Source organism: Leisingera caerulea DSM 24564 (assembly GCF_000473325.1).
Lineage (GTDB): Bacteria > Pseudomonadota > Alphaproteobacteria > Rhodobacterales > Rhodobacteraceae > Leisingera > Leisingera caerulea.
Window position 1 is genome coordinate 380,616 of record NZ_AXBI01000020.1, and the last position, 53,647, is coordinate 434,262.

Sequence of the window (53,647 nt, forward strand, 5' to 3'; positions counted from 1 at the left end):
CTTCTGCGGTTGGCTTGCCTGGGCAAAAAACCACTTCCAATACCATGGTGACGCACGCGGACCCGCTACATCTGCCAACGGTTCGCATGATCGATTTACCGCGGTAAATCGGGTGGTCCATCACCATGCGCTCAGGCACCAATGCCCGCGGTTCCGCGTGCGGAAGGTCGTTGCCATACTGCATCGATCACTTTGAGCGCAGGGGTTGCGATCCGTGTATCCCATCGATGACCGCCGGCAGGTTAGATCTGACCTTCGCAGGCGCAGGACGATGCACGCAGCCGCAGCATGGAAACCGCAGCGCATGATATCGGAAGGGCTCCCGGGTTCCCAGGAGCTGGCAACATGCTTGGCTGATCTCGTACCGTCTCTTCTCATGGCTTGCTCCATAGAGTGCTTAGAGCCTGATTTACCGCGGTTTCAAGAACGCGGTGATACCTACGCAGCAGGCCGGACAAGACCGCCAGCAATCGCTTCTCCTCTTTCATAGTTTCTGAGCAAGGAGCGTAGATAGGCTTCAGGGCGTGCGATCTGAGCGATGTTGCGACCAAGGTAATTGAGCAGGAGGATCATCTTGGCTGGACCGAGGAGTTGTATGGCTGGCAGAACGGTCATCTGTCCAAGTCCAAGAAATCCAGAAAAATCCATTAATACCCTGGCGAGTTGGTGCTCGCTGTTTGGAGGTTCAGGGAAATACTCCCTGATGATCGAAGCATTGCTCCAGGCATTGGCGATCGATAGGCCCGTCTTCGAATGCTGAGGCCTATTATTTTTTTCTTTTGGTTCAGACTCTATGTGCCGGACAGTTTGACCGTCATCGCCGGTGGTTTTGTCCGGTGAAACCGCGGTTTGCCCTGAAGTTACGGAGGGGTAATCAGGCAGGCTAGCGGAAGCCGTGCCGATGTTGTCGGCCGCTGCTGAGCGCGGGGAGGGACCTGCGCCTGCAGGCTCAGTCTCCGGCCCGGGAACGGCCGCTTCGAGCGACACGATCTCCTCCTCGAGCTCGCGCATCTCCTGAGGGCAGGGCGCCTTGCGACGGAGCGTGCGGCGCAGGCGAACACGCATGTTCTCGATTGACTGGGGCAGGGGGGCGCCAACCGATGCAAAGGCGCGTGTAAGCGCCGCAAACCGCGCGCTGATCTCATTGCGGAGGTTGCGAAGGGCGAGGCGGCTGGCAACCTGTTCTTCATGCATATCGAGAAGCTCGTAGACGCGGTTGAGCAGAGGAGCGAGATCAATCCCGTATGCCGAAACGATCCGGCCCTCGCGGTCACGCTCTGGAAAGCGGCGGCCATTGGCGCTGAGCTTGCGGTTGATGAGACCGGCCGCTTCAAGGCGCGCTTCCCCACGGCGGAAGCGGCGCTCGTCCATGCCGCAGGCCCTGGTGAGGATCTCGGAGACGCTCATGAACGAGACATTCAATCCCATAGGATCCAGCGGTCCATGGGGCAGGACGGACAGGTGGGCCCGCAAGACCAGGATGTCCCTGTCATTCAATCCGAGGCGTTGCCGAAGCTCTGTGACCAGAGACAACAGCTCCCAACGGTCGAACTTGTGTCGACCGCCTTCATAAACCCGGCATACCTCTAAGGTTTGCCGGCGCGGCTGAGCCGCGGGCATTGATGTGTGCATTCTGCATTTCAGACGGCAAAAAAAGACCGTTCACCGAGGGACCGGTGTTGAATGCTTATCGAAAAGACGCTAGAAAGGCTTTGCTACAAGACCAAACGAGGCTCTTCGAAACTTCGGTTTCGGGGGGCCTTTTTCTTTTGCTCGGGTGTCTGCTCCTATTTTACGTGTGCCTGCTTCAGTATTGTTGTTGGTTCGATTTACCGCGGTAAATCGAACGTTATTGTTATTTATCAGATACTTATGCTCCTCCTTTACTCTGACTTTCTTCGTGTTCCCTGATCACCGCATCGATGCGTTCAGCTAGACGATCGAGAAGGGCAGGGGGGGTGGACTTCTTGGTCTTGATCACAATCTGATTGTCCTTGCGGACCGTTGTGACGTTCCCACCCATGTAGGCGCGCTGTGCATCCGTCTTAGCGGGCTTGGCTGGCGCCTTACGCTTGCCGCCAGCCTGAACCGATTTCAGCAGGTTTTGGAACCGCTCAACACTGTCCTCGATCTCGATATCGATGAGCGACAGCGCCGCGGACGGTGTGATCTTGTGGGTTTCCATCCCGGTGATCAGCTTGTCCCACTGGCGGCGTCCGACACCCCTGGCGGGACCGATGGCGACAACCAGGTCTTCCCCTAGGGTGGTGTATGCCTTGACCATAAAGTTGATGAGCGTGCGCGAAACATTGAGGAACTCCGCGATGTCCTTCTGCTCATAGCCAGCCTCTAATCCCTGGGCCGCAGCGCGGGCGCGCTCGATGTAGCTGGTCTCAAGACGGGCGGAATTCTCGATGCCCTGGGCAACGAAGGCTTCGCGGTCGTCCATCTTGGACACGAAGGCCTTGATGCGAGGCATCCCCAGACGCCGCGTGGCTGCGAGACGCCGACGCCCTACGACGATCTCATAGGGCTGATCACCGGTGATGGCGCGGACCAGGATAGGGATCTGCTGACCATTCTCCCGTATGCTGTCCATCAGGCTTTGGAGGTCTTCATTGATGTCGATGCGATCGCGGATCTTGCTGTCGGCGATCTGGTTGACGGCAATCTCCTGATATGTCCGGTCGGCACCGCCCTGGGTCGCCGCTTTGATGTACTTGTCGCTGGCGGCACCGCCCTTGATGATCGGTTTCCGGCGCGGAGCTATCGGCGCCCGGCTGGTTCCGGTTTCGGTTTTTTCATCTGGAGTCTTGGGTGCATCGAATACTGGTCGTGCCATCAGGAGACCTCATTTTTGTCGGCAATCCGCCCACGGCTGATCATGACCTCTTCCTCGATCTCCATGGCGATCCCGTGCAGGCTCTCAAGGATCCTGTCGTAGGTCTTCCGGGTGAAGCTGGAAGGGTCAACCTCGAGCAGGGGGTTCATCGTGTTCCCGGCATCGGCAATCGCCGTCGATGCGAGGAAGTCCATGTTGAGCATGGATGTCCCCAGCGTGTTGCGCAGGAAGGATGCCAGTCCGAGCTGAGCCGGGTCGCTCGGAGAATATCGGGTCAGCAGGATGCGGATGAAGTCGAAACGCTTGTTCGGATCAACCTCCTCGATGCTCCGAAGGGTGCTGGAGGCAAGGTCGAGGAACTTCACAAGGCTGACCACGTCCAGCATGCCCGCCGAGAGCGGGATCAGCATGGAGTTGGACGCATAGAGCGCCGCGATCACGCAGAAACTCATATGAGGCGGGGTGTCGAAGATCACCACGTCATAGGCATCCTCGACAAGGCTCAGGGCTTCCGAGATCCGCGAGTAGAAGGGAACGCCTTGAGCCGCCGCGCTCGCGGTCTCGTACTCGAACTCGGTCAAGGCGATCGAGCCCGGGATGATGTCGATGTTCGGGAAGTAGGTCGCCTGGATTGCATCGGTGATCGGCACGCGCAACTCGCCGTCACCCTCTTCCTCGTAGCGCAGGACGTCATAGATCGAGGGCAGGCCGTCGAGGTCGGCCTGAATGTCGAAGAGGTCCGAGCAGCTCGCTTGCGGATCGAGGTCGACCACAAGCACCTTGAAGCCTCGGACGGCCAGAAACTGTGACAGGTTTGCGGCGGTGGAGGTCTTGGAGACCCCGCCTTTCAGGTTGTAAATCAATAGCTTAGAGGTGTGTTCGCCCTCAAGCTTGCCCGGAAACATCTCGGGCGTGATCTTCCCGGCCTCGTAGAGGCGGGCCTGAATCTCGTGGATCTCATCCAGCGAGAAGGTGCGCCGGTTGCCGGGCTCCATGATACCCTCCGGCAACCCCTCGATTGTTTTGAGGTGGTGCCTTAGAGTGTTGTAATTCATGCGGAAGGCGAGGTCGGCCATCTCGCGAATCGTGAAACGGCGCAGGCCCTTTTCCGATTTGCGCGTGTCGGGCGCGAGAAGACGGCTCAACTGCGTCTTCAGGGCGACATCCAGCGCTTCACTGAACGAATTCAGTGTTTCAGAGCCCAGTAGGTCTCTCATGCTGCTCAATCCTCGGTTATTCTTTTGCTTGGACCCTACATCAATAAAACCGCGTGGGTCTATAGAAAGCTGACGAGAATAGGGAATATCGGCGAAGGCATTATCCAGTGATGAACGGGCCGCGCCTTGGTAATTTGTTTTCATTCAATGACTTATCGGCATCGCAGCCCTGAAACGGCAGGGACTGAATTGCCTGGAATTGGCCCGCCTCAGGGGGCATCGACGCAATTCAGCCTGCAAAATCAAGGCATGTCGATTCTTGGCGGACCATTAAATGCCCTGCAAGAAGCGGCGTGACCCGGAGAGGTTGAGAAGATGATTCCTGCCACCCGCGGACCATGACTGCCAACCAGGAAGGGGCGCTGCCGGGCGCCCCTTTTACCGGTGCAGACGCGGGGCGTCATTCAACGTCTGGTCATTGCGCCGTGGAGGGGCAGGGGCATCAGGATCCTCAGGATCACCCTGGGAGGGGCGTTTCGGCCGCAGACTCTGCAGCTTTCTCCGGGATGTCCAGCGAACTGCCCTGGAACCCCTCCCATTGCGAGAGCTCGGAACGGTCGATGATCGAAACGTCGACCTCCCACGGCATCGGGTCATCCTCATCCATTCGGTGAACCAGAACGGTTTCGTAGTCTTCAGGGTTTGGCCAGGCGGGATCCGGGATGATCCCATCAAAATCATCCGGATCTGCCTGGAGCTCCAGGATGACGGCGCGGGTCAGCTCGCCATCCCAACCGCCGGATTTGGCATAGGCGTAGGCATCAGGGAGATTGTCGTAGACATAGACCCCAAAGCCATCATCTCCCCAGCCGCCCTGAAAGCCGATTTCGATGATGTTCTCAGCCGACTCCGGCGAGGTCACATGGTAGTAGGGCCGTTTTGACAGGCGGGCCCGCTCTTCAGCTTCCCGGGCCGCTTTGTCCCTGACGATGTTATCCTCGACACCCTGCCGGTAACCCTTCTCCCATTCTTCTGCATAAGATTCTGCGTTCCAGGCAGCCTTCCGGCCGTTTTTCCACGGGTTGAACATCGCTTCTTCGTCCGCGGTCACGACGCCGTAGGCTTCCGCCTGAGCGCGGCCTTGCCGGTGTGGGGAGAGCTTCGTCATATCAGGTGCTCGATCATGGTTGCGATGGGAGCTATTGGGGGAGGGAGCCCCGCGCCCTCGGTCTGTTTTTCGCATAGTGGCATGCGGGATTGTACCGCTCAAGAGAAACTGTCTGTTACAGGATGAAATCGTAGGCATCCTGAGCGCGAGCCGTAAAGCTTTCAAGGAGCGCATCCTGTGTATCCGCAAGTGGAGCACGTGCAGGAATGCTCGGCATGCAGTTTCAATCGCGCACAAGCACAGCTTGATTTTGGCAATTTCAAGGCGAGCGTCCCCTTTTGGGTACACCCACCAAATTTGGCTGGATGTAACAGTTTTGTGTCGCTATCTGGCTCTCGTTCTCGCGTATTTGCGAGTCGATTATTAACAAGAGCATCCAAGCTCGAGATGCCGGGCCACAAGGGGCCAGCCATGCGTATTGCTAGCCATGCCTGACTTAGTCACTCCGGTGAGAATCGTGCCGCGTGAGACGCCGGAGTCCAGGAAATCTGGGCCGGCCACGAGACGCCAAGAAGAGAGAAGGATAGAAAACCTATGTTTGATCTTCCCGCTGAGCAGAGCTTCCGTCCCGAGCTTGATTTGGCCACCGACAGCGGCGTGATCCGCTTTGGCCCCCTGAAAGCAAGCTGCGCAGGGGAAATCCGCGCGCTTATGCAAGAGTTCGGGCTTTCCACGGGCGGAGATCAGGATCTGCGGATCGAGAGCGCGGGTCACGATGCTGTCTTCCTGATTGCGGCAGGGGAGGGCGTGACCGGCTATTTCCTCGAAGAGTTCGGGATCGAGGCGGCGATCGAAAGCGTTGACGCCCTTGTACTGCGTTGCTGTGCAATTGGCGCGCCAGTCTCAATCCGGGGGCATTACTTCCCCGATGATGAGACCCGGATCGCAACCTTGATGACCGCTGTTCACGACGGCGCCCATGTCACCTGGTGCCATGTGCGCGCCCGCATCCGCGGCGGGGAGATCCTGCGGCTGGAGGGAGCTGAAGGACAACGCGGGTTCCCCATGGTTTCCTGCAGCCCTCGCCCTCTCACCCCGGCTTTGAGGGCCGATACAGAGCATCTGCACGGCCGTGTTACGGCCTGACCCCCATTGACCAGGCCCAGCAGGGCCTGGCTGACGTCTCAGCCGCTGAATACGGCTTCGCAGTGCCTCATGAGGATGGGGGTGTCCCTCATCTCCGGCGTGACCGTGAGCACACCGGAGATGCTGCCAGGAAGAACCAGGTCAATACGCCAGCTGACCGATCCGGTGTTGTCGAGCGTGCAGCTAAGCGTGGACCTGCCGTTTACACGCGTCCGCCAGGAAACAACGGCGCCATCCTCGAGGTTTGCGGCTGCTCGGCGGGGCAGGGGGGCAGGCAGCGGCCCAAGCGCCTCAATGGCCTGCTGAACAGCGGTTTCAACATGACCTTCATGCTGGCCCGCACCACCCCCCGAAGGTCCGCGGATCAGAAAAACGCCACCGAGCGCGATCCCAAGGAATGCTGCCATGACGCACAGCGTGGATGCTTTCATTTTGTAGCTCCTCCCTGCTTCAAGGGGTTAAAACCCGTCGCAGCCGCAAGCACATCCATCACATCCTTTGCAGGTCGCAGAACATCCGTCATCACAGGACGGGCTTTGCGCCTTTCCGAGGCGAGGAACATCACCGCAACCGTCTGTGATGTCGGGCAGCAGGGGATCGCAGTCGCACGTCGCCGCTTCATTGCGGCACCCTCGTCCCGGCTTTCTGCGCCGCTGCCGGATACCTTCAGCGGCAGTGGAGCAATCTTTGAAGCGCTGCCTGATCAGGGGCATAGCCCCGAAAAACCCAATCTCGCGGATTTTCTCTTTCGCAAAGCCTGAACAGCCGGGGCCGCCATTGGCAACGCGGTAGGCGCAGGAATAGCCTTTGCGAGGGGAAATGAAGGTCTGATAGAACCAGATGCCGGCCAGAGAGAGCTTGGAAATCATTGACCGTCCTCCAAGGACGCAGTCGCCTGCTCGATTACATCTGGGAGAAACAGCTCCACTTCCGTCACGATGCACTCTGCAACATTCTTTTTCGCACGTCTGCCCCGCCACTTCCAGATTCCGGAACCGTATTTGGCCACTAGATAGCCAGCTGTGAGGGCCATAAGCCCACCCAGGAAAAGCGCCAAAGACCGAGACTCGGTGATTTCAAACATGTACGCCATCGAACAGCCGTAAATCACAGCTGCAATAACGGCGACCACCACATGACCCCCGAAATCACCATCAAGTGGCATATGCCCAGCTTCGATTTTTTCAAGACAAATAGCGGAAACATCCGGTGCTTCGACATCAAGATAGGCGGCCGGACCACTGATCCGACTGTCCGTCAGGGCATAGAAGCCACGCGCTTGAACACCAAATCGGGTCTGCTGGAAGACCACGCACGCCCGGCCTGCAAACAGCTCGGCTACGGCACCCTTGTGAAGGAACAGCGCCTGTTCCAAGTGATACGTCTCGGCTGGCGTGAACTTCAGCAGCCGGCCTGAGATCTTGCGTTCTTCAATGAGCCCCTCAGGCACTGCAATAAGATCCCTGACACGGGTTACAGGAACAGCTGTGGCGGTTTCCCGGCTGCTGGGTTCCAAGATGTGCAGAGGCTCGTTGTGATCAACGAGCGGCGGCTTTTTCAAATCGACCATTGGAAATATCCATTATCTATTTTCGCAAATATTCTGACAGGCTGCGGTGGGGTTTGCAATTTAAAAACGCCCTGGCTTAACAGGCCCCGGGTTTGGGCCCGGTCCAGCAGCATCTTCACCGAGGAGGCGGGCGCACAAAGCACTCTTAGAGTGAATTTCCCCTGCGACTATATGTATATCTGATATGCATCTATTGCATGGGCTGAGCGAACCCCCTGTGTTCGTTGGTGATATCATTCAAACAGAGCGCGATAAGGCACCTCCGCGAAGTTGACAAAATCGAACACTGACGCCATTCCACATGTCCCACTATGGGTACACTACCGTCCCATTAAGCTTAAATTATCAAGCAACTTGGCCGGGTCTTGAGCAGCATACAAACGTGTGGTCTGGTCCGGGCTTGGCTTGAATCATCTGCCAGGACTGCGGCAAGGACGACCAAAGATGTTCAAGGACAACCCTTTCGACTATATCGAGGACTTCGAAAAAATCGAAAGCGAGCTCCATGAAATCGGACCTACAGGCTACGCCCTGGTCCTGCATGGGCATGCATGGAAGACGAAGTTCTTCTACACCACCTATCCCGACGAGTGGATCGCGATATATGACCAGAACAACCTTGTAACAGTTGATCCGGTCTTTCTTTGGGCCTTGGGCAATGTTGGGGTAACCAGATGGAGTGAGATGGGTGTACGCAAAACGGTGGCTGCCGATTACGTCATGACAAGGGCATCTGACCACGGCCTGTCCTTTGGTGCGTCCGCAGCTGCCAAGAGCAAGCATCTCAACAATAAAAAATGCATGCTGTCCCTTGCACGGGAAGATCGGGAACTCACCGACGAGGAACTTTGCCGGTTGCAGGAAATTCTTGAATACATCGTCGAAGTACATGACGGCCGGATGGGCCTGTCAGACTTAGACATACATACAATCCAAGCACTTTGCTGGGGGAACTCCCAGGAAGAAATCGCAAGGCAGATGAACACTTCTAGAGAGGCGATCAAGAAGCGGATAGAGCGGATCAGGAAGAAGCTTGGCGCACGCAACGCGACACATGTGGTGTCGATTGCGCTTTCGCACAGCCTGATCGATGTGAAATAGGGCGTATTTGTATTGGACGTCCCTATTTGGATGCCTCTTGCAACAAGCTATCCATTGTGGATCTTTCTAGCGGTTTGCACGAAGGCTGGAGCACACTTTTGCGGTTGATTCCGTTACCGCCGGCTCACGTGGATATGGTCACAGCTATTTTCCAAGAGCCCGCGGTTCCTCGCCCGGTCCAGCAGCATCTTCACCGAGGAGGCGGACCATTTCGACCGGCCGCGCGGTGTGCGCTCATGCATGGCTTCCAGCCGGTCAGCGATCTGAGCGAGCGTCATGTCCGGCGCGGCGCCCGCGATACCGGCGATAATCGCCAGAAGCCGGTCATCCGTATCCTTGCGGGGCGCGCGCTCCAGAACCGCAGGCTCCATCAGACCCTCCCGCACAAAACGCCTGACGGCGCGCTTCAGCCGCTCGATAGACCATTTCCGGGCATCGGCTGGCAGCTTCGCGTTGATGATGCGTGTCACGTCTTCCCAAGGCATATCGGGCCGCAGCCTGCGAACCTCGGGAACCCATTGGCTGGCGCTGCGCTCCAGCTTGGTGAAATGCGCCTGGTCCCGGGCGTCCCGGACCTTGCGGATGGCTTCGGGATCCTGGGACCGCAAGCCGGGGTTGCCGCCGATGCGGCCTTCGGACCGCGCCGAGCGCAATCCGGACAGGGTCCGCTCCCGGATAAGGGCCCGCTCAAGCTCAGCGGCCGCCCCAAGCACCTGCAGGGTGAACTTCCCCTGCGGGCTGGAGGTGTCGACCGGATCGCGGAGCGATTTGAAATGCGCCCCCTTGGCTTCAAGGCCCTCGATCACTTCAAGCAGATGGGAAAGGGATCGAGCCAGGCGGTCCAGCCGGACAACAACCAGCGTGTCGCCCGCTTTCAAGCTGTCGCACAGATGGCGCAGGGCAGGGCGCTCGCGGCTGCCGCCGGAGCCATGCTCCTCATGGACTTCGGTGCAACCGGCCGCGCGCAGCTCCTGCACCTGGGCGGCATTGGACTGCTCGTCCGTCGAGACCCTTGCGTAGCCGATCAGGGGCATAGCAGCTCCGCTTCGTTCAATCCCGGCGATAGGGCAGGGAGCAAACGGGCGGCGGCCTGGCGCGGGAGCAGCACGGCCGCCCTGATGGAAACGGACCCCTGCCACACTTCCACGATCGTCTCCCAGGCCTCCCGGATCTCATCCCGGCAGCCGGGCTCATCCACGGCTTCCTTGAAAGACGTGAAGATGCTGGCCACCTCACGGGCCCTGAGCCGGACGGCTCCGTCCGGCAGCTCCCGGCCGGCCCAGCCCGCCACGAGATCAGGGATGATGGTCTCAGGATCGATGCGGGCCTGATCCTCAAGCCAAAGTCGGTCGAAAAGAGACCGGCCTTGCGGGGTCAGGTACCAGCAGTCATCCTGCAGTTTGCGCTTGCCGCCCTGGTTGGGCTTGGCGAGGCCGCGGGCTTTGAGCAGGTTCAGCGCGGAAGGGGACAGCTCGTTGAGAGGGGCCATGCCCTCATTCTCGCCGACCCACATCAGCGCGGCAGTTTCTTTCGGCCCCATGTCACGCCGCCTCCATTTCGTTTTCCGGGATGATCAGCGGGTCATAGACGGCCAGCTTTGCCTTCGCTGCCTGAATGTCCGCGAGGATCAGGCGCTCGAGTTCCTGCTCAGAATAGCTGATGGCGGCCTCTTCGGAACCCAGCCCGGATTTGCTGCGCTCATTGACCACCGCGAACCACTTCCCGTCCAGCACCGAACGGAAGATCCGCGCTTCATTCCCGCCCGGCAGCAGCACGCGGCGGCTGGTCGGGTTGGGGTCGTCGATCTTCGACCAGGAGAAGGTCAGATTGAGTTTGACGGGTGTCATCTTGCGTCCTTCAGTGGAGCGGCGGGCCTAAGCCCATTCGCCGGGATAGTGTTCTGTGCCCCACCAGCGCCGACCGCGCTGGCGGTTGTTTGTCGGGTTGCTCTTGAGCAGGCCCGCGCGCTCCGCCTTACGAAGCGCCTCCAGCTTGTTGCCGCCGGTCAGGCGCGTCACATCGGCTGACGTCATGCCCCGGCTCTTCTCGGCGGCGATCATCTCGGCGAGGTCTTCAGGGCTTGAAATCATCGCTTGCGTCCTCCTGGCCCGGCTGCGCCTCTCTGTTTTTCGCATATTGGCAGAGGCGCGCGGCAAATTCAATATCATAAGTCATTTTCAACCGGTCGTTTGTAAACGCCTGCAAAGGCGGATCTCTCTCGCCGGCCTGAGGCACGGCTGGCGCCCGTTCGGGCGATGAGCCCAATGAAATAAGGCTGTCAGGCATATGGGGCGCTTGGGCCGAGGCGTCATCGGGATTTTGACCACCCGTCCGGCAGGGGAGGGCGGCCCGCTGCCGTTTGATATGCCCTGAAATTCGATGGGCCAATGGAATGAAATATTGATTTACGTTCCATAAGAGCGGATAACCAACACAAATAATTGAAATAAATTAGTGAGGATAGATGGCCGCCGGGAGCCCTTTCGATCTGGTTTTAGCCGCCGAAGTCAGGGCTTCCCGCATCGAGGGCCACCTGGCGGCGGATCCGGTGATTGCTGCGCAGTGGCGCAGCGAGGCCGCGGTGGCCGAAGCGGCCGCATCGATTGGACTGGAGGATCTGCGCCTGTCGGAAACCGATCTCCTCGTGCGGGTCAGTGAAAACCCGGAAACCCACGCGGATGTCAGGGCGATCGAGGATGCGCTTTCGGTGCTGCGGTTTTTGCGGGCGCCGGGCGACCCGGCCAATGAGCCGCTGTCGGTGCTCGACCGGATCGCCAGGCTCTCAGCGCGTGCAGAGACCTATGAGCCGCTGCCGGAGGTGGATGACGAGATGGTGCAGGTGTTTGCGCGGTGCCGCGGCCGCGCGCCTCTGCTGGAAGCCATCCGCGCCAGTGCCCACTATGCGGCGCTGACCGAACGGCGCAGCCCGGTTGCGGAGCGGCTGGTGTTTGCGGCCGCCGAGCATTTGTCGCGCAGCCGTGTTCTTGGCGGTGCATCACGGTCCCGCCACATGGATGATCCGCTGCGGGGCCTCGGCGGGCGCGTCGATGCATCCTGGGTCATCCTGCCCTCGCTTGCGCTGACGCGGATGCGGTTCCGGATCTGGTCACCGCTGAATCCCAAAGCGGTTCAGGAATTGCTTCAGGGGATCGGGGGCATCCTCGACCAGGAGCTGGGCCGGGTGATCACCATTCGGGCGTGGCGGGAAAAGGCCGCCATGGCCGCGCGGGGCAAGAGCCGCCGCTCCCGCTTGCCGGATGCGGTAGATGCCTTCGGCATTGAACCGGTCATGACCTCGCAGGCGCTGGCGGACCGCCTGGGCATCACGCAGCGCGGCGCGATCAAACTGCTCGGGGAGCTGGTCGAGCAAGGGCTTCTCGTCGAGATGACGCGCCGGCGTTCGGCCCGGATATGGGCCACCCCGGGTCTGGCCGCATTGCTGGGCAGGCGCGCGGAGCCTGCCGGACGTGCGGCGCCCGCAGCAGGTATTGCGGCCCGCGGCAGTCCTGGCCTGCCTCAAGCGGGGCAGAGCAGGGCCGGGGAGGCGCGCCGCATCAAAGAGGAGAACAAGGCCGCGGTGGAAAGAGCGCTTGCGGACTTCGATGCGGTGCTGGAACAGGTCGATGGAATTCTGGGCAAGCGCGGCGGGTAAGCTTCCGGCGCTCTGAGTGTCAATGAGCGTTCAAAACTGACCCGGTTTCAGCGTTTGAATTTGACCCACCCCTTGTGGCGCAAAGGCCCCAGGCGGGCCGCCCTCATATAGCGAGTCCGTCTGGGGCCTTTGCTTGCGCGACGTTTATGTTTTTCTGCGTCGCTTGCTCTGTGCGAACCGGTATGACGTGTTGCCTGTCTCGATGATTGCGCAGTGATGGGTTACGCGATCCAGAAGCGCCGTTGTCATCTTGGCGTCACCGAAGACCGAGACCCATTCGCCGAACTCCAGGTTCGTCGTGATGATGACACTGGTCTTCTCATAGAGCTTGCTGATCAGATGGAACAGCAACGCGCCGCCGGACTTGGGGAACGGGATGTAACCCAGCTCGTCGATGATGACGCAGTCCAGGGCCGAGAGCTGCCGGATGATCTTCCCGGCATTGCCCTCGGCCTGTTCCTTGATCAGGGCGTTGATCAGGTCGACGGCGTTGAAGAAGCGCGCCTTCTTGCCGTTGCTGATCAGGGTGGTTCCAAGCGCGATGGCGATGTGGGTTTTGCCGGTGCCGGTTCCGCCCACCAGGATGAGATTGTGTGCCTCTTCTGTGAACTGGCCTGAGCAGAACGGCTCGATCTGGGGCTGGGTGACGGCGGCCGCGCTGTAATCGAAGGTGGCGAAGTCCTTGTGGTGGGGGAACTTCGCAATCCTCATTTGATACTGGATGGAGCGCACCCGCCGCTCTACAGTCTCAGCGTCGATCAGTTGCTTTATCGCTGTGGTCAGACTTGGTGGCTTGCGCGCGGACAGCAAATCATGGGCGCAAGCTGCCATCCCGTGCAACCTCAGGGCGGTCAGTTGGTCGATGAGGGCGTTCATGCGGCAGCCTCCTCAGCCGAGCACAGCGCCTCATAGCGCTTGCAATCGGCCTCGGGCCGCAAGGTCAGCTGCGGATAGGTATAGGCGTCGCTGAGCGGCGTGATAACCGGCTCCACCAACTGGTTAATCAGGTTGATGATGGCGGGCAGGCGCAGGGTGTTTTGTTCCACCGCCAGTTCGCAAGCCGTCTCGACCACCTCGATCCCGTGATCCTGGGCCAGCAGAAGCAGATCGACGAACTCCCGATCCCCGCCTTTGCCGGCCATGTAGTGCTCCCTGATCCGATGCATGGCCCCAGGCAGTTGCCAGTCCACAAAGGGGGCGCCGTCGCGCAGGGCGCCGAGCTTGCGATCCAGCAGCGGCACGTAGTGCCAAGGTTCAAAATAGCTGACATTGCGGGTGAAGCGACGCTTGTGCTCGGCGATGACATCCTGGCCCGACACCAGCACGATCCGGCCTGCATAGGCGCGCAGCGACACATGTTGCCCCGCGAACCGGGACGGCACACTGTAGCGATTGCTGGCATATTGAACCAGGCAGGTGGAGCGAACACGAACGGTCTTTTCCACGTATCCGTCAAATGCTCGCCCCAGAGGGCGCAGTTCGGCGCGTTCGTCTTCGAACAGCTCTGCAATCGTGCGATCCGATTGCTCGGGATGGGGCCGGTTTGCCAGCTCTTCACAGCGCAGGCGCAGCCAATCGTTCAGCGCATCGAGATCATCAAAGGCAGGTTTGGGCGCAAACAACCGGCCGCGCAAAAACTGGACCTGGTTCTCGACCTGTCCCTTCTCCCAGCCCGCAGCCGGGGTGCAGGCCACCGGCTCCATCACGTAATGGTTCATCAAGGCCAGGAACCGGGGATGGAATATCCGGTCCTTCGAGCGCGAGACGTAGGTCACCATGGTCTTGGGGTTGTCGATGATCACCCGGCGTGGAACCCCGTCATAGAAAGACAGCGCCCGCGCAAAGGCATCCAGCACCATCTCCTGGGCTTCGCCGGGATAGGCCACGACAAAGGGTTTGCGGCTGTGGCACAGGCGGAAATGGGCAACCTTCACCTTCTGCTCGATACCGCCCAGGACAACCCGTTCTTCGCTCCAGTCAAATTGCAGCGCATCGCCTGCCGCAAAATGCAGCGGGATAAAGGCCTCGCCCGAACCGGCACCGGCCCGCTTCAGATCGCGGACAAATCGCTGAACTGGCGAATAGGAACCGGTGTAGCCTTCCACCACGAGCTGCTCATAGAGCTTCTGGGCCGTCCGCCGCTCCCGGCGTGGTCGCTTCTGGTCCTGATCGAACAGCTCCTGAAGCCGAAGATCAAACCCGTTGCACAGTTTGTGCCGAACCGGCGGGGCCTGGCGCTGGTAGCTCGGCGGGCTCTCATCCTTCAGATACTTCTTGATCGTGTTCCGCGATAATCCCGTCGCCCGCGCAACAGACCGGATGCTGCGTCCCTCAACCAATACCCATCGTCGGATCTTCGACACGCTTTCCATCAGTAACACCTGCTCTTTCCTCCGCACTTTTAGTGCGGATGTTAACGAAAACAGGTGGGTCAATTTTACTCGCTCATAACCCACCAAAGTGGGTCAATTTTGCACGCCGATTCACACTCTGAGCGATTACGTCGAGGGTGCCTCGAAGTCATATCGGTTCAATGCCTCATCCAGAGCTGGCAGGCTTCTGGCAAAAAGGGCAGCAAGCTTCATCCGAATAGTGTCCACCGTATCCTGGTCCAGGCCATCTGAAATGATCTTCTCCACCTGGCGCTTGCTCAACAGGGGAATGCTGAACATGGTTGTGTACCTGTTCGCAAGAGATCGCGCTTTCTTGAACCCCTCCAGCTCAACACTGTCCAAGGCGCCATAGATCGCTTGGCGGGCCTCAGCCTGGCCGGGGCCGATCGCGATCTTGACCGTCGCGCCGTCTTCGCCGGCGAGAACTTCGAGCAGCAGAATCCTATTTGTGGGAGTCCAGCCGTCGCCTTTGTGCATAACCTCCATCCGATCCCAGTTTGGGATGGCAAAGTACACCCAGTTGGAGCGAATGCTGTCCACGTCGATGGTCAATTCGCTGCCGCCCTCTTTGAGGTGCCTGTTCATGACTTCAAGAGCTTCTGCGTCGGTCAGGGCCTTCAGGAGATCTTGGGCCGGGTTCGGCTTTCTGGCCAAGAGAAACTCCAGCGCGTTTTTATGTTGCGCCCAAATCTTTTGAGCGAGTTCATCAAGGACGGGGTCTTCCAAGTATCTTCTCCTCAGCATCTGAATGTATGATGAAAGCATGATGCGCGCTGTGGGGTGGCCGATTTCCTTCCTCACAACGACATCCAAATTCTCCAAGAGATCTGCGAAACCAACATCGATCCACTCCTTGGCACTAGAAGCATCTTGCCTCACGGTCAGGAAGAAAAAGAAATGCCGTGCCGCGGGCCAGGTTTCTTCAACAATTTTCCGGTAGCGATCGAGTTGGCCTGTGCTTTCCCCGGCTTCGACCTTCAGCTCAATCGCGAAGACGATTTCAGGGCTCGTGGCGGTTTTGGGAAGCCTCAGCAGCAAGTCTATGTTCCGCCACTCCCTCATAACCTCGATCCCTCCAAGGTCGGAGAGATGCAGGCGCAACAACAGTTCCGGCTCACCTGCCGACCCGAGCAGGGTTTCAAGGAGCGCGCGGGTGCAGGCGTCATCGAAACCATGCGGGCGGGTTGGGTCGATGATATCGGCTAGGAAGTTGGAATGACGGATCTCCATCCTCGCAACGGACAGCGCCTCAAAAGGACAGTAGACGTCGAGGCTGTTGGTGAGCCCGAGGAAATCCTCTGACTTCATGATCAGTGCGGACAAGTCTGCTGCTTCAATCGTCTTATTCACGCGGCGCCTCCTATCGGGCTAGCGATGTCGCATGGCGAGCATTTCGGATTTGTGAACCCTCCCCCTGAAAGAAGGGGCGCGGCTAGTTTTGCTCAAGCAGGTTCTGATAGCGTCTCAGGAGGAGCGGAATGCCGGTTTGCCGCCACCAGCCGAGAGATACCATCCCGCTCGACATCCCTCCATGTGCAAACATCGAGACCGTGGGATCCGTTGATGCCTTATCGATATCGGCGCCGGTCATCTCGCGGAAATGCGTCTTGATACGGTTCTCGAACGATGGTTCTTCTTCAGGTTCCTCTTCCAGGCGCTCGTAGTTCATTTGCGCTGCCAGCGCGCTCCACAGGTAGGGATCGCCTCGCAATCCCCAGCTGCTGGGCATGGGAAAGAAGAGATCGCTGAGTGTCAGTGATGCATTGCCGTTTCGGGCCTCTTGAAGCTCTTTTTTAAATTCTGGGGAGTGTCTGAAATTTTTGGTGGCCATTCTTGTGCTTCCTGGTCGGGCCCAATCGCGCTTGCTCCGGCTCTTGAATTGCTGCCGTCCAAATGCGGACCCTCATGAAGTCGGCCGTTTGCCGATCGCGTAAACAGCAATCCTGACGCGGCCTTCGCGGGAGAGATTGACCCGTCCGGGCCAGAACTTCAAGCTGCGAAAGGCTTCGGATTTGAGCGTTCTCCTGGCCGAAGCTCGAAAATTCGCGCGACGTAACAGTTCGCCATGAAGCTGCCCTTCCTGGCACCTCTTGAAATACGCAATGTCAAGTGTCACATTGATCGCGACAGTTGTCATGGAGATTTCCTATGATCGCATCTAGCGGAACGAATGAGCCGAAAGATTCGCGTATCCCGCACGATCTTCAGAATGAAGCGATGCGCGCCTTCGATTTGCTGGGCGGTTGGAAGGTTATGCATCGACGCGTTCGCAGCTCCCTCGACGCGCACGATCTGATTGTCGAGGGTTTGCCCTCCCGCGCGCTCTTGCACCTCGTTGACGGGGTGCATGTCTTGTCGACGGGTGACGTGCTCAACAAGGCAATTGGCATGAGCCTGCGAACTCTTCAGAGGCGTAAGGCGGAAGCCTCGGGCAAGACGCTCTCGATGGAGCAAAGCAGCCGCGCCTGGCGTTTCGCCGAAATCTTTGCTCAGGCCACGGATGTGCTGGGCGGTCAGCAGGCCGCCGAAGCGTGGCTTCTTGAGCCTGCGATCGGTCTCGACAATCGAAGGCCTATCGATCTTCTTGCCACGGCTGCCGGGGCCGAGGCGGTTGAGGACTACCTCACGCGGATGGAGTATGGGGTGTACACGTGACACCGCTCCCGCCGCCGCTTGGTAGCGGTCATACCCGTCTTTGGCGCCTTGACCAGGAGCGGCATGCGGGCAGTTGGGATTCCGGCGAGGGATCCTATCGTGTCGGCGGGCGGTGGAACTCAAGAGGGGTGCGCGCCGTCTATGCCTCCATCGATCCATCCACTGCGATCATGGAGGTGGCGGTTCATAAGGGGTTCAAGGTGCTGGATACCGCTCGGCATGTGCTGACGTCAGCCCGCGTTATCGACACCTCGGATGTGCATGTGCTGCATCCTGGTGATGTGCCAAACGCGCATTGGCTTATCCCGGGCTCACATGGGCCTGGTCAGCAGGCGTTTGGTGACCACCTGATGAAAGAGCATATCTTCGTTCTGGTTCCATCAACGGTTTCCAAGCACAGCTGGAACCTGATTTTTGATGCAGATCGGGCGAAGGGCCATTTCGATGATGTCACACAAGAAGCATTCGCGCTGGATCCGCGCCTTCATCGATAAAAGGCCGAATGCGAAGTGTTGATCGCAACCGGCGATGACTCTTTGCGAAAAATCAAGTGCAATACGTTGCCGCTTCGGGTATTTTCGCTCTCGAATATTCGCAAACTGGAGCCGCCATGACCGCCCGCGCCCTTCTTCTGATTTCGGTAGCCCTGCTCAGCGCCTGCAAGGGCGGTTCTGATGAAACCGCCGCCGGAGGGGTCGACATCGGTCCGCCCCCGGCGCCGGACGTCGGCGACGGCAGCTGGACGCGCGGCTTCGTCGAGAGCTTTGACGCCGACAAGGTGCAGGCCGTGCGCAGCCTGGCAGGCTTCATTGCCAACAATGTGGCGTACCGGTTCCGGATCGATGGGCATCCGGAATTTTCCGAGACCCGGACGGTCAGGTCGAACGCGCTGCAGGCGGCCAGGCTCGACTACGCGCTGTCCACCGGGCTTACCGGCGCGGGGCAGGTCGTGGCCATGGTCGATGATGGCATCTTCGCCGGACACGAGCAGTTCCGCGGAAAGTCGATCGCCATTGAAGGCAGCACCGGGTCGGGCGAGCACGGGACAGCAGTTGCCTCCGTAATTGCCGGGACCGGCCAGGGCGGCGGCGCTCTGGGTTTTGCGCCGGCAGCCGACCTTTATGTCGGCACGATGGATTTCAGCCAGATGGTTGATTGGCGCCAGCAGGCAGGTTTTCTCAAGGGGGCGAAGGCGGCCGGTGCGATTGCGATCAACAATTCCTGGTCGATCGACTACGATCTCGGTCAAGGCCCCTCCCGCGACCTGTTCGCGGGAAGCGCGGGGCAGGAGTATATCGCGGCGCTCCGCGACTATGCGAAAAACGGTATCGTGATCTTTTCCATGCAGAATGAATACGACGCCACCCATGCTCATGCGATGGCGGCATTGCCGCTGTCTTATCCCGACCTCGAGGAGAGCTTCCTGACGGCTGTGAATGCCATTCCTGAATTTGATGACGACCGGATCATCTCTGCGACCCGGATCTCTGCCGGATGCATGGAGACCGGCCGGTACTGCCTGACCGGCAATGGCCAGATCCTGACGGCGAAGAATGGCGGTGCGGACAGCTATGGCATCTCCACCGGGACCAGCTTTGTGGCCCCGCAGGTGGCCGGCTCCATGGCTCTGCTGGCTGAGGCGTTTCCGGATCTCACGCCGCAACAGCTCCGGGCGCGTCTTCTGGTGACCGCGGACAACAGCTGGTTCCAGTCCACAGGCGAAGTCGATTTTGCAGACGGCATCAGCCACGGCTACAACAGCGAATTCGGACACGGCTTCATCAACCTCCGGGATGCGCTTCTGCCAATCGGATCTACGGGCATCCCCATGGGTGCCGGCAGCGGAGCGGACATGCTTGCCCTGGGGCGTGCGGCGGTCGCAGCCAGCCCGATGAGCGGCAAGGCGGTTACGGCGTCTCTCTCCTCAGCATCGGTCGTGGCGATCGACGTGCTCGATGGGGTCTTCACCCTGCGGGCAGACGCGGTTGCCGCAGATGCGGGGCGCATCAATTTGAACGAGTACCGGCTGGCCTCGTTCATGGCGCCCGATTTCCAGCGGTCGCGGGAGGCAAAGAACAAAGGGCTCCGTTCCGGCGGGACCTACTTCGCAGGCTCGGGCATGGCAAACGCGCCTGACGCCCTCAGCCTTGCCGGTATCTCCGATCATCCCGTTCTGGCCAATGACCGATCTGTCATCAGCCTCCTGACCGACGGGGACGGCTCGTTCGGCTTGGATTATCTGAAAGGCTTCGAGCTTCCCAATGGCAGCTTCGAGCTGGGCTTTACGGCCTTGCAGGAGCGCGGCTCCGTCATGGGAATGACCGTCCCCGGCCATGAGGCATCAATCTCAGGAAGCACGATTGAAATCGGTGCCTCTGTTTCAAGGCGGATCGCCGATAGGGCAGGGTTCCGCTTTGAAGGCCGCTATGGTCTGGCAGAAGGCAACGGCGCAGGTCTGGTCGGGGGATTTGAGGGGCTTGCCTATGATGAGCTCAGCGTAGCCATGGATCTGGCTGACATTGTATCGGCCGGGGATGTCGTATCGCTCTCGGCCACCCGGCCCGCGGGATTTTCTGGCGGCCATGTTGATATGCGGCTGCCGGTCGCCGCAGCTGCAGGATCCGTGACCTTCGCGCAAATGGAGGCAGATGTGTCTTCCAGCAGCCGCCAGCTCGATCTGGCGATCGAATATGCGGCCCCTGCAGGACGGCGAGGTGAATTGCGTCTCGCTGCGGTTTCCACATTCAACGCAGGCCACGTCGCGGGCGAAAGCGATCAAGCCATTCTGGTCGGCTTCAGCACCCGGTTCTGAACGCGCAACGCCGGCCGCACCGCGGCCGGCGGATCGGGCGGGCTATTCTACCGCCTCAGCGAGAGAGTAGCCGCGGCCGTTGTGGGTACGGATCCAGCTGCCCGCGCCTGGTGCGCTCGCCCCCAGTTTCCGGCGCAGCTTGCAGATATGAACATCCAGCGCCTTCATATAGGGCTGGTATTCAGCGAAAGCGTAAAGCGCGTCAAAGAGCGTCTCCCTTCGCACGACCTTGCCAATGTTCAAGGCCAGGTTCTTCAGGATGGCGTTCTCGCTGGCGGAGAGGCGAACCGTTTCTCCGTTCATATCCGGATCCCTGCCGTCCAGGTAAACCGTCAGGTTCCCGGTTCGAACCTCCGGAGTTCGCAGATTGAACTGCTTGCGAGAGATCGCGCGGAGGCGGGCAGCGACCTCGGCCGGCTCACAGGCACCCCCGACGACATCATCCGCTCCAGCATCAAGCGTGCGCGCGACGGCTTCGCCCGAAAGACCATCCTGCAGAATGAGCAATGGGCTCATGGTCCCGGCAGAACGCAAATTGCGCACATTGCGCGCAGCATCCGCATTCGGCGCCAGGCCAAGGATGATGGGCAGCAAGCCGGACGCGTTCTCATCCAAACCCGCGGCTCCGCTGCGGATTGCAGCCTCCGGCAAGACGGCGGGCAGGAACCCTTCAGATTTTAGCGCGCCCATTAGCCGCGTCAGCCGGGCCTGGACCGGGTCATGCAAAATTACACGCATCGGGCATCCTTCTGGAACTTGCGAAAAATCATGAATAGGTTACAGTGCCCGGCTGTAAGGGTTCAATGCAGGGCGCGATACCGGGGGACGGTTGTCCACAATTTGGCACCGGGACTGACCGGCGGTCGATGCCTTGCCGCGAACTGAAGATTCCCCGCACTGCGGGAGCCAAATGGATGCTGAATTGATGCTCAAAAGACTTCTTCTTGCCTTGTCGATTGTCCTGACAGCCGGGGCAGGGCAGGCTGAGGTCCGCCTGAAGGATATCGTGAATTTCGAGGGTGTCCGCTCGAACCAGCTGATCGGCTACGGTCTGGTCGTTGGCCTGGACGGAACCGGCGACAGTATGCGCAATTCGCCGTTTACGCGAAAATCAATCGAAGGGATGCTTTCCCGGCTTGGCGTTGGCAACCTGAGCGGCGAAGACCTCAACACCAAGAATGCCGCCGCGGTCATGGTGACTGCGGAATTGCCCCCTTATGCGCGCCGGGGCAGTGAAATCGACGTCAGCATCTCATCCCTGGGGGATGCAAGTTCACTGCGGGGCGGCACCCTTCTGGTCACCCCGCTCTCCGGGGCCGATGGCGAGATCTATGCGGTGGGCCAGGGTCCGCTTGCTGTTGGGGGCTACAACGTGCAAGGCGCGGCCGCCGAGGTCACGAATGGCGTACCAACAGTGGCTCGGATCGAAAACGGCGCCACCGTCGAGAAGGAGGTCGGCTTTGATCTGCGGCAGATGGACAGCATCCGGCTCGCGCTGCGGAACCCTGATTTCACAACTGCGGTCCGCATCAAGGATGTGATCAACGATGTCTCCGGCGTTGCCAAAGCGGTCACACTGGATCCTGGCACCGTCGAAGTGCGTCTCGCGGCCAAGGCGGATATTCCGGAAATGCTGGCCATGATCGAAAACCTGACCGTTGAGCCTGACTCTCCGGCCAAAGTTGTGATCGACGCCAAATCCGGAACGATCGTCATCGGGTCGGACGTGCGCATCGACGAGGTTGCGATCAGCCAGGGCGGGCTTACGGTCAGTGTTACGGAAAGCGCGGCGGTCAGTCAGCCTGCGCCGATCACCATCGGTGAAACCGTGATTGTTCCGGCGACTGATATCGAGGTTCAGCAGAAGGCTTCAGGTTTTGCCGTGGTAGGCGGCCAGGTCAGCTTGCGGCAGCTGGTCGACGGCCTGAATGATATCGGCATCGGCGCACAGGAGATCATCTCCATCCTGCAAGCGATCAAGGCGGCGGGCGCCCTGCATGCCGAGTTGGAGATCATCTGATGGACGCGAAGATTTCTGCTCCCGCCAGCGCCACGCCTTTCGTTGAAGTGACCCGCAGCCGGGATCCGGCAGCTGTGGCGGCTACCGAGTTCGAGGCCGCGTACTTGGGATCGGTGTTCTCAAATATGCTCGAACATGCCTTGCCCAATCCGGCGGGCGGACATGGAGAGGAAATGTTTCGCGGCGTGCTTGCCAGCGCGCTTGCTCAGGAAGTCGCAGAGGCGGGCGGCATCGGCATTGCCGGTTCGATTGAAGCCCGGATCAAGGAGTATACGAAATGATCGGCGTCCCGCCCGCATCGGCGCTTTCCCGCCTCGGCCTGCGCCTCAGTGAGCGCAAAGCGCGCCAGGGCTCCGGCACATCCGGCCTGACGCAGGAAGATGAGGCGAACCTTGAAGATTTTGAGACGATTGTCTCGAACATGATTGAATTCCTGCGAAAAGAGCAGGATGCGCTGGCCGCGAATGACATCGGCCGCGTCGCCTCATACTTTGAGGAGAAGGTCAAACTTCTGGAAGCGATTGAACGCCGCCAGCCGGTTGTCGAACCCTTCCTGACGGCGGATGTGCCAGTCGCCGTTCAGCTTCGCAACCTCATCAAGGAACTCTCCGAGCAGATTGCCACCAATGAACGGCTCTTGCGGGGGATGGCCGAAGCCTCACGCACGATCGTCAATGAGATCGAGCACCTGCGCAACCGCCAGAGCCTGAAAGGGGTCTACGACAAATCCGGCCAGCTCCGCGGGGATGTCTCCGTCCAGCCGGCGGCGAAAGGCTTTGAAAAGAAATACTGAGCGCGCAGCAATCTGCGAAAATGGAAACCATTTGGAAACCTGACCCACGCTTCCCCTTCTTGTCCGGGTGATGCCCGGCAGCCGGAGAGAATGACCGGCGAGCTGAAGCAAGAAGCAAAGGATCGAGATCCAGATGACCTCCATCAACACAAACTCCTCCGCAATGAATGCCCTGCAGGCTCTGCGTGAAGTCAACAACGACCTGTCGACCACGCAGGACCGCATTTCGTCCGGCCTGAAGGTCGGTTCGGCCAAAGACAGCGCGGCCTACTTCCAGATCTCTGAGACCATGAAGGGCGACAGCTCGGCGTACTCCTCGATCAACGAAGGTCTGACCCTGACCAAGAACTCGGTCGCGACCGCGCGCCTGGGCGCCGAAACCATCCAGGACCTGTCTCAGCAGTTCCTCGACAAAGTGGCCTTTGCGCAGGGCGCAACCGGTGGCCATGCCGAAATCGAGAACGATCTGAATGAGCTGGTCAAGCAGATGGAAACCACCCTCAGCCAGTCGACTTTCAACGGCGACGATATGCTGGGCGCGGGCACCTATGGCACTGCTGACATCACCGCGGCCGTTGTCGACAACACCGACGGCAGCTTCACCTCCGTGTCGACCAACGCCAATGCCACCGTCGGCGTGACCCGTGACGTTGTGACCGGCATCAGCCGTGCGGGCGGCGCCTATGCCACCACGGATATCCAGGTCGGCACCTATGACATGGCGAAGCTGGTGACGGACTTCAAAGCTCTGGCGACCAACTTCGAAACAAACGCGACTGATCCCACCAACGGCGCCGCCTTCCTGGCGGGCGCCCTGGCCTCGACCGAAAGCGTCGTGGACAATGTGACTGACATTGCCACCAAGCTCGGCCAGTCCGAAAAGTCGATCGAGAACCAGCAGACCTTCCTGAACAAGCTGACCGACAATATCGACAGCGGCGTCGGCGCCATGATCGATGCGGACATGGAAGAAGAGGCGGCACGCCTCAAGGCGCTGCAGACCCAGCAGCAGCTGGCCACGCAGTCCCTGTCGATCGCCAACCAGGCGCCGGGCAACGTCATGAGCCTGTTCCAGTAATCACTGGTCCGCCTCGCGGAAAATCCCTGACCCGGTCTTGGGAAACCAAGGCCGGGTTTTCTAGTTGGCGGCATGTCTGTGTAACTAAAACTTGCTCTCGGGATCAAAGTCGCAATGCTTTGCCGTCCGCGCCGCCCAATAGCTGCGCCCCTGTTGCGTGCCACCCCAATCATAATTGTAAAGGGCATTGCCACAGTTGAACCCATGGTTCGCGATGTAGGCATGCCTTAGATTGTCGCCGCTGGCCTCGGAATAAGCAAGGATTGCGACACTTACAGCGATCACGAAACCAATCGCCGCGAAATAGAGCTTGAACAGTGTATCAATCATCCAAAGTCACTCGTTTCTTTCGCGGCTAGAGCCAGCATGCCAGTGGTATCCCTCAATTCACATTCAGTTCGGGCTTCACCAGATGGGAAAGCTAGGGCCTCAACCTGTTGCGCTAGCTGACGGTCTTGGAAGCTATTTTGTCCGAGCATGTTGATTCCTCCAAATTCTCTTTGAGTGCGTACTGTAAGATCAAGGCCGGAGTGGGGCGGGATGTGGCAGAACAAGCTGGTCTTCCTGCGCCGCATATATTGCAAAGGTCTATCCTCACATATGGTCATTTCTATTTTCAGGCCGCTTGTGTGATTTTGCGAAAACGGAAACCTGATGGAAACCTTGGCTTCCCTTCTTCTTTTTGACCGGGCGCTGCCCGGGCGCCGGAAGAACCACCGGTGAGCTGAAGCAAGAACGCATAAGGATTGAAATCCAGATGACCTCGATCAACACCAACTCCTCCGCAATGAACGCGCTGCAGGCGCTGCGTGAAGTCAACAGCGAACTGTCGACCACACAGGACCGCATCTCATCCGGCCTGAAGGTCGGCTCGGCCAAAGACAGCGCGGCCTACTTCCAGATCTCCGAGACCATGAAGGGCGACAGCTCCGCCTACTCCTCGATCAACGAGGGCCTGACCCTGACGAAGAACTCGGTTGCCACCGCACGCCTGGGCGCCGAAACCATCCAGGACCTGTCCCAGCAGTTCCTCGACAAAGTGGCCTTTGCGCAGGGCGCGACCGGCGGCCATGCCGAAATCGAGAACGATCTGAATGAGCTGGTCAAGCAGATGGAAACCACCCTGAGCCAGTCGACCTTCAACGGTGATGACATGCTGGGTGCTGGCTCCTATGCGGCTGGCAGCGTGGCCGGCGCGGCGGTCAACGGCGCGACCGGTGTTCTGACCTTGGGTGCGAACGGTGATGCCACTGTCGGGGTGACCCGTGATGTCGTGACCGGCATCAGCCGCGCTGGCGGCGCCTATGCCACCACCGACATCCAGGTCGGCACCTATGATATGGCCGAGCTGGTCGACGGCTTCAAAACCCTGGCAACCGGCTTTGCGGCCAACGCAACCGCGGCGACCGGCGCAGCCTTCCTGTCCGGCGCTCTGACCGCCACTGAGGGTGTCGTGGACAGCGTGACCGACATCGCGACCAAGCTGGGTCAGTCCGAAAAGTCGATCGAGAACCAGCAGACCTTCCTGAACAAGCTGACCGACAACATCGACAGCGGCGTTGGCGCCATGATCGATGCGGACATGGAAGAAGAGGCGGCCCGCCTGAAGGCGCTGCAGACCCAGCAGCAGCTGGCGACCCAGTCCCTGTCGATCGCCAACCAGGCGCCGGGCAACGTCATGAGCCTGTTCCAGTAAGCGCAGGCTTGACTTGAAGACGGAAAGCCCGACCCGCACAGGGCCGGGCTTTTTTTGATCCCAGACCCTCCACCAGAAGGTGATATCATGAGCCTCGCAGCCTACAAAAAGACCCTCAAGACAACTGAGACGCCGCGCGCAATGGAGCGCCGGATCCTCAACCAGATTAACGCACGCCTCCTGGCGCAACAGGAGGAATATGACACGGCGGCCGAGGGAGGCCCGCGCCTGGGCATTCTCGCAGGCACTCTGCGGCAGGCGGTGCATGACAATCTGCGCCTTTGGCTTGCCTACAAAGCCGATCTGTCAAACCCGAACAATGCGCTTCCCGAGGAGATGCGGGCGAACCTGCTGTCCCTGGCGATCTATGTCGAGAACCAGACCGGCCTGATCATGAAGGGCCGCGGAACGATCAAAGCGCTGATCGATGTGAACAAGCCGATCATCGATGCGCTGACGGGTAAAAGCGCGGAGGCGGTCTGATGGGCCTGGTATTGAAGGTGAAAGCCGGAGACCGGCTGGTCATCAATGGCGCGGTGCTGCGCAATATCGGCAAGAGCCAGATGGTGGTGGAAGTCGAGAACCGCTCTGACGTTCTGCGCGGTGAGGAAATCCTGGGTGAAGCCGGGGCCTGCACGCCGGTGCGCCGGCTTTGCCACATGATCCAGCTGGCAATGGTGAGCCGGGAGGGGCGCGGGAAAATCCTGCCGCGCATTCATGCGGCCTTCGAAGATCTTTCTGAGATCATGGCCAAGAGCCACGGCAGCGTCTTGAGCGAGGCTCTCACCAAGGTGGGCGAGGACAATTTCTATGCCGCATACCGGCTGCTGCTGCCGGTCATCAAATACGAGGATGAGCTGCTGGCAATTGCGGCTCGGACCGACCAGGAAGGAAGTGGGTCATGATTTCAACGAGCGGCCTGTCGCCATTGGCCGGCATCAGCCTGGTGCGCGAAAACCGGGAAGTGTTCGAGGCGGACATTCAGCGTGATCCGACGTCCAAACGGGAGATTGAAGCCTTCCGGGAACGCATCAGCGGGATCCAGACGGTTGATGAGCTGGCGGAAGATTACCAGGTCTTCAGCTTCGTGATGAAGGCGTTCGGTCTGGAGGAGGAGACCTACGCAAAGGCGAAGATGAAGCAAATCATGACCTCGGACCCGGATGACAAGGGCTCTCTGGTCAAGCGCCTTTCGGATGCAAAATACGACAGTCTGAACGAGGAAATGGGGTTCTCGGCCGATGGTATCGCCGGGGACAATTTCAGTGACCCGGACTGGATCGATTCAATGGTCGAGCGCTACACCGACCAGCGCCTGATTGACACCCAGTCCGAGGAGAATGAGCATGTCGGGCTGGCGCTGACATTCGAGCAGAAGATCTCCGGCATGACCAGCTGGTACAAGGTGCTGGCGGACGAGGAGATGAACGACTTCTTTATGACCGCGTTCGGGCTTCCGGATACGGCGGCAAACGCCAGCATTGATGCCCGCAAGGCCATGTTCGAAAAGCGGATGCCGATCGAAGATCTGCAAAAGCCGGAAGTCCAGGAGAAGCTGATCCGCCAGTTCTCCGCCTTTGCCGATGTGATCAAGAGCCAGGAGACCCAGAACGCCGCGGTCACCCTGTTGAGCAGCGGCTCCGGGAGCTTCAACCAGGTCACGATCGACATCGACATGATCCAGGGCTTCTCCGCATCGCGGTACCTCTGACCGGAAGCGGCCGGACGCTTGGTCCGATGCGCACGCGCTAGCGGTGAGGCTGGCGTCCATCTGCAATCAGTAGCTGCAACCTGGCTCTTCCCGAGCCGGGTTCATCCGCATATTGTGCGCCCTGAGGCATGCGGTGCGGGAATGATTGCGTGGGCACAAAGAGACATCTTGAGCGGATTGAACGCGATCTGACCGGCATTGCCGCCGCAATCACCCAGGTGACCGGGCGCCGCGGGCGGCATGCTGGGCGGATTGCGCAGATCGCAACCGGCAAGGCTGCCGGGGCCGCCGCGATCGGCGGGGTCATGATGTTCATCACCGCCTTCGGAAGTGCCTCGACGGGCACCGCCATCGGCGCGCTCAGCGGCGCGGCCGCAACCTCTGCCAAGCTCTATTTCATCGGCTCTCTGTTCGGCCTGGGGGCGGCCGCCGGCGCGGTTATCCTGCCGGCCGCCGGGGCTGTCCTGGGGCTCATCGCGGTCTTCTTCCTCCGCAGAGCCGTGCTGGGCCGCCCGCGCAAGATCGAGGCGATGGAAGAGTTCGAGGTAAGGGCGCTCTATGCCAGTTTGCAGCTGGCAGAGGCGGCGAAGGCCACGCTTGCAAGAGAGGGCACGGAGCCGTCCAGCGACGAGCTTAGGATCTATGCCCTCGAGGGGCTGTCCCCGTTATGCGATCTGATTGCCATCCGGCTTCAATCGCCCGCCAGCGGCACAGAAAAGGAGAAGCGATGCCAATCTTTCGGAGAAACCCTGGCCCTGTTGCCGCGGTGGAAACTGCGGCGGCACCATCGGCGCCTGTCGCGCCGGGCCGCGAAACTGGGGCGCCGCCGCGGTCAGATCGGTCTTCCCGCCTGGCTTCCGTGGTTATCGCGGTCACGTTTCAGCGGCTGATTGAAGACGCCTCGCAGGTCTGGTCTTTCGAAGAGGATCTGGTGCTGCAGGCGTTGCGCAGATCGACCCGCAGCCTCAGCGATGCGAGCCCTCAGGAGATCTCCGACTACCTCTCAGGCATGACGCCGGAGCAGCTGCAAGGCGTCGCCTCAAACGTGAAAGGCATCTATCATGAGCTGCTTTTCGTGGAGGCGGAGAACGCGGATTGGGATGAGGTCTCGGCCCAAGTCAAGGAGCTGACAAATCATCCTGGAGGAGACGTCGAGTTCATCATGGATGGCCAAACCGTTGGCGAGGTCCAGCTTAAAGCGGTGACCTCTCAGGCCGATGTGATGGAGCACCTGGCCCGCTATCCGGGCATCGATATCCGAGTGACGGACGAGGTGGCGTCTGCAATGCCCGGCATTACCAGCTCCGGGTTCTCCAACAGCGATCTTACGCGCACCGTCGGAGACAGGCTTGCGGAGCTGCAAGGGGAAGGCGCGCTCGATGAGATCGGCGACGGGCTTGCCACGTCGGCCCTTGTCAGCTCGGCTATCATTGCTGGCCGCGTCGTGCGGGGCAAAGACCTGTCCGGCTCCCAGATGAGATCCATTCTGGCCGATGCGGGTGTCGGCGCGGCGACGGCGGCGGTCCTGGACGTGCTGCTGTTCCCCCTGACCAGCTGAGCGGATGCCGCGGCCTATTCCGGCGTGTCATGCGGCGAGGGCAAGCGGGAATGGGCAGGATGCCTGAATATGGTCCGCGACCATTTTGACACTCTGATCAGACAAGCCCATCTCTGCCACAAATGCTTTCTGAAGATCCGGGGCGACCTCAGAGAAGAAGGAGAACACCGGCCCCATCACTGCGCCCGCGGCTTCAATGCTGCTAATGCCCACAGCAAGCTGATGCGCGGAAACATTCGCGCTATACGGCGCGTTCACGGTGCCCAGGATTTTCGACGCTGAGGGCGTCATGTCTGTTCTCTCTCACTTCAGGATGCCACGCAGGTGACAAATCGTCATGATTATAACACCGCCCAGGTCATAACGGTCAATAACGGGCAGCATCAGGCAGTATCGGAAAATGGACAGTAACGAAAACCCGTTAACTGACCTCCACCGCACCCCGCAACAGTCAATCCCCCTAAAGGGGGAATGAGCCCCGCACTACAGCAGGGTCTCAAGCCATCATTCAGTTGCGTTTCAGTCCTCGATCAGCTCATCTTCATTGCTGGGCAGGCGGATGACCTCCTGCCGGGCGAGGTCGTTGGTGATGTCGATGAGCGACGCCTGGGCTTCCCGGGTTTCGCGGGCGAGGACCGCGCCCATCTCCTTCATTTCGGTTTCCAGCATCTCCCGCATGCGCTGGGTCAGGGCGGACATGAACGCATCGCGTACCTCTGCCTTGGCGCCGCGAAGAGCGAGGGCAAGCGTGTTGCCCTCCGCCATGCGCATGATGCGCTGCAGGGCCGCGCCATCCAGTTTGACCATGTCGTCGAAGGTGAACATCTTCTTCTTGATCGCTTCCAGTTCTTCCGGAATGCGGCTCTCCAGCTCACTGGAAAGGCCCTCGAAGGCGTTGGCGTCCATCTTGTTGAACATGTCCGCAAGGCGCTGATGCGGGTCGACGTTGGACTTGCGGGTTGCCGCGCTCAGGAAGTCGCTCGCAATCACCGCCTCAAGGTTTTCGACCACGTTGCGCGAAAGCGTTCCGAGGCCCACCATCCGCATGGTGATCTCGCCCATCCGCTCAGGCCCGAACAGCGGGAGAACACGGGCTGAAACGGCCGGCTTCATCTTGGAGAGGATGGCCGCAATGGTCTGATCATGCTCGCCCGCCAGCCAGGTTGCAATCGTTTGCTCATTGACCGCCGCAAAGGCATCCCAGACATTCTGCCCGTGAGCCGGTGAGCGCAGATCTCCCAGAATCTCCGAAATGGCGTCGTCGCTCATGATGCCGGAAAGCATCCTTTCGGCAACCTGCACAGAGCCCTCGACACCGGCGCCGCCGGAGACCGTTTTGGAGAACTCGCGAATGACCGCATCAACCGTTGCTGCCGGAATGGTGCCGAGCCGGGACATGGCCTGGATGACGGACTGGATTTCGGTGCGGGACATTTTCTTCATCATGGCCGACCCGCGCTCCTCACCGATGCAGAGAAACAGGACGGCCGCTTTTTCAACGCCGGACAGCGGGATATCATCAAGGGCAATTGGCATAAATTCAGAACTCCGGGAATTCAGTCAGTGCGGCCGCGCTTAACCGGCCGCGTAGGATTGGATCAGCGAACCGGCAAGCCGGTACCAGCCGTCGATGGCGACAAAGAAAATCACCTTGAACGGCAGCGAAATCATCACCGGCGAAAGCATCATCATACCGGCGCCCATCAGGATGGCAGAGACGATCAGGTCGATCGCCAGGAAGGGGACAAAGATCAGGAATCCGATCGTGAAGGCGCGCCTCAATTCGGAGATCATGAAAGAGGGCACCAGGACCGCCCAAGACACTTCCGAACGGTCCGCCGGAAGTGCCGCAGCACCGTCGCCAGCAACTTGGTCAACCGTTCCTGTGGCCGCGTTCTGGCTGGCAAAACCCTGGAAGAGCGCGAGATCCTTGTCCCGTGTGTTCTTGACCATGAAGCCATGGAAGGGCTCCGCAATCCGCTCAACCGCCTGCTCTTCCGTGATCGACCCTTCAATCAGCGGGGCCAGGCCGTTATTCCAGCTGTCCTGGAACACGGGCTGCATGACAAAGAACGTCAGGAACAGCGAGAGCGAGGTAATGACCATGTTCGGCGGAGACTGGTTCAGCCCCAGCGCCATGCGCAGGATCGAGAGAACGATCACAAAGCGTGTGAATGACGTCATGACGATCAGCAGGCCGGGCGCGACCGACAGGATTGTCAGCAGCCCGAACATCTGCAGCAGGCGGCCGGAAAGCTCCCCGCTTCCATCGGCCTCCCCGCTCAGCGCCCCCGACAGCTCGCCAATCATCGAGCCGACCCCTGCCTGCTGTGCATCAGCAGAGGCAGCGCCAAAGGCAAGCGCGAGCCAGGCCAGAAGGCCCAGCGACACGATCCTGCGGTAGCTGAAAGTGATGGCGCTCAGGGCCATCACCGCATCTCCGGAACATGGTCTTTGACGATTTCGGTGAGAGTGATGCCCAGGCCGTCTTCGCCGACTTTGACCAGGTCACCGCGGGCCACAAGCCGGTCATTGATCATGACCTCCAGCGGCTGGCCGATGCGCTTGTCGAGCTCAACCACAGAGCCGCGGGACAGTGACAGCAGCTGCGCGACCGGCAGACGCGTCTGGCCAAGCACGACCTGCACGTCGAGCGAGACATTCATCATCGCATTCACGCTGTGACCGGCCCCGTCGGGCGCGCGTTTCTCAATTTCAGCAGCTGCAATGTCTTTCAGGAGGCTGTGAGTTTCGTCTGTCATATCAATCTTCCAGGATGTCTCGTTTTCAGGATTTGGGTGTCGAAAGCAGGGCAAGGATCTCCCCGCACAATTTCTCGAAGTCGTACTCGGAGCGGCCGTTCTTCCAGCTCGCGCAAGCCGAGGTTCCGCCAAGGGCCGGGTCTTCAATGACCTTGAGATCGACCTCGACCCCTTCCGGGCGGACAATCCTGTCCGCCACCTCGCCAAGGCCCGGCGGGACCCGGACCTCCAGCCAAGGGCTTCCCAGCGCGCGCCGGGATACATGGGCAAGTTCGGTCATCAGCCTGTCCCGGCCAAATTCGCGTGCGAATTCTGGGAACAGTTTTTCGCAAAACTCCCGCATGAAGCCGGTCATTTCATCTTCAAGGAGCGCGCAATAGGCGGCCTGTTCTTCGGTCAGGCGGCTGATCTCGGGAACAAGCTGCTCGGCTACGGCCGTCTGGCGCTGCTCTATGCTCTGCAGCATTTGAGCTTCACCCGCTTTGCGGCCGTCTTCATAGGCCGCTTCCCTGGCGGCCGCGACCGCTTCCGCCAGGGCCGCATCCAGCTCCTCGCGCGTGTAGCTTTCGATCCGCTCAACGGCCTGCTCGGCCTCGGCGCGATTTTCCTCTTCGAAATCGGCAAGCTGCAGAATGCTCCGGACAGTCATGATCAACCCTTCTGATTGATCCAGCCGCGGATGGTGCGCAGCGAGCTGTCCGGGTCCGTTTCGATCAGCTTGTTCAGCTCATCGATCTGGCGGCGCATAACATTGCCGGAAACAGAAGCAATCGACATGTATTCTTCCTCGTTTTCCGGATCCTGAGCAGCTGCATCGGGCGCGTCCTGGCCGTCTTCCGCGCCAGCTTCGCCTTCCTCACCGCCTTCGGGCGTGTCCTCATCCGCTGCGCCATCCGCAGCAGCCGCATTCTCTTTGGCGTCTTCCTGATCCCTCTCGGCATTCAGGTTGAGGGCGCGCATAAGCGGGCGCACGCCAAAGAGCAGCAGCAGGCCGACGACCGCGATTGCGGACAGCGATCTGAGAATGGCCCCGAAATTCATAGCGAGGATGTCCATGAACCCGCTGCCGGCGGTCGCCGCCTGAGAAGGATCCCCGGCCGCGAACTGCAGGCTTTCAACCGTGACCTTGTCGCCGCGATCCTCATTGATACCGGCAGCCGAATGCGCCAGAGCGGACAGGCGGCTGATGTCCTCAGGAGTGCGCTCCGAGTAGGTGCCGTCCGGCCCCCAGGTGCCGTTGACGACCACCGCGACCGTCAGCCGCTTGATCTCTCCGGGTTCGCGAATGGTTTCAGATCGCGTGTTGCCAATCTCAAAGACGGACTCGTCCCGGCTGGATGTGCTCCGCTCTGTCCGGCCTCCGGCGCCGCCGCCGTTATCGATGCCAGGAAGATTATTCGCAACGTCGATGGTGTCCCGGCTGCCGTCTGAGCTTTCCGACTGACCAGTAACCGAGATCGTGGAGCGGGGGACCTGCTGGTCGGGATCGAAGCTTTCCTGCACCACGACTTCGCGAGCCGTATTGAGGTCAGCGGTCACGCGGACCCTGACGTTTTCCGCGCCGACATGGGCCGCGAGGATGCTTTCCACGTTCCGGCGCAAACGGTCTTCGATTTCGGTCCGGGCGGAATTCAGGCCGGTGCCTTCGGTGATATCCTCTTCGCTCAGGATCGCCTGACCCGAGCCATCGAGAATTGTCACCCTGTCGGGCGACAGACGCGGCACCGCCGCGGCAACCAGGCTGCGGATTGCAAGAGCCTGGCTGCGCTCGAGCGGCGCGGTGCGGCGGGCGTGGATTACAACAGAGGAGGACGGCTCAGGGCGCTCCTGGGAGAAGGTTTCCCGGTCCGGCAGCACGAGATGAACACGCGCGCTTTCAACATTGCTGATCGTCTCAATCGAGCGCGCCAGTTCACCTTCCAGAGCCCGCAGCCGGTTGATCTGCTGCAGGAAGCTGTTCATGCCAAGGCCACCGCCCTGATCAAACAGCTCCCAGCCCAGATTGCCTTCGGGAGGAAGACCGGCCTGGGCCAGGGACATGCGGGCCCGCGCAATATCCCCTTCGGGAAGCGACAGCATGGTTCCGTCACTGGACACGCGCGGGGAGAACCCGGCCTGTTCTAGCTGGGCAAGCATGCGGGAAGCATCAGAGGCCGTCGCATCCATGACGAGCGGCCGGTACTTGGGCGCCATAGCGACACTCAAGCCGATGACGAGGGCGGCGGTAAGGCCGACAGCCGTCGACCCCAGGAGGATGAGGCGCTTGCGCCCCAGCCCCTTCATGTTCTCAATGAAGTTGTTCACGTGATTGCTGGCTTGTCCGGTGTGGGTGGTCACTTTGCGAATTTGCGAAAACACTAAGCCGTAAGCCGAGAGGCCACAAGATTTATTTTCGCATATCCACCGGCTCTGCAATCTTCCCTTTGGGGGCAAGGTGCTGTAGGTTCTGTGCGAAAAAGTAATGCACCGGAGAAGCCTGTTCATGACCAACACTGTGCCGGACGCTGGTAAGGGCGGCCGAAACATGAAACTGATTGCCCTGATGTTCCTGCTGACTTTCGCTCTTGGAGGAGGGGCGGGCATCTATTCGTACTCCGCCTTCGGCCCGGGATTCCAGGCTGATGCCGAGAATGCGAAAAAAGAAGATGAAAGCGAGGCGCCCCTCGAGAAGAAGAGCCTGGAGATTGGGCGCATCACGATGACCTTGCAGGATGGCCTCGGCGGCAAGCCGCGTCACCTGCTGATCAATCCCATCGTCGTGATTGAAGCGGCCGGGGATGAGCTGGCGGAGGACGACAAGGATCCGGCCGCGGCATTGAAGCCGGTGCTGCGGGACAGCTTTGTCGAATACCTGTCCCAGCTCACAGTGCGGGAAGTCTCCGGCAGCGCCGGGATGAGCCTCGTGCGAAAAGAGCTGGCGCGCCGCGCCTCCGCACACCTGGAGAACGAAACCGTAACCGGCGTTCTCTTCCAGGATTTCGTCATTCAATAACAGGCCAAGTCATGCAAGAAACAATTTCCGATGTCCTGACGGCGCCTGCCGGATCGACGCGCTCTGTTGAGGAAGAGCTCATTTCGCAGGCGTCAGCCGGGGTGGCCGATCTGCCCATGCTGGACATCATCTTCTCCAGGATGGCCATCTCGCTGGTGTCAACGTTCAAGACCAAGGCCGCGTTCCTGTGCGACATCACCTTTGACGAGGTTCAGTATCACAACTGGGAAGACATCGTGGCCGGTGTCGACAGGCATGGGATCTGCGCAAACGTCGAGGTCCGCCCGTGGGGCGGCACCATGGCTGTGGTTCTGGATTGTGATCTGATCTTCTCTGCACTGGAGATTCAACTCGGCGGCAAGCCGCGTCCCGGGTCCGCGCCCAAGCGGCCGGTTTCCGTCATTGAGCGGCAGATCGCCCGCGATCTGATCGACATGATCCTCGCCGATCTGTCCGGCAATATTTCACGCCTGACCGAAGCGGAATTCATTGTCGACACCCTTGAAGTCCCCCAGCAGATGCCCGCCTTGCACGGCGGCAAAACGCCTTGCGCCGTTGCCCGCATGTCGGTCGATATCGGAGGCTGCAAGGGCACCTTTTCCGTCATCATCCCGATGATCACGCTCGAACCGGTGCAGGACAAGCTGTCGAAGATGTTCTTCGGGGACAAGCTTGGCGGCGACCTGTCCTGGCGTGAGCACATCCTGCGCAAGATCAATGGCTCCAATGTCCAGGTCAAGGCGCAGGTGCATCAGCTGGCGGTGCCGCTGGTCGACATCCTTCAATGGGAGCCCGGCACAACGATTGATCTGGGCGTGTCGGATGACAAGGAGATCTCGCTCATCTGCTCGGGTATTCCGGTCATGTTCGGCTACGCCGGCAAGAGCAAAGGCGGCCGCATCGGCTTCCGCGTGATGCGGGAAGTCGATGATGCGGATCTGGATGCAGAGCAAGCTGAAGAGCTGGGCATTGCCAGGGGTGACGGGGAGGCGGCGCAATGACGTTTGACATGATCATCGACATCTTCATCCTCGGTGCGCTGTTTTTGCTCGCCGGGTATATCTTCACCCTGAAGCGGAAGATCACAATCCTTCACCAGGCACTGCTTGAGGCGGAGCCGGTCTTCAAGGCCTATGAGGGCGCGATCGACAGCCATTCCGCAAGCCTTTCCGGCTTCCGTGCAGACCTTGATCAGCAGCAGGCCGACAGCCGTGAGGAGGAAGACCTCCCGGGGGTTTTCTACGCGAAATTCGGCGGGGAGGGGAAACGGTAATGGCGCGATTGCTGAATGCAGCGGTGCTGGGCCTTGCTGGCCTGGCCGCCGCAAAGGGGGGTGCCCTCTATGATGCTCTGGGGCCGCTGATGCCTCAGCCCGCCTACGCTGCCTCGGAGGAGAGCGGCGAAGATGAGACCGGCCCGGCCGAAGGGGAGACCGCGGTGAATGCGGCTGGCCCGGCAGCTTCCGGTGGCCTGTCCGAGCTGCTGATCGGCATCGAGGCGGAACGGGCCGAGCTCGGCAGCTGGCGGGATGAGCTGGCGCAGAAGGAGGCCGAAATCGCGCTGGCGAAAAGTGCTCTGGACGCGCAGGCTGAACAGATGGAAGCGCTCAAGCAGGAACTTGAGCATCTCCTGAGCCGCTCCGCGCGGGAGAACACCGAAGATGTTTCGCGCCTGGTCGGGATCTACAAGGCGATGAAGCCGGTACAGGCCGCTGCCATCATGAATGATGCGGATATCGAAGTGTCCGTCCTGGTGCTGTCGGCAATGGCGCCGCGCAGTTCCGGACCGATCATTGCGCTCATGGAGCCGGTGCGGGCCCGGGCGATTTCCAAGATCATCCTCGAACGCTCACGCCTTCCGGGGGATCAGAAGCTGGTGAACCTGCGCCTGAACTAAGCGGCATCGAGGCGGTCCTGATGGGCCGCCTCATTTCTTTGAGGGCCGGGCAGCCTGTCCAGGAGCCGCCAGCCGCGGGCTTATGCCAGCCGTGCGATCGCGGCCGTGAATGGCCCTTCCGGGATCCGGTCCGGGGCAAAGCTCTCCGCCGAGGCCCGTCCCCAGCGCTCATGCCAATCGGCCAGTTCCGGAATTTCACGGCCGGAGACCAGGAAGCCGTTTGGCAGATAGGGGTAGGCGATGTTGCCGTCGGAGAAGGCGTTGTCCTTCTTGCGGAACATGAAATGATACGGGCGGAAGCCGGCCGGGTGCTGCAGCCCCGCGGCGCCCGCGAGCTCGCCGAGGGCCAGCATCGTATTGCGATGGTAGCGCGCGACCCGATCAGACTTGTCGCCCACATCGATTGCCTTGAAGCGGGCCGGGTCCTGGGTTGCGATGCCAACCGGGCATTTGTTCGTGTGGCATGCCTGGGCCTGAATGCAGCCGATGGCAAACATGTAGCCGCGGGCCGAGTTGCACCAGTCCGCCCCCAGCGCCAGGGCTCGGGCAATATGGAAGCCGGAGGTGATCTTTCCCGCAGCTCCGAGCTTGACCCGCTCCCGCAGCCCGGCGCCCCGCAGGGTGTTGTGAACGAACGTCAGCCCCTCCAGCATCGGCATTCCGACCCGGTTGGCAAATTCAAGCGGCGCGGCACCGGTGCCGCCCTCGCTGCCATCCACCACGATGAAATCGGGCACCACGCCCGTTTCGAGCATCGCCTTGACCATGCACATGAACTCCCGGCGGTGGCCGATGCACAATTTGAAGCCGACCGGCTTACCGCCTGAGAGGCTGCGCAGCTGGGCGATGAACTCCATCATGCCGCGCGGGGTGGAAAAGCTGGGATGCGCGGCCGGCGAAATGCAATCCTGCCCCATCGGGATGCCCCGCGCCTCGGCAATTTCCGGTGTGATCTTTGCCGCGGGCAGCATGCCGCCATGTCCGGGCTTGGCACCCTGGCTCAGCTTCAGCTCGATCATCTTGACCTGCGGGTTCGCAGCTTGCTCGCTGAACTTCTCCGGAGAGAATGACCCGTCATCATTGCGGCAGCCGAAATAGCCGGACGCGACCTGGTAGATCAGATCGCCGCCGCCCGCGCGGTGGTGGCGGGAGATTGATCCCTCGCCGGTGTCATGGGCAAAACCGCCCTTCCTGGCGCCGGTGTTCAGCGCCAGGATCGCGTTCTTCGACAGGGATCCGAAGCTCATCGCGGAGATGTTGAACAGGGACGCCGAGTAGGGCCGGCGGCAATCAGGCCCGCCGATGGTGACGCGGAAATCGCTGTCTTGGATGTCGACCGGAGCGGCCGAGTGGGTGATCCAGCCATAGCCGGAGCCATAGACATTCTCAGTGGTGCCGAAAGGCCGCTTGTCTTCGACGCCTTTAGCGCGCTGATATACCAGGGCCCGTGCCTCGCGAGAGAACGGCACCTCTTCGCGGTCGCCTTCCAGCATATACTGGCGGATCTCTGGCCGGATGGATTCCAGAAGGAAACGCATGTGACCCATGATCGGGTAGTTGCGAAGAACCGCATGGCGCCTTTGGACAAGATCCCTCAGGCCCAAAGCGGTCAAGCCGCCCGTCACCGCGGCGACCGGCAGCCAGGCGCTGCTAGCAGCATAGGCGGCTGTGGAGCTGGCGAGTGCGGCGAAACCGCTCAAAGCGAGAGGGAGGAGGCGAGCAGGAAGGGCCATGACGGTCACACCGGTCTAAAATGCTGTACTGTCTGGCATATTGGACGGAAGCCTCCTGTCCACAAGGAGATTTGGGCGTAATCCACGGCTTTATCGCAAACATCTTCAAGCGTCCCAACTCTCGCTGACGCGTACTCTACGCCTGAAACTCAGGCGAGATTGGCTCTCTACTCAACGGGAACAAAGCCTAATTCAAGCAATTCATTGTTCGGGTCAGCCTGCCTGGGTTTATCCGCTGCACGATCCCGGTGGTCCGAAAGGGTCTCGTGATCGCGGACGTCATCGGGGGCGGCAATGCCCAGCTCCCGTAGCTCATCAGGAGAGAACAACTTTTGGCCGAGAGCCGGAACCGCCGAGACTTGATCGTCATTCAAACCGGTTAAGACAAGGCATTCCTTCTTGAAGGTATCGACGCTGATGCCGCTGCTGTCGCCAATGGTCTGAGACATGATGACGCCGCCGGTTTCCAGGTCCACAGTGAAGATCTCGGATATCTGCTGCGGCTTGGAGTGGATGATCACGTAACTCTTCTGGTAGTAGCCCTGCCCCTTCTGGGAGCTGTGTATCACTGATCCCAGTGTGATGGTCTCCTCGCCAATCAGGTTAGGTCCAAACTCTACTAAGACAGGATCCCCTTGCTCCGCTGGGGTCTTCAGCGTCATGATGACTAAGGGGTAAGTGATGCCGTTCTCCCCTCCTGATCCGCGAAAGCTCGTCCTGTGTCCCTCCCAGCGCCCGGCGTCGCATTGAACGATCGTGGTGTCTGGTGAGGCAGAGATGGAAGAAATCGGAAGCAGGGCAAGAATAATACCCGATACGAGCTGCCGAATTGGCATGCACAATTCCCTTACTGTTCATCCTCGATTGTTCGCAGGCTGGCCCCGCTGGGCAGTTTCCGGCGAATCTTGCGGCGCAGATCGAACACGAATGCCACAAGCTGCGCAACCTCCGCCCAATGCGCTTCCGGGATCGCCTGGTCCACCTCGCAGGCAGCATGCAGCGCCCTGGCCAGCGCGCGGCTCTCAATGACCGGCACATCGTGCTGATAGGCGAGTTGGCGGATGTTTCCCGCGATCAGGTCGACGCCCTTGGCCACGCAGACCGGCGCCGGGTCCAGCCCGCGCTCATATTTCAGCGCAACCGCATAATGCGTCGGGTTGGTCACCACCAGCGTTGCCTGCGGTACCGCCTTCTGCATGCGCTGGCGGGCCCGCTGGCGGCGGATCATGTCTCGTTTGCCCTTGATGTGCGGATCGCCTTCGGTGTCCTTGTGCTCGTCCTTGATCTCCTTGAGGGACATGCGCTGCTTTTTCATGTGGCTGTACCGCTTCCACCCGATATCAGCCATCGTCACCGGGATCATGAGGATCGTGATCCAGGCAAGCATGCGCGTGGCTTGCGATGAAATGGCGGACGGAAGGTATTCCGGGATCATGACCGCGCCGGGCAGGAGCGAGCTGATCACCCCGTAGGCCACCGTCGCGGCCAATGCCCCGACGAGGATCAGCTTGATGAAGCTCTTTGCGAACTCAACGAGGTTATTCACTCCGGCAAGCCGCTTGATACCTGCCATCGGCGAGATCTTGTTGGGCTTTGGGGTGATGCGCTCCTTGGACACCACAAACGGCCCCTGGAGGGCGCCGGACACGGCCGCCGCGGTCAGCAGGATCCCCAGAACCCCGGCGGCAATCATCGACACCTGGTACACCGGCGCCGCAAGTGCGCCCCTCAGGTCTTGGAATGCGGTTTCGCCGGAACTGGTGTCGATCGTGCCTGCAAGGTCAAACAGAGACCCCAGAGCGCTGGCGGCATCGGCTGCGTGCCGTGGCAGATACAGGCCCGCACAGGCCAGGAGCGCGCCGTAGATGAACAGGTGCCCGACTTCCTTTGAGGTCGGGACGTCGCCCTTTTCCCGGGCCTTCTTGAGCTTGCGCTCTGTTGGCTCTTCCGACTTGGAGCTGTCATCGTCAGTCTGGGACATGATCAGCGCACCAAGGTTTCAAACCAGAGCGACAGCTGCTCGTTCTGGTAGGTCAGAATTGCCGGCACCGCCAGGGCCAGGAGGGCAAGCCCGGCGACAATCAGGCCCGGTCCGGCCACGAAAAACACCTGCATCGCAGGCATCACCCGGTTGGCCAGGCCCATGCCGAGATTAAGCAGCAGGCTGAGCACATAGAACGGCGCGCCCACGGCGGCGGCGATGTAGAATGCAGAGGCGCCGATGCGGGCGATCTGGCTTGCCATATCTCCGATCATGACCTGGCCGGGGGGCAGGATCGCATATGAGCGCATCAGCCCGGTCAGGATGACATGGTGCGTATTGGTCAGAAAGATACAGGCCACCGCCCCGAAGGTGAGCAGCGTGGAAATCGTCGATCCGCTCTCAGGGCTGCCCTGATTGGGTGTCAGCGAGTTGCTCAGGCCCGCGGCAAATCCGATCTGGGCGCCAAGCACGTGGAAGGCCGCCATGAAGAGCCTGGCGCCGGTCCCGATGAACACGCCGATCAGCGCCTCAAGCCCCAGCAGGAGTGCGAAGAGGGTGACGTCTTCCGGCACCTTTGGCGCTGGAAGTGCAGGCATCAGGCCAAGCGCGAGCGCGATCCCGAAGGAAATCTTTGCCCGCGGCGGGATATGGGTGTCGCCAAAGCCGGGCAGCAGAAGGGTCGCAGTGCCGATGCGCGCATAGACCAGCGCCACCATAAGGACCCATTCCTCTGTCAGCTGAGCAATGAACGTGCCGCCCATGTCACTCCCCGATCTGGGCGACGGTTTTCATTTTGCTCTTCCAGTGGATCTCGGAAAAGGAAAGGATCGGCGTCATCGGAGCAATACGCTCAAGCATCGACCGGATGATCGGCCGGTATTCAGGGCTGACAACCAAGGCAGGCCATTCATCCCGGGCCGCGTAGCCCTGCAGCACGCCGCGGGCCGCCCGGCCGAATTCCTGCACCTTCGCCGGGGACATGGTGCAGATGGTGTCATCGCCCTGGATCTTGACCGAGCTTGCGAATTCCTGTTCCCACTGGCTGCCGAGGGTAACGGTCTGGATGAAACCGTCGCTTCCCTCCAGGGACTTGCAAATCTGGGCTGAGAGGGCCTTGCGGACATGCTCCGCAACCAAAGTGGCATTCGTCGAGATGACAGCCGCTTCAGCGATGGATTCCGCAATCAGCGGCGTATTCTGAATGGAAATGCGTTCCGACAGCAGTTTCCGCAGGATATTGCGCAGCAGGATCACCGGCGACGGGCATGAGATATCCTGGATCAGTTTGCGGTAGGCAGGCTCAAGCCCGTTCATCACCTCGCGTGCGGCGCCATAGGTCATCATTTCTGGCATGTTTTCCTTCAGCGCCTCAGTGAGGTGCGTGACGATGACACTCTCGGGATCGACAACGGTGAAGCCGGCGGCTTCCGCGTCCGGCGCTGACCCGGAGTCGATCCAGATCGCAGGCAAACCGAACGTGGGCTCTTTCACCCGCTCGCCCGGCAGGTCTGTCGCCTCGCCTGCGGGATCAATCACGAGCCTGCCGCCAGGGCGCAGCTCCCCGGTGGCGACCTCAACGCCCTGAACGTTGATCCGGTAGGCTTTGGTGCTGGCAAGCTCGCCGTCCTTGATGCGCACCGGCGGCAGGACAAACCCGTATTCCTTCTGGAACATCTCGCGCAGGCTCTTGATCTTCCCCGGCAATGCGGCGTCATCGCTGTTGAGCATGACGATGAGGCTCCGGGCCATTTCCAGGGTCACTGTATCAATACCCGAGGATTGCTCTGGTTCGGCCTGGGATTTCTTCTCAGCCAGAGCCTTCTCCGCATCAGCCTTTTGCTGCTCGTTTTGCTGCGCATCCCGTGAAAAAACGCCCACCGCGGCCAGCACCGCGGCAACCGCGGTGAACAGCAGGAAGGGGAAGCCCGGCAGAAGCCCCATGACGAAAATCAGGCCGCTTGCCACGAACACCGCCTTCGGACTTGCCGAAAGCTGCTTGGTCACAGCTTCATTGGCGGCGCCTTCGGTGGCGCCCTTGGTCACGATGATGCCCGCGGCGATAGAAACGATCAGGGCCGGGATCTGAGTGACCAGACCATCGCCGATTGTGAGGACGGTGAAATTGTGGAGCGCATCGCCGATGTCCATGCCGTGGCGGGTGATGCCGATCAGGATGCCGCCAACGACGTTGATCAGCGTAATGATGATACCGGCAACCGCATCGCCGCGGACAAACTTGGCCGCACCGTCCATGGCGCCAAAGAAGCCGCTTTCATCCTCAACCTCTTTGCGCCGCCGGCGCGCTTCAACCTCGTCAATCATGCCTGCTCCAAGGTCGGCATCGATTGCCATCTGCTTGCCGGGCATTGCGTCCAGCGAGAAGCGGGCGGAAACCTCAGCGATACGCGTCGACCCCTTGGTGATGACGATGAAGTTGATCGCAACAAGGATACAGAACATGACCGTGCCGATCACATAGTCGCCTCCGACCACAAAATCGGCGATCCCCTGGATCACGTTACCCGCGGCATCAGTGCCGGTCTGACCTTCAGACAGAATGAGGCGGGACGAGGCAACGTTGAGCGAGAGCCGCATCATCGTCACAACAAGCAGCAGGGTGGGAAAGCTGCTGAATTCGAGCGGCTTGCGGACCCACAGGGCAACCATCAGGACCAGTACGGATACCGACATGGACAAGGCCAGGCCAATATCAAGGAGGATGGCAGGGAGCGGCACAAAGAGGATGGCCAGCACCGCACATACCGCAATCGCAAATGAGACATCGCGATGCCGGGACATGATCCCGAGGCGCGCGGATAGAATGTCAAGAACAGCCGACTTCTGTCGTTCTGCTTGTGCCATGGGCGGAGCTCCTGATTACTGACCGGTGCGGGACGGGGAAATTTCGTATCCGGGGATCAGCGGGGCAGGCGCGCCGCGCTGATATCCGGTTTCTGATGCGGCGGCCTCGCGCTTTGCCGGCCGTGCGGCGGGCGGCGCTGCGAGACGGCGTGTATAGCGCCGCTTGCCCGGATTGGCCCGGACAGGCGCATCGAGCGGGTTCATCTTGGCCCTCATTGGCGCGGCGGTTCCGGCTGGCTGGCTTGCCTCCGGCTGGATGCGCCTTTGCGCCGCCATCGCCTGGGCCGGCAGGGCCGCATCCGGCCCCAGCCGCTTCAGCTCTTCAAGGCTCGGCATGGCATGCCCGTATGGCCCATCCAGAGACGGAACCTGCTGCAGGCGCGCCTGAACCGGTTGCTGGCTGGCAGCGGGCGGCGCGCTCTCTGCCTGTGAGGCAGGCTCCTGGAACGCAAACAGACCGCCGAAGCCTTCGGCGGCACCGAGGCCGGGGAGAGACACGGCCATGAGAGCGGCGCAGATCAATGATTTTCGCATCTTCAGAGGCCGCCGCTTACGATGAGATCGAAGGACTGATCGGTAAGCTTGGTGAGAGCCGAGTAGATCAAGGGCAAGCAGAGGACAATCGTCACAAAGATTGCGGCAATCTTTGGCACGAAGGTCAGTGTCATCTCCTGAACGGAGGTCAGGGCCTGGAACAGGGCGATCCCCAGCCCGACCGCCATGGCAACTGCCAGGACAGGGCCTGAGGCCACCAGGATCGTCCAGATGGCCTCAGTGATGACATGATGAATATCCTCTGCGCGCATGTCAGACGGTCATCCGCAGGACTTCCTGGTAGGCGCCGACGACCTTGTCACGCACGGCGACAGCGGTGTCCAATGCCGCCTCCATCGCCATGGTCGCCTGAACAACCTCCTGAGTGGACATCTTGCCCTGCAGCCCGGCGACCGCAGCACTATCACCGGCCCGGACAGTCTCCACCGTGTCGCGCAGAGTGTCCTCAAGCATTGCGGAGAAGCTGGGACCTTCGGCGGCGGCCGCAGCTGGCACCGGGGCCGCTGGTACGGACTGGCCCGCCTTGTAGGCGCGCAGGGCGCCATTGGAAAACATGCTATCCATGAGAGATCCTTCTTAAAAATCCAGCATATCGGTTGTCATCCGGCGCATTTCACGGCTGGTCGCGATCATGTTGAGGCTGGCCTCGTAGCTGCGGGCGGCCTCACGCATGTTGGCCATCTCGACAAGGGGCTCGACGTTCGGGCGCTCGATGTAGCCCTGCTCATCGGCGAGGGGATGGGAGGGGTCATACTGCAGCCGCATGGGCGACGGGTCATCCGACACTGCCGCAACCTCTACGAGGTTCGCACCGGTTTCCCGGTCGAGGACGCTGCCGAATGTCACCACCTTGCGGCGGTAGGTATCTGACCCTGGCGCGCCGGCGGTATCCGCGTTCGCCATGTTCTCGGAGATGATGCGCAGGCGCTCGGACTGCGCTTGCAGGGCGGATCCGGCTGTGCGGGCTACAGCGCTGAGATTGTCCATGGGCGGCTCCTTACTTCCCGTTGACCGTGGCGATCATCTGGTGGGCTTTGCTGTAGAGCTTGGAAGCGAGGCGGTATTGGCCGGAGACCGATGCCGCGAGAATGGACTGCTCCTCGAGGATCACGCCGTTGCCGTCCAGGGAACGGCCCCATTCGCTTTTCGCATAATCCACGGAAACGGCGCTTCCAGGCGCTTTGCCCAGATAATCGTCGAAACTCTCGACATCCCGGGCGTTGTAGCCGGGGGTGTCCGCATTGGCGATGTTTTCTGCAATGACCTTCTGCCGTTCGGCAAGCCAGGTCATCCTCTGGCTTGCTGTCTGCAGCCAGGAAGTCGGCGTATCGGCCATGTTTGTCCTTGCGAAAAATCTAATCAGGAGTTTTTATACACCGGCTCGATCCCGGAATGGAACCCTGCTTATGGAACGACCAACAAAATTTTCGCAAATGCGCAGCAGCCTGCGCAAGCTGTCCGGTCCTGCTGTCAGCGGCAAGGTGACCAGCGTTGGAGGTCTTGGCCTGACCGCATCCGGACTCGGCGAAACTGCGAAAATCGGTGATGCGGCGCTTGTTGCTGGCCGGATCCGGGCGGAGATTGTGGCAACGAGCCCTGAGGGCATCCGGCTGCTGCCGTTCGGGACCTGGGATGGCATTGGCCGCGGCGACCAGGTTGAGCTGCAGCCGGGCGGCGGGGATATCTTCCCCGGCTCGGAATGGATCGGGCGGGTCGTTGATGCTTTCGGTGAACCTCTCGACGGGATTGCGCTGCCGGATGGCCCCTGTGCATATCCGCTGCGCAGCGCGCCGCCTGAAGCATTTGACCGGCGGGTCATGGGTGCAAAGCTGGAGACCGGCATTCGGGCGATCGACATCTTCACGCCGATCTGCCGCGGACAGCGCCTGGGCATCTTCGCCGGTTCCGGCGTTGGCAAATCCACCCTCATGGCCATGCTCGCCCGGCAAACGAATGCCGATGTGATCGTGATGGGCCTGATCGGGGAGCGCGGCCGGGAAGTTCAGGACTTCATCACCCGCGATCTGGGCCCGGAAGGCATGGCGCGCTCATGCATCGTTGTGGCCACATCGGATCAGCCGCCGCTGATGCGCCGCCAGGCGGCATTGACGGCGACATCCATTGCGGAGTTCTACCGCGATCAGGGTAAGCAGGTGCTGCTGATGCTCGACAGCGTAACCCGCTTCGCGACCGCGCAGCGTGAAATCGGGCTGGCTGCGGGAGAGCCGCCGGCGACCCGCGGCTACACGCCAACCGTCTTCACCGAGCTGCCACGCCTCCTTGAAAGGTCCGGGCCGGGCTCGGTGCGAAAGGGGGGCGGGGACATCACCGCGCTCTATACCGTGCTGGTGGATGGCGACAATATGAATGAGCCGGTCGCTGATACGGTGCGCGGCATCCTTGACGGGCATGTCGTGCTGGACCGCAAGATTGCGGAGAACGGCAGATACCCTGCCATCAACGTCGCAAAGTCCGTTTCACGGTCGCTGCCCGGATGCCATGTGCCGATCGAGCGCGCGATCATGAATGCCGCGCGCCGCGCGCTGGCGCGTCATGCGGATGTTGAGGATCTCGCCCGGATCGGCGCTTACCGTGCCGGTTCTGATCCGGCAACAGATGCGGCAATCCGCTTTGCCAGCCTGGCGGATGACTTTCTGGGGCAAGGGACCCGGGATCCGCAGAGCAGCGAGGAAGCCTTCGCGGTCCTGTACGGCCTCCTGGCGGATGCGGGTGTTGAGGTCGAGCTTCCGGAACAGGTCAATCCGGCGGCTGCGGCGGCCGGATAGGGGCCTAGAGGTATGCGGCCGGGCGCCGGAGCAGAACCATTTCGTCAGCATCGGCCTGAGCGGCTTCCTGCTCTGCTTCCGCCTGGACGGCCTTGATGCTGCCGTCAAGCTGTTCAGCGCTGCGCAGTTCCCGGTAGGCGTTCAGCACCTTGTCACGCTGGACGCCGATTTTGTTTTCAGCATCAGCGATCAGGCCGGACAGGCGCTGGTTTTCCTGGCGGACCGCATTCAGGAAGCGGCCCCGGTATGGCATCGCCTCGATCATGGTGACCGAGGCGCCAGCGCGCCTGCTTTCCTCCAAGGCCGACCGTTCCCGGGTGAGCCTGTCAGCTTCGTCCTGCATGGATGACAGCACAACGGATTGCGCCTCCATTTCCTGCTTATGGAGGCGCGCGAGGAGGGCATATGTCTTCTTGCGGTCTGCCATCAGCCGCGGGCGATGGTGCGCTGCAGCTCGTCGACCTCGTTGAAGGTGGGGCGCAACCGTTCAGGGATGTTGCCCCGGCCGATTTCCACACACATGTTCGGCGGATGCTGCTGCGTCATGGCGACCACGATGTCGCGGATGACTTTGGAGAAGGTGTAATCCGTCTCCTCGATCGCCTTGATGCGCTCAGCCACGGGCTGCACGACGCAATAGGCCAGGAAAACCCCGAGGAAGGTGCCGACCAGCGCGCCGCCGATCATCACGCCCAGAACCTCTGGCGGCTTGTCGACGGACGACATCGTTTTGATCACGCCAAGGACCGCGGCTACGATACCGATCGCCGGCAGGCCATCTGCCATCGATGTGATGGCGTGACCGGCAATCATCCGTTCCTCCAGGTTGGTTTCGATCCGCTTTTCGATCACATCTTCCATCTGGTGGGGGTTGTCGAAATTCAGCGTCACCATCCGGAAAGCGTCGCAGATCAGCAGCGTGGTGGAGGTGTCTTTCAGGATCTTCGGATATTTGCCGAAGATCGAAGAGCTTTGCGGGTTCTCGATGTGCTGCTCCATATCCACGGGTGAGGCAGTACGCTGCATCCGGGTAAGCTCAAACAGAAGCATCAGCAGGTCACGGTAGTCTTTTGCGTTCCAGCGCGGGCCGGTAAAGGCACGCTTCAGACCGCCAGCGGTCAGTTTGAGGCTGGCCATGTCACTGGACACGATCAGCGCTCCGATAGATGCCCCTGCGATCATCATTCCCTCGAAAGGAAGCGCATGCAAAAGAACGTCAAAGTTGCCGCCCGACAGCGTGAAGCCGCCGAACACAAGCCCGAGCACAACGAGCAGCCCCAAGGGGATCAGCATGGTGGTAGTCTCCAAAATCTCAATTGCGAGGAACATACTTCAATTCAGTTTTTCGCAAAAGATGGAGCTTGCAGAAATATGTGATTACAAATAGATTTTCGCATATTACACAGGATACCTTGGAGACAGTCAGTTGGAGCTCTTGCCGCAGACATCGTTCATCAGAATTTTCGAACGGTCCGAGTTCGGGGCGCACCCCGACTGGCCTGCCGACATCGGCTTGGCATATGCCGTCCGGCACGGCGAGCCGGACCGGATTTATCCGTGGCACGAGAGCGAAAGCGTCGAGGACGTCCTGGCCCGCCTTGGCAGCAGCGGGGAGCAGGATTTCAGCGCAATCGGCGTCCACCCTGCCACAGAGGGGTTCCCGCCAGCCGCTCACAACTTCGCGGGCGACCAGGCGCTGCTGCACGATATCGAAGCCCGGATCGCGGCAAATGACGACCTGCTGGATGAGGCTGACAATTTCGCGGTCAATTTTCGCTTTGCGCGTGACATGGGTATCAGCTTCCCCGTCGCCCCTGACGCCCCGGAGACGGAACAGGAAACCGCGGAGGAAGCAGCTCCGGAAAATCCGGAAACCACCGCCACGGCCGAGGCTCAAGGCTACGTCCCCTATCTGGAGCGCCAGGCGCTCCCCGGTGGCATGTCTGAGGCCGCATTCGAGCTGCCAGAGAATGGGGATGCGCTGTTGCGGTTCCCGGGCGGCGGAGCTGAGGCCGAGTGCCCCTCCAGTGAGATCCTGGTGCGTTCGGACGGAACCGGATTTGCCCTGCCGCTTGGCCTTGTTGCGCCGGAGGGCGTCCTGGCCTCTTGCATCCGGTTGCCGCGGGATATCGTTTGCGGCCGCCTGGCCGGATCCGGCGCCCCGGCCGAACCGGTGGTGTCCATCACGGGCGAGCGTGTGTCCTTCGTGTTCGCCGCACGCGCTCCGGTGCGCGCCAAGCCCAACAGGAGCATGCTGCTGATGGCTGGCTATGTCCTGCTGACGCTATCCTTCTTCTGGGCCTGGGCTATCGATGAGTTGAAGGAAGCTCAGGAACCCGGCAGCACCGTGAGCGCGCTGCGCAGCGAGCTGTTTAAGTAAAAGGTGCCGGTCCCGAAACTGAACCCCGAAGAGGCCTATCACCACAATTCGGGATGTTGATTATTGTCAATCAGGCAAGCGGGTTTTGAAGAGCAAAATGAATAAAGGGCGTGGGGTGCGTTTTGACTGCCCTTGTTTGTTGTGCTTTACTTAACGGCGTGTTTTTGTGGGGTTGGCCAATGGTGTGTGTCAGGGGTTTCGCTTTCGTTGGTGTTACATGTGCCTTAATCGGAAGCATGGGGCTGGCTGGAAATGAGCGAACGGTTACGGTTGTGTCTTGGGGAGGGCCAGACACCAAATTGCGCTGCGACAAGATTCTTGACGTTGGCGTCGGCAAGCTTTGCACTGCGAACTCGCTTATTTTCGAAAACCATCGGGTGAGCTTGACTATGAGGGTGCCTCTTGGAAGCAGTCCAAATGCCGTGGTCAAGATAAAAGACGATTGCAAAGCTGCCGCCACAGTCGCGGGCATACTCGAGGCCATCTTATCCGGGAAACTCTCGTCATCAACAGCTTCAACTGTGGTGGAGGCCTTTGAAATCTGCGTCGAGGGGCATGAGTTATATCACAATGCGATCAAAAATGGGGCCGAACTCATTGTAAGGCATGAGGCCAGCTTTGACTCACTAAGCAATCAGTCAAACCGAGCTTCCGAAGCTGTTGTCAGTTGCACGGTAAGGGCATCTGAGGGAGTTCGGATCTTGGACAGAAATGGTTGGGGTCCAGGCGTTGTAATTGCGGCCGACAACGGTTTTATTTACTGGATCTCAGGTGATAGCTTATTTCGTTCAAGGTATGATGGAACGCTGGTCGCTGAAGAAATTGACCGCGGAGGATGGAAAGGTGTGACATCCATATCCGTGGAAAATGATGTTGTATACTGGATCAGAGATGGCGATATTTTTTATGGAAACCTAGCAGCGAAAGCGCAGGCTAAGATCTTGGATCGGGGCGGCTGGCACCAGAACACCAAGTTCTCAGTGGATGGTGGTATGATCTATTGGCTGGATCAGAAGGGATATCTCCATGTCAGTGAACTGTCTCAGCCTTTAAAGGCAGTGCAGTTGAATGAGCAAAACTACTCCGACATAGATGGTCTATCTGCCAGTGCTGGTAACATTTTCTGGCAAATGGGGGGCGACCTTATTCAGCGAGGCGCATGTTTTGAGGAGGAGCCGTCTGTGGTGAATCGGGGCGGCTTTGAAGGTGGTGTATCCGTTGCAGTTGACGATGGCATGCTTTTCTGGACAGCTAAAAACAACTTGTATTCCATTCCCCTAGAGCCTTCTAACTGACCAGTGTTGAGAGCTAGGCCCGTTCCCAAAATGAACGCCCCGCACAAGCGGGGCGTTTCCATAATCAGGGCCTGCGGATCAGAGGTAGTTCAGCAGGCTCATGCCGGAGATCCTCGAGGTCACCTGGTAGCTGACCTCGAGCTGGTTCATCAGCTGCTTGAGGCGCAGGGCGGTTTCTTCCGGCTCCGCTACCTCAACATCCGCCACCGCATTGTTGTAGATCTTCAGGAGCGACGCCTGGTCGGTGATCTTGTTCTCCAGAATGGCTTGGTTGTTGCCGAGATCCGCGGCCAAGGAGGTCATGCCGGTGATGCCCTGGTTCATCAGGCCGGTGACGTTGTCACGCAGGATCTCGAAGTCCGTGTCCGAGAGCGCGTCGAGGTTGGTCGACAGGACAGTGTTGAGCGCATCAAAGACATCCGTGATGGCCGGATCATCAGCGCGGATGCCATAATTGAGGTCCGTGGTGCCATCGATCCGGGCTGAAAGCTTGCCGGTGGTGTCGCCGAGGTAGGTCACGCCGGTCCCCGCGGCATTGATTTCCAATGGCTTCTGGCCGGTCTCCAGACCCGAGAACAGGAACTCACCGCCGTAGGTCGTGTTGAGGGCGGACACCATCCGGTGAAGGGTATCCTCGGCCTGCTGGCGGTATTCTGAACGGTTCATCGAGGTGATCTCGCCGGCAAGGGAAAGGTCCTGGAAGTCCCGGGCCACCGCCGTCGCATTCGACAGGGTGTCATAGGCGGTCTCCAGTTTGCCCTCCAGGAGCTTGTTGGAGGTCTGGAAGGATTCCGTGCTGGCCATCAGGGAACGCATTTTCAGGCTCTGCGTGGCGGAGCCCGGGTTTTCCGCGTAGACATCCTTTTTGAAGCCGGTTGACGACTCCATGGTAAGTTTGGCCAGTTCCTCGTTCTGGCGGGCAATGATCAGCCGCATGTTGTTGGACTGCTGGGTGGTCGAGATTGTCGAGATCGTCATCGGGTGTCCTTTATCAGAAGGCCTGGAGGAGGGTGTCCATCATTTCGCTGATGGACGTCATGACGCGCGCATTGGCGCGGTAGCTTTGTTCGACCACCAGGAGCTTCTGCATCTCGTCGTCGATATTCACCCCTTCGAAATTCGCCCGGGAGGCGGAGATCGTTTCGCCCGCCGACTTTGCGGTCAGCGTGGAGGCTTCCGCATTGGCGCGCAGGGATTGCTGCTGGGACACCAGCGCGGGGGCCATGTCCGACAGGGTCAGCGTGTCCCCGAGCCCGGCCGGATCCACGGTGATCGTCTGGCCAAAGGCATCGAGCATCGCTGTGACGAAGGAGGCGTCACCAGAGGGTGTCGTGGCGATGCCGCCGCTCTGCAGGAGGCTTGGGTCACCACCCACGGTGCTGTCCGCTTCGGCATTCACCGTTATCCGGCCAGCCAGGCCGCTGATGGCGGTCGCATCGAATGCCGCGCCGGCATCCGTGAAAAGGCCCGTGCCGCCGGTGCCGAAGGGGTTTGCGGTTTCCATTCCGGTAATCAGGGCGCCAGCCAGAGCATCCAGCTGCTCCGAAAGTTTCGGAAGGTGGCCGGTCTTCAGACCAAACAGTCCGCCGAGGCTGCCCTGAGAAATGCCGCGGCCGTTTGAGCCGGGGGTGATATCGACGTTCCCCGCCGAGAGTGTTCCGGCGATCGGATCATAGGTGATGGCTGCCGATTTCCTGCCCACCACCAGCTCGGTCCCGGATCCGGTGTAGACATTGACCGCGCCATCATCCGAGGTGACCGTCTGGATGTCCATGTAGCCCGACACGTCGTTCAGGAGCTGGTCCAGCTTGTCGCGGTATTCCGCCTGAGCGGACGAACCGGCATCGGACCGCAGGATTTTCTGGTTGAGGATCGCGATGTTTTCCAGCGCCTCGTTAGCGCTGGCAACGTCATAGCGGATATTGCGCTCGACTTCCTGGCCGATGTCGGAAAGCGTTCCGGAAAGGCTGTTCAGCCCTTCCGCCAGCTTTTTGGCCTTAGTGACGGCCTGGATCTGCGAGGCTTCTTCGCCCGGCATTGCCGACAGGCTCACAATGGCATCATGAAACTCTGCCATCATCGCCGCAGGGGATGTTTCATCGCGCGGCTGGCCGAGGAAATCGGTGTAGGCCTTGAGCCCATCCGAAACGGTCGCGTTATGCGCAATCTTCGACCCGTTGGTCCGGTCAAGCCGCTGCAACAGGCTGTCGACGCTGCGCTCGACAGAGGTGACCTGAACGCCGCCGGTAGCGGTCGTTTCCAGCTCAGCCCATTTGCGGCTGACGCCTTCGGTCTTGGAATTGGCGATATTGCGCGAGATGAGGTCGGTCTGCTGCGCGGCCACGGTGAGGCCGGACCGCGCAATGTTCAATGCAGAAGAAAGTCCCATTTCAGATTACCTTCAGCGTTTGAGGTTGTTCACTTCCTGCAGCATCTCATCAGAGGTCGTGATGATTTTCGCATTCGAGGAATAGGCCCGCTGAACCTGGATCAGGTCAGTCATCTCCTGCGCGATGTCCACATTGGAGGCTTCGGTTGCGCCGGACTCAACGGTGCCCGCGCCGGAGCCGGCAACGTTCATGACCGCATCACCAGACCCCAGCGTCAGCGTGTAAGCATTCCCGGTCACAGCGTCCATCGCCGCGGGATTGTCCACGGTCGCGACCGGGATCTGATAGAGGGAGCGGCGCTTGCCGTTGTCGAAGACCCCGACAATATTGCCTTCCTTGTCGATCTCGGTTTTCTCAAGAGCGGCCGTCGAGGAGCCGTCCACGGTGATCTTCTGGGGCTCATAGTCGCCGTCGAACTGGGTGATCCCGTCATGGCTGCCCACTGCGCCCAGGGCGATGTCCAGGACCTGAGGCGCGGTGCCATTGTTGACGGTGATGGTCATGTTGCCGTTTGCGTCGACCGCAAAGGCGGCAGGCGCCGCGAGGCCGGGATCCGCGGTGAAGGCATAGGATGCTGGTGCGCCGGCCGTGGGGCCTGAATCCGAGAAGGTTACATCGACCGTGCCATAGACGGTGCCGTCACTGCCGGCGACCTCAACGCTCCAGGCGTTGTCGACAGCGGTGTCAGGCGTCCAGGAGAAGGTCAGGCCTTCCTGTTCA

64 protein-coding genes (1 of these 64 running past the window's edge) are annotated in these 53,647 nt (G+C 60.4%); 24 read left to right on the forward strand and 40 right to left on the reverse strand.

The window, feature by feature from the left end:
• Positions 1-438: 438 nt before the first annotated feature.
• The 4 genes from CAER_RS0105595 to CAER_RS0105610 form a co-directional block, all read right to left on the reverse strand.
• Positions 439-1,632: a helix-turn-helix domain-containing protein gene (locus CAER_RS0105595; RefSeq protein WP_084299451.1), complete on the reverse strand. Its 1,194-nt coding sequence runs from the start codon at positions 1,630-1,632 to the stop codon at positions 439-441.
• A 238-nt stretch (positions 1,633-1,870) separates the two neighbouring features.
• Positions 1,871-2,842 carry a ParB/RepB/Spo0J family partition protein gene (locus tag CAER_RS28830; RefSeq protein WP_051357713.1) on the reverse strand — a complete coding sequence of 324 codons (972 nt, stop codon included), beginning with the start codon at positions 2,840-2,842 and terminating at the stop codon, positions 1,871-1,873.
• Positions 2,842-3,897: an AAA family ATPase gene (locus CAER_RS27620; protein WP_161631069.1), complete on the reverse strand. Its 1,056-nt coding sequence runs from the start codon at positions 3,895-3,897 to the stop codon at positions 2,842-2,844. Before CAER_RS27620 ends, CAER_RS28830 begins: the two co-directional genes overlap by 1 nt.
• 619 nt (positions 3,898-4,516) lie before the next feature.
• Positions 4,517-5,167 carry a hypothetical protein gene (locus tag CAER_RS0105610; protein ID WP_027234427.1) on the reverse strand — a complete coding sequence of 217 codons (651 nt, stop codon included), beginning with the start codon at positions 5,165-5,167 and terminating at the stop codon, positions 4,517-4,519.
• A gap of 534 nt (positions 5,168-5,701) precedes the next feature.
• On the opposite strand from CAER_RS0105610, the gene CAER_RS0105615 reads away from it, so the two are divergent.
• Complete coding sequence (locus tag CAER_RS0105615) at positions 5,702-6,253, forward strand: hypothetical protein (protein WP_027234428.1); 552 nt, start codon at positions 5,702-5,704, stop codon at positions 6,251-6,253.
• A 38-nt stretch (positions 6,254-6,291) separates the two neighbouring features.
• On the opposite strand, the gene CAER_RS0105620 is transcribed toward CAER_RS0105615, so the two are convergent.
• The 3 genes from CAER_RS0105620 to CAER_RS0105630 are packed head-to-tail and all read right to left on the reverse strand — an operon-like array spanning position 6,292 to position 7,823.
• Positions 6,292-6,684 carry a hypothetical protein gene (locus CAER_RS0105620; protein WP_027234429.1) on the reverse strand — a complete coding sequence of 131 codons (393 nt, stop codon included), beginning with the start codon at positions 6,682-6,684 and terminating at the stop codon, positions 6,292-6,294.
• 27 nt (positions 6,685-6,711) lie between these two features.
• Positions 6,712-7,122 (reverse strand): membrane protein insertion efficiency factor YidD, encoded by a 411-nt coding sequence (gene yidD / locus CAER_RS28835; RefSeq protein ID WP_051357715.1) that lies wholly within the window; start codon positions 7,120-7,122, stop codon positions 6,712-6,714.
• Positions 7,119-7,823, reverse strand: a complete 705-nt coding sequence (locus CAER_RS0105630; protein WP_027234430.1) for a hypothetical protein — start codon at positions 7,821-7,823, stop codon at positions 7,119-7,121. Before CAER_RS0105630 ends, yidD begins: the two co-directional genes overlap by 4 nt.
• Positions 7,824-8,267: 444 nt before the next feature.
• Between CAER_RS0105630 and CAER_RS0105635 the strand changes: the two genes are divergently transcribed.
• The gene (locus CAER_RS0105635; protein WP_027234431.1) at positions 8,268-8,924 is read left to right on the forward strand and encodes a helix-turn-helix transcriptional regulator; all 657 of its coding nucleotides are present in this window, start codon (positions 8,268-8,270) and stop codon (positions 8,922-8,924) included.
• 113 nt (positions 8,925-9,037) lie between these two features.
• Here CAER_RS0105635 and CAER_RS0105640 read toward each other — a convergent pair whose 3' ends face one another.
• Genes CAER_RS0105640 through CAER_RS29645 form a run of 5 tightly spaced genes read right to left on the reverse strand, consistent with a single transcriptional unit; the run spans position 9,038 to position 11,210 of the window.
• The gene (locus CAER_RS0105640; protein WP_027234432.1) at positions 9,038-9,958 is read right to left on the reverse strand and encodes a recombinase family protein; all 921 of its coding nucleotides are present in this window, start codon (positions 9,956-9,958) and stop codon (positions 9,038-9,040) included.
• Entirely contained in the window at positions 9,949-10,464 is a 516-nt protein-coding gene (locus CAER_RS0105645) for a hypothetical protein (protein ID WP_027234433.1), read from the reverse strand. The genes CAER_RS0105640 and CAER_RS0105645 overlap by 10 nt, the downstream gene beginning before the upstream one ends.
• 1 nt (position 10,465) lies before the next feature.
• Positions 10,466-10,771, reverse strand: a complete 306-nt coding sequence (locus CAER_RS0105650) for a hypothetical protein (RefSeq protein ID WP_027234434.1) — start codon at positions 10,769-10,771, stop codon at positions 10,466-10,468.
• 27 nt (positions 10,772-10,798) lie between these two features.
• Positions 10,799-11,014 carry a hypothetical protein gene (locus CAER_RS0105655; protein ID WP_154667712.1) on the reverse strand — a complete coding sequence of 72 codons (216 nt, stop codon included), beginning with the start codon at positions 11,012-11,014 and terminating at the stop codon, positions 10,799-10,801.
• A complete protein-coding gene (locus CAER_RS29645) occupies positions 10,998-11,210 on the reverse strand; it encodes a hypothetical protein (RefSeq protein ID WP_154667713.1) in 213 nt (70 codons plus the stop codon). Before CAER_RS29645 ends, CAER_RS0105655 begins: the two co-directional genes overlap by 17 nt.
• A 178-nt stretch (positions 11,211-11,388) precedes the next feature.
• On the opposite strand from CAER_RS29645, the gene CAER_RS0105665 reads away from it, so the two are divergent.
• Positions 11,389-12,576 carry a hypothetical protein gene (locus CAER_RS0105665; protein WP_027234436.1) on the forward strand — a complete coding sequence of 396 codons (1,188 nt, stop codon included), beginning with the start codon at positions 11,389-11,391 and terminating at the stop codon, positions 12,574-12,576.
• 144 nt (positions 12,577-12,720) lie between these two features.
• Here the strand turns inward: CAER_RS0105665 and istB are convergent, their stop codons facing one another.
• The 5 genes from istB to CAER_RS29650 form a co-directional block, all read right to left on the reverse strand.
• On the reverse strand, positions 12,721-13,452 hold the full coding sequence (gene istB / locus CAER_RS0105670; protein ID WP_027234437.1) for an IS21-like element helper ATPase IstB: 732 nt from the start codon (positions 13,450-13,452) through the stop codon (positions 12,721-12,723).
• On the reverse strand, positions 13,449-14,948 hold the full coding sequence (istA, locus tag CAER_RS0105675) for an IS21 family transposase (protein ID WP_154667748.1): 1,500 nt from the start codon (positions 14,946-14,948) through the stop codon (positions 13,449-13,451). Before istA ends, istB begins: the two co-directional genes overlap by 4 nt.
• A gap of 126 nt (positions 14,949-15,074) precedes the next feature.
• Positions 15,075-16,319: a PDDEXK-like family protein gene (locus CAER_RS0105680; RefSeq protein WP_027234439.1), complete on the reverse strand. Its 1,245-nt coding sequence runs from the start codon at positions 16,317-16,319 to the stop codon at positions 15,075-15,077.
• 82 nt (positions 16,320-16,401) lie between these two features.
• On the reverse strand, positions 16,402-16,800 hold the full coding sequence (locus CAER_RS0105685; RefSeq protein WP_051357716.1) for a hypothetical protein: 399 nt from the start codon (positions 16,798-16,800) through the stop codon (positions 16,402-16,404).
• A gap of 72 nt (positions 16,801-16,872) precedes the next feature.
• Positions 16,873-17,106: a hypothetical protein gene (locus CAER_RS29650; RefSeq protein WP_154667714.1), complete on the reverse strand. Its 234-nt coding sequence runs from the start codon at positions 17,104-17,106 to the stop codon at positions 16,873-16,875.
• Between the two features lie 11 nt (positions 17,107-17,117).
• On the opposite strand from CAER_RS29650, the gene parS reads away from it, so the two are divergent.
• The 3 genes from parS (at position 17,118) to CAER_RS0105700 (ending at position 20,436) form a co-directional block, all read left to right on the forward strand.
• Positions 17,118-17,624: a type II RES/Xre toxin-antitoxin system antitoxin gene (gene parS / locus CAER_RS0105690; RefSeq protein WP_051357717.1), complete on the forward strand. Its 507-nt coding sequence runs from the start codon at positions 17,118-17,120 to the stop codon at positions 17,622-17,624.
• A complete protein-coding gene (locus CAER_RS0105695) occupies positions 17,621-18,118 on the forward strand; it encodes an RES family NAD+ phosphorylase (RefSeq protein WP_027234442.1) in 498 nt (165 codons plus the stop codon). The genes parS and CAER_RS0105695 overlap by 4 nt, the downstream gene beginning before the upstream one ends.
• Positions 18,119-18,234: 116 nt before the next feature.
• Positions 18,235-20,436 (forward strand): S8 family serine peptidase, encoded by a 2,202-nt coding sequence (locus CAER_RS0105700; RefSeq protein ID WP_027234443.1) that lies wholly within the window; start codon positions 18,235-18,237, stop codon positions 20,434-20,436.
• Between the two features lie 42 nt (positions 20,437-20,478).
• Here the strand turns inward: CAER_RS0105700 and CAER_RS28840 are convergent, their stop codons facing one another.
• The gene (locus CAER_RS28840) at positions 20,479-21,126 is read right to left on the reverse strand and encodes a winged helix-turn-helix domain-containing protein (RefSeq protein ID WP_161631070.1); all 648 of its coding nucleotides are present in this window, start codon (positions 21,124-21,126) and stop codon (positions 20,479-20,481) included.
• A gap of 235 nt (positions 21,127-21,361) precedes the next feature.
• Between CAER_RS28840 and CAER_RS0105710 the strand changes: the two genes are divergently transcribed.
• The 4 genes from CAER_RS0105710 (at position 21,362) to CAER_RS0105725 (ending at position 24,327) form a co-directional block, all read left to right on the forward strand.
• A complete protein-coding gene (locus CAER_RS0105710) occupies positions 21,362-22,456 on the forward strand; it encodes a flagellar basal body P-ring protein FlgI (protein ID WP_245597327.1) in 1,095 nt (364 codons plus the stop codon).
• The gene (locus CAER_RS0105715) at positions 22,456-22,737 is read left to right on the forward strand and encodes a rod-binding protein (RefSeq protein WP_036796915.1); all 282 of its coding nucleotides are present in this window, start codon (positions 22,456-22,458) and stop codon (positions 22,735-22,737) included. The genes CAER_RS0105710 and CAER_RS0105715 overlap by 1 nt, the downstream gene beginning before the upstream one ends.
• On the forward strand, positions 22,734-23,249 hold the full coding sequence (locus CAER_RS0105720; RefSeq protein ID WP_027234446.1) for a flagellar protein FlgN: 516 nt from the start codon (positions 22,734-22,736) through the stop codon (positions 23,247-23,249). Before CAER_RS0105715 ends, CAER_RS0105720 begins: the two co-directional genes overlap by 4 nt.
• 133 nt (positions 23,250-23,382) lie before the next feature.
• Positions 23,383-24,327, forward strand: coding sequence for a flagellin (locus CAER_RS0105725; RefSeq protein ID WP_027234447.1), 945 nt, complete (start codon positions 23,383-23,385; stop codon positions 24,325-24,327).
• A gap of 84 nt (positions 24,328-24,411) precedes the next feature.
• Here CAER_RS0105725 and CAER_RS0105730 read toward each other — a convergent pair whose 3' ends face one another.
• The gene (locus CAER_RS0105730) at positions 24,412-24,657 is read right to left on the reverse strand and encodes a hypothetical protein (protein WP_027234448.1); all 246 of its coding nucleotides are present in this window, start codon (positions 24,655-24,657) and stop codon (positions 24,412-24,414) included.
• Positions 24,658-25,084: 427 nt separating this feature from the next.
• On the opposite strand from CAER_RS0105730, the gene CAER_RS0105735 reads away from it, so the two are divergent.
• The 6 genes from CAER_RS0105735 (at position 25,085) to CAER_RS28845 (ending at position 29,292) form a co-directional block, all read left to right on the forward strand.
• Positions 25,085-26,023, forward strand: a complete 939-nt coding sequence (locus tag CAER_RS0105735) for a flagellin N-terminal helical domain-containing protein (RefSeq protein ID WP_027234449.1) — start codon at positions 25,085-25,087, stop codon at positions 26,021-26,023.
• A gap of 87 nt (positions 26,024-26,110) precedes the next feature.
• Positions 26,111-26,506 carry a flagellar biosynthesis regulator FlaF gene (locus tag CAER_RS0105740; RefSeq protein WP_027234450.1) on the forward strand — a complete coding sequence of 132 codons (396 nt, stop codon included), beginning with the start codon at positions 26,111-26,113 and terminating at the stop codon, positions 26,504-26,506.
• Positions 26,506-26,928, forward strand: a complete 423-nt coding sequence (locus CAER_RS0105745; protein ID WP_027234451.1) for a flagellar biosynthesis repressor FlbT — start codon at positions 26,506-26,508, stop codon at positions 26,926-26,928. The genes CAER_RS0105740 and CAER_RS0105745 overlap by 1 nt, the downstream gene beginning before the upstream one ends.
• Positions 26,925-27,734: a DUF1217 domain-containing protein gene (locus tag CAER_RS0105750; RefSeq protein ID WP_027234452.1), complete on the forward strand. Its 810-nt coding sequence runs from the start codon at positions 26,925-26,927 to the stop codon at positions 27,732-27,734. The genes CAER_RS0105745 and CAER_RS0105750 overlap by 4 nt, the downstream gene beginning before the upstream one ends.
• Positions 27,735-27,883: 149 nt before the next feature.
• Positions 27,884-28,624, forward strand: coding sequence for an inorganic phosphate transporter (locus CAER_RS30120; RefSeq protein WP_154667715.1), 741 nt, complete (start codon positions 27,884-27,886; stop codon positions 28,622-28,624).
• A complete protein-coding gene (locus CAER_RS28845) occupies positions 28,594-29,292 on the forward strand; it encodes a hypothetical protein (RefSeq protein WP_051357720.1) in 699 nt (232 codons plus the stop codon). Before CAER_RS30120 ends, CAER_RS28845 begins: the two co-directional genes overlap by 31 nt.
• Before the next feature lie 27 nt (positions 29,293-29,319).
• Here CAER_RS28845 and CAER_RS27640 read toward each other — a convergent pair whose 3' ends face one another.
• The 5 genes from CAER_RS27640 to CAER_RS29655 form a co-directional block, all read right to left on the reverse strand.
• Positions 29,320-29,550, reverse strand: coding sequence for a hypothetical protein (locus tag CAER_RS27640; RefSeq protein ID WP_209320192.1), 231 nt, complete (start codon positions 29,548-29,550; stop codon positions 29,320-29,322).
• Between the two features lie 261 nt (positions 29,551-29,811).
• Positions 29,812-30,828 (reverse strand): flagellar motor switch protein FliG, encoded by a 1,017-nt coding sequence (locus tag CAER_RS0105770; protein ID WP_051357722.1) that lies wholly within the window; start codon positions 30,826-30,828, stop codon positions 29,812-29,814.
• Between the two features lie 39 nt (positions 30,829-30,867).
• Positions 30,868-31,722, reverse strand: coding sequence for a flagellar type III secretion system pore protein FliP (fliP, locus tag CAER_RS0105775; protein WP_027234455.1), 855 nt, complete (start codon positions 31,720-31,722; stop codon positions 30,868-30,870).
• Positions 31,722-32,054, reverse strand: coding sequence for a FliM/FliN family flagellar motor switch protein (locus CAER_RS0105780; protein ID WP_027234456.1), 333 nt, complete (start codon positions 32,052-32,054; stop codon positions 31,722-31,724). The genes fliP and CAER_RS0105780 overlap by 1 nt, the downstream gene beginning before the upstream one ends.
• Positions 32,055-32,079: 25 nt before the next feature.
• The gene (locus CAER_RS29655; RefSeq protein WP_154667716.1) at positions 32,080-32,334 is read right to left on the reverse strand and encodes a hypothetical protein; all 255 of its coding nucleotides are present in this window, start codon (positions 32,332-32,334) and stop codon (positions 32,080-32,082) included.
• Here CAER_RS29655 and CAER_RS29660 point away from each other — a divergent pair.
• Positions 32,317-32,718 carry a hypothetical protein gene (locus CAER_RS29660; protein ID WP_154667717.1) on the forward strand — a complete coding sequence of 134 codons (402 nt, stop codon included), beginning with the start codon at positions 32,317-32,319 and terminating at the stop codon, positions 32,716-32,718. The genes CAER_RS29655 and CAER_RS29660 overlap by 18 nt on opposite strands.
• Here CAER_RS29660 and fliF read toward each other — a convergent pair.
• A complete protein-coding gene (gene fliF / locus CAER_RS0105790) occupies positions 32,706-34,391 on the reverse strand; it encodes a flagellar basal-body MS-ring/collar protein FliF (protein ID WP_161631071.1) in 1,686 nt (561 codons plus the stop codon). The genes CAER_RS29660 and fliF overlap by 13 nt on opposite strands.
• A 145-nt stretch (positions 34,392-34,536) precedes the next feature.
• Here fliF and CAER_RS0105795 point away from each other — a divergent pair, with 145 nt between their 5' ends.
• From CAER_RS0105795 to CAER_RS27645, 4 genes are read left to right on the forward strand one after another with little or no spacing between them, the layout of a single operon-like run.
• Entirely contained in the window at positions 34,537-35,046 is a 510-nt protein-coding gene (locus CAER_RS0105795) for a flagellar basal body-associated FliL family protein (RefSeq protein WP_027234459.1), read from the forward strand.
• A gap of 11 nt (positions 35,047-35,057) precedes the next feature.
• Positions 35,058-36,047 carry a flagellar motor switch protein FliM gene (locus CAER_RS0105800; RefSeq protein WP_027234460.1) on the forward strand — a complete coding sequence of 330 codons (990 nt, stop codon included), beginning with the start codon at positions 35,058-35,060 and terminating at the stop codon, positions 36,045-36,047.
• A complete protein-coding gene (locus CAER_RS0105805) occupies positions 36,044-36,319 on the forward strand; it encodes a hypothetical protein (RefSeq protein WP_027234461.1) in 276 nt (91 codons plus the stop codon). Before CAER_RS0105800 ends, CAER_RS0105805 begins: the two co-directional genes overlap by 4 nt.
• Entirely contained in the window at positions 36,319-36,942 is a 624-nt protein-coding gene (locus CAER_RS27645) for a MotE family protein (protein ID WP_051357724.1), read from the forward strand. The genes CAER_RS0105805 and CAER_RS27645 overlap by 1 nt, the downstream gene beginning before the upstream one ends.
• Positions 36,943-37,022: 80 nt before the next feature.
• Here the strand turns inward: CAER_RS27645 and CAER_RS0105815 are convergent, their stop codons facing one another.
• From CAER_RS0105815 to CAER_RS0105860, 10 genes are all read right to left on the reverse strand, one after another.
• A complete protein-coding gene (locus tag CAER_RS0105815) occupies positions 37,023-38,675 on the reverse strand; it encodes an FMN-binding glutamate synthase family protein (RefSeq protein WP_027234462.1) in 1,653 nt (550 codons plus the stop codon).
• 167 nt (positions 38,676-38,842) lie between these two features.
• Positions 38,843-39,337, reverse strand: a complete 495-nt coding sequence (locus CAER_RS0105820; protein WP_154667718.1) for a hypothetical protein — start codon at positions 39,335-39,337, stop codon at positions 38,843-38,845.
• 185 nt (positions 39,338-39,522) lie between these two features.
• The gene (locus CAER_RS0105825; protein WP_027234464.1) at positions 39,523-40,656 is read right to left on the reverse strand and encodes an EscU/YscU/HrcU family type III secretion system export apparatus switch protein; all 1,134 of its coding nucleotides are present in this window, start codon (positions 40,654-40,656) and stop codon (positions 39,523-39,525) included.
• Between the two features lie 2 nt (positions 40,657-40,658).
• On the reverse strand, positions 40,659-41,420 hold the full coding sequence (locus tag CAER_RS0105830; RefSeq protein ID WP_051357725.1) for a flagellar biosynthetic protein FliR: 762 nt from the start codon (positions 41,418-41,420) through the stop codon (positions 40,659-40,661).
• Between the two features lies 1 nt (position 41,421).
• Positions 41,422-43,521: a flagellar biosynthesis protein FlhA gene (flhA, locus tag CAER_RS0105835; RefSeq protein WP_084299456.1), complete on the reverse strand. Its 2,100-nt coding sequence runs from the start codon at positions 43,519-43,521 to the stop codon at positions 41,422-41,424.
• A 15-nt stretch (positions 43,522-43,536) separates the two neighbouring features.
• Positions 43,537-44,025 (reverse strand): hypothetical protein, encoded by a 489-nt coding sequence (locus CAER_RS0105840; protein WP_027234467.1) that lies wholly within the window; start codon positions 44,023-44,025, stop codon positions 43,537-43,539.
• Between the two features lie 32 nt (positions 44,026-44,057).
• Complete coding sequence (gene fliQ, locus CAER_RS0105845; protein ID WP_027234468.1) at positions 44,058-44,327, reverse strand: flagellar biosynthesis protein FliQ; 270 nt, start codon at positions 44,325-44,327, stop codon at positions 44,058-44,060.
• 1 nt (position 44,328) lies between these two features.
• Positions 44,329-44,640 (reverse strand): flagellar hook-basal body complex protein FliE, encoded by a 312-nt coding sequence (locus CAER_RS0105850; protein WP_027234469.1) that lies wholly within the window; start codon positions 44,638-44,640, stop codon positions 44,329-44,331.
• A gap of 12 nt (positions 44,641-44,652) precedes the next feature.
• Positions 44,653-45,063 carry a flagellar basal body rod protein FlgC gene (gene flgC / locus CAER_RS0105855; RefSeq protein WP_027234470.1) on the reverse strand — a complete coding sequence of 137 codons (411 nt, stop codon included), beginning with the start codon at positions 45,061-45,063 and terminating at the stop codon, positions 44,653-44,655.
• Positions 45,064-45,073: 10 nt separating this feature from the next.
• Positions 45,074-45,412 carry a flagellar basal body rod protein FlgB gene (locus CAER_RS0105860; RefSeq protein ID WP_027234471.1) on the reverse strand — a complete coding sequence of 113 codons (339 nt, stop codon included), beginning with the start codon at positions 45,410-45,412 and terminating at the stop codon, positions 45,074-45,076.
• 70 nt (positions 45,413-45,482) lie between these two features.
• On the opposite strand from CAER_RS0105860, the gene CAER_RS0105865 reads away from it, so the two are divergent.
• Positions 45,483-46,862: a FliI/YscN family ATPase gene (locus tag CAER_RS0105865; RefSeq protein ID WP_036796919.1), complete on the forward strand. Its 1,380-nt coding sequence runs from the start codon at positions 45,483-45,485 to the stop codon at positions 46,860-46,862.
• Positions 46,863-46,866: 4 nt separating this feature from the next.
• On the opposite strand, the gene CAER_RS0105870 is transcribed toward CAER_RS0105865, so the two are convergent.
• Complete coding sequence (locus tag CAER_RS0105870; protein ID WP_027234473.1) at positions 46,867-47,289, reverse strand: flagellar FliJ family protein; 423 nt, start codon at positions 47,287-47,289, stop codon at positions 46,867-46,869.
• Positions 47,289-48,191, reverse strand: a complete 903-nt coding sequence (gene motA, locus CAER_RS0105875) for a flagellar motor stator protein MotA (protein ID WP_322786332.1) — start codon at positions 48,189-48,191, stop codon at positions 47,289-47,291. The genes CAER_RS0105870 and motA overlap by 1 nt, the downstream gene beginning before the upstream one ends.
• A 97-nt stretch (positions 48,192-48,288) precedes the next feature.
• Here motA and CAER_RS0105880 point away from each other — a divergent pair, with 97 nt between their 5' ends.
• Both CAER_RS0105880 and CAER_RS29665 read left to right on the forward strand, forming a co-directional pair.
• Positions 48,289-49,242, forward strand: a complete 954-nt coding sequence (locus tag CAER_RS0105880; protein WP_027234475.1) for a hypothetical protein — start codon at positions 48,289-48,291, stop codon at positions 49,240-49,242.
• Positions 49,243-49,631: 389 nt separating this feature from the next.
• Positions 49,632-50,537 (forward strand): hypothetical protein, encoded by a 906-nt coding sequence (locus CAER_RS29665; protein ID WP_209320193.1) that lies wholly within the window; start codon positions 49,632-49,634, stop codon positions 50,535-50,537.
• 78 nt (positions 50,538-50,615) lie between these two features.
• Here the strand turns inward: CAER_RS29665 and CAER_RS0105890 are convergent, their stop codons facing one another.
• The 3 genes in view from CAER_RS0105890 to CAER_RS0105900 are tightly spaced (at most 13 nt apart) and all read right to left on the reverse strand, a layout consistent with a single transcriptional unit that may run on beyond the window.
• Positions 50,616-51,515, reverse strand: a complete 900-nt coding sequence (locus tag CAER_RS0105890; protein WP_027234477.1) for a flagellin N-terminal helical domain-containing protein — start codon at positions 51,513-51,515, stop codon at positions 50,616-50,618.
• A 13-nt stretch (positions 51,516-51,528) separates the two neighbouring features.
• The gene (gene flgK / locus CAER_RS0105895) at positions 51,529-52,926 is read right to left on the reverse strand and encodes a flagellar hook-associated protein FlgK (RefSeq protein ID WP_084299457.1); all 1,398 of its coding nucleotides are present in this window, start codon (positions 52,924-52,926) and stop codon (positions 51,529-51,531) included.
• Positions 52,927-52,938: 12 nt separating this feature from the next.
• A protein-coding gene (locus CAER_RS0105900; RefSeq protein WP_027234479.1) for a flagellar hook protein FlgE crosses the window boundary here: on the reverse strand, positions 52,939-53,647 show its 3' portion. The gene runs 581 nt beyond the window's last position; the window shows 709 of its 1,290 coding nt (coding positions 582-1,290); its start codon lies beyond the right edge, outside the window; its stop codon occupies positions 52,939-52,941.

Coding starts and splice junctions, on each gene's coding strand:
- CAER_RS0105595 (WP_084299451.1), bottom strand. CDS start 1,632: ATGCACACATCAATGCCCGCGGCTCAGCCGCGCCGGCAAACCTTAGAG.
- CAER_RS28830 (WP_051357713.1), bottom strand. CDS start 2,842: ATGGCACGACCAGTATTCGATGCACCCAAGACTCCAGATGAAAAAACC.
- CAER_RS27620 (WP_161631069.1), bottom strand. CDS start 3,897: ATGAATTACAACACTCTAAGGCACCACCTCAAAACAATCGAGGGGTTG.
- CAER_RS0105610 (WP_027234427.1), bottom strand. CDS start 5,167: ATGACGAAGCTCTCCCCACACCGGCAAGGCCGCGCTCAGGCGGAAGCC.
- CAER_RS0105615 (WP_027234428.1), top strand. CDS start 5,702: ATGTTTGATCTTCCCGCTGAGCAGAGCTTCCGTCCCGAGCTTGATTTG.
- CAER_RS0105620 (WP_027234429.1), bottom strand. CDS start 6,684: ATGAAAGCATCCACGCTGTGCGTCATGGCAGCATTCCTTGGGATCGCG.
- yidD (WP_051357715.1), bottom strand. CDS start 7,122: ATGATTTCCAAGCTCTCTCTGGCCGGCATCTGGTTCTATCAGACCTTC.
- CAER_RS0105630 (WP_027234430.1), bottom strand. CDS start 7,823: ATGGTCGATTTGAAAAAGCCGCCGCTCGTTGATCACAACGAGCCTCTG.
- CAER_RS0105635 (WP_027234431.1), top strand. CDS start 8,268: ATGTTCAAGGACAACCCTTTCGACTATATCGAGGACTTCGAAAAAATC.
- CAER_RS0105640 (WP_027234432.1), bottom strand. CDS start 9,958: ATGCCCCTGATCGGCTACGCAAGGGTCTCGACGGACGAGCAGTCCAAT.
- CAER_RS0105645 (WP_027234433.1), bottom strand. CDS start 10,464: ATGGGGCCGAAAGAAACTGCCGCGCTGATGTGGGTCGGCGAGAATGAG.
- CAER_RS0105650 (WP_027234434.1), bottom strand. CDS start 10,771: ATGACACCCGTCAAACTCAATCTGACCTTCTCCTGGTCGAAGATCGAC.
- CAER_RS0105655 (WP_154667712.1), bottom strand. CDS start 11,014: ATGATTTCAAGCCCTGAAGACCTCGCCGAGATGATCGCCGCCGAGAAG.
- CAER_RS29645 (WP_154667713.1), bottom strand. CDS start 11,210: ATGCCTGACAGCCTTATTTCATTGGGCTCATCGCCCGAACGGGCGCCA.
- CAER_RS0105665 (WP_027234436.1), top strand. CDS start 11,389: ATGGCCGCCGGGAGCCCTTTCGATCTGGTTTTAGCCGCCGAAGTCAGG.
- istB (WP_027234437.1), bottom strand. CDS start 13,452: ATGAACGCCCTCATCGACCAACTGACCGCCCTGAGGTTGCACGGGATG.
- istA (WP_154667748.1), bottom strand. CDS start 14,948: ATGGAAAGCGTGTCGAAGATCCGACGATGGGTATTGGTTGAGGGACGC.
- CAER_RS0105685 (WP_051357716.1), bottom strand. CDS start 16,800: ATGGCCACCAAAAATTTCAGACACTCCCCAGAATTTAAAAAAGAGCTT.
- CAER_RS29650 (WP_154667714.1), bottom strand. CDS start 17,106: ATGACAACTGTCGCGATCAATGTGACACTTGACATTGCGTATTTCAAG.
- parS (WP_051357717.1), top strand. CDS start 17,118: ATGATCGCATCTAGCGGAACGAATGAGCCGAAAGATTCGCGTATCCCG.
- CAER_RS0105700 (WP_027234443.1), top strand. CDS start 18,235: ATGACCGCCCGCGCCCTTCTTCTGATTTCGGTAGCCCTGCTCAGCGCC.
- CAER_RS28840 (WP_161631070.1), bottom strand. CDS start 21,126: ATGGGCGCGCTAAAATCTGAAGGGTTCCTGCCCGCCGTCTTGCCGGAG.
- CAER_RS0105710 (WP_245597327.1), top strand. CDS start 21,362: ATGCTCAAAAGACTTCTTCTTGCCTTGTCGATTGTCCTGACAGCCGGG.
- CAER_RS0105715 (WP_036796915.1), top strand. CDS start 22,456: ATGGACGCGAAGATTTCTGCTCCCGCCAGCGCCACGCCTTTCGTTGAA.
- CAER_RS0105720 (WP_027234446.1), top strand. CDS start 22,734: ATGATCGGCGTCCCGCCCGCATCGGCGCTTTCCCGCCTCGGCCTGCGC.
- CAER_RS0105725 (WP_027234447.1), top strand. CDS start 23,383: ATGACCTCCATCAACACAAACTCCTCCGCAATGAATGCCCTGCAGGCT.
- CAER_RS0105730 (WP_027234448.1), bottom strand. CDS start 24,657: ATGATTGATACACTGTTCAAGCTCTATTTCGCGGCGATTGGTTTCGTG.
- CAER_RS0105735 (WP_027234449.1), top strand. CDS start 25,085: ATGACCTCGATCAACACCAACTCCTCCGCAATGAACGCGCTGCAGGCG.
- CAER_RS0105740 (WP_027234450.1), top strand. CDS start 26,111: ATGAGCCTCGCAGCCTACAAAAAGACCCTCAAGACAACTGAGACGCCG.
- CAER_RS0105745 (WP_027234451.1), top strand. CDS start 26,506: ATGGGCCTGGTATTGAAGGTGAAAGCCGGAGACCGGCTGGTCATCAAT.
- CAER_RS0105750 (WP_027234452.1), top strand. CDS start 26,925: ATGATTTCAACGAGCGGCCTGTCGCCATTGGCCGGCATCAGCCTGGTG.
- CAER_RS0105770 (WP_051357722.1), bottom strand. CDS start 30,828: ATGCCAATTGCCCTTGATGATATCCCGCTGTCCGGCGTTGAAAAAGCG.
- fliP (WP_027234455.1), bottom strand. CDS start 31,722: ATGGCCCTGAGCGCCATCACTTTCAGCTACCGCAGGATCGTGTCGCTG.
- CAER_RS0105780 (WP_027234456.1), bottom strand. CDS start 32,054: ATGACAGACGAAACTCACAGCCTCCTGAAAGACATTGCAGCTGCTGAA.
- CAER_RS29660 (WP_154667717.1), top strand. CDS start 32,317: ATGGGCAAGTTCGGTCATCAGCCTGTCCCGGCCAAATTCGCGTGCGAA.
- CAER_RS29655 (WP_154667716.1), bottom strand. CDS start 32,334: ATGACCGAACTTGCCCATGTATCCCGGCGCGCGCTGGGAAGCCCTTGG.
- CAER_RS0105795 (WP_027234459.1), top strand. CDS start 34,537: ATGACCAACACTGTGCCGGACGCTGGTAAGGGCGGCCGAAACATGAAA.
- CAER_RS0105800 (WP_027234460.1), top strand. CDS start 35,058: ATGCAAGAAACAATTTCCGATGTCCTGACGGCGCCTGCCGGATCGACG.
- CAER_RS0105805 (WP_027234461.1), top strand. CDS start 36,044: ATGACGTTTGACATGATCATCGACATCTTCATCCTCGGTGCGCTGTTT.
- CAER_RS27645 (WP_051357724.1), top strand. CDS start 36,319: ATGGCGCGATTGCTGAATGCAGCGGTGCTGGGCCTTGCTGGCCTGGCC.
- CAER_RS0105815 (WP_027234462.1), bottom strand. CDS start 38,675: ATGGCCCTTCCTGCTCGCCTCCTCCCTCTCGCTTTGAGCGGTTTCGCC.
- CAER_RS0105820 (WP_154667718.1), bottom strand. CDS start 39,337: ATGACGCTGAAGACCCCAGCGGAGCAAGGGGATCCTGTCTTAGTAGAG.
- CAER_RS0105825 (WP_027234464.1), bottom strand. CDS start 40,656: ATGTCCCAGACTGACGATGACAGCTCCAAGTCGGAAGAGCCAACAGAG.
- CAER_RS0105830 (WP_051357725.1), bottom strand. CDS start 41,420: ATGGGCGGCACGTTCATTGCTCAGCTGACAGAGGAATGGGTCCTTATG.
- flhA (WP_084299456.1), bottom strand. CDS start 43,521: ATGGCACAAGCAGAACGACAGAAGTCGGCTGTTCTTGACATTCTATCC.
- CAER_RS0105840 (WP_027234467.1), bottom strand. CDS start 44,025: ATGGCCGTGTCTCTCCCCGGCCTCGGTGCCGCCGAAGGCTTCGGCGGT.
- fliQ (WP_027234468.1), bottom strand. CDS start 44,327: ATGCGCGCAGAGGATATTCATCATGTCATCACTGAGGCCATCTGGACG.
- CAER_RS0105850 (WP_027234469.1), bottom strand. CDS start 44,640: ATGGATAGCATGTTTTCCAATGGCGCCCTGCGCGCCTACAAGGCGGGC.
- flgC (WP_027234470.1), bottom strand. CDS start 45,063: ATGGACAATCTCAGCGCTGTAGCCCGCACAGCCGGATCCGCCCTGCAA.
- CAER_RS0105860 (WP_027234471.1), bottom strand. CDS start 45,412: ATGGCCGATACGCCGACTTCCTGGCTGCAGACAGCAAGCCAGAGGATG.
- CAER_RS0105865 (WP_036796919.1), top strand. CDS start 45,483: ATGGAACGACCAACAAAATTTTCGCAAATGCGCAGCAGCCTGCGCAAG.
- CAER_RS0105870 (WP_027234473.1), bottom strand. CDS start 47,289: ATGGCAGACCGCAAGAAGACATATGCCCTCCTCGCGCGCCTCCATAAG.
- motA (WP_322786332.1), bottom strand. CDS start 48,191: ATGTTCCTCGCAATTGAGATTTTGGAGACTACCACCATGCTGATCCCC.
- CAER_RS29665 (WP_209320193.1), top strand. CDS start 49,632: ATGAGGGTGCCTCTTGGAAGCAGTCCAAATGCCGTGGTCAAGATAAAA.
- CAER_RS0105890 (WP_027234477.1), bottom strand. CDS start 51,515: ATGACGATCTCGACAATCTCGACCACCCAGCAGTCCAACAACATGCGG.
- flgK (WP_084299457.1), bottom strand. CDS start 52,926: ATGGGACTTTCTTCTGCATTGAACATTGCGCGGTCCGGCCTCACCGTG.